Origin of the sequence: [Erwinia] mediterraneensis, from assembly GCF_900604315.1 — a bacterium.
GTDB lineage: Bacteria > Pseudomonadota > Gammaproteobacteria > Enterobacterales > Enterobacteriaceae > Pantoea > Pantoea mediterraneensis_A.
This window is the reverse complement of the sequence record NZ_LR026978.1, coordinates 3,352,197-3,409,867: the sequence shown is the minus strand read 5'-3', so window position 1 is coordinate 3,409,867 and position 57,671 is coordinate 3,352,197. Positions and strand designations below refer to the sequence as shown.

Annotated in this window: 54 protein-coding genes (1 of these 54 only partly in view); 22 read left to right on the top strand and 32 right to left on the bottom strand. The window is 56.9% G+C overall.

Annotated features, from left to right (window positions below; translation table 11 throughout):
- The 4 genes from pqqB to E0E17_RS16025 form a co-directional block, all read right to left on the bottom strand.
- On the bottom strand, window positions 1–530 hold the 5' portion of the coding sequence (pqqB, locus tag E0E17_RS16040; RefSeq protein WP_130834999.1) for a pyrroloquinoline quinone biosynthesis protein PqqB. 388 nt of this gene lie to the left of the window's left edge; the window shows 530 of its 918 coding nt (coding positions 1–530); the start codon lies at window positions 528–530; the stop codon falls past the left edge of the window.
- A 55-nt stretch (window positions 531–585) separates the two neighbouring features.
- Window positions 586–657, bottom strand: a complete 72-nt coding sequence (pqqA, locus tag E0E17_RS16035) for a pyrroloquinoline quinone precursor peptide PqqA (protein ID WP_010617686.1) — start codon at window positions 655–657, stop codon at window positions 586–588.
- A gap of 150 nt (window positions 658–807) precedes the next feature.
- On the bottom strand, window positions 808–1,833 hold the full coding sequence (locus E0E17_RS16030; RefSeq protein ID WP_130834998.1) for a dipeptidase: 1,026 nt from the start codon (window positions 1,831–1,833) through the stop codon (window positions 808–810).
- A gap of 137 nt (window positions 1,834–1,970) precedes the next feature.
- A complete protein-coding gene (locus E0E17_RS16025; RefSeq protein ID WP_130834997.1) occupies window positions 1,971–2,903 on the bottom strand; it encodes an NAD(P)-dependent oxidoreductase in 933 nt (310 codons plus the stop codon).
- A gap of 188 nt (window positions 2,904–3,091) precedes the next feature.
- Between E0E17_RS16025 and pqqU the strand changes: the two genes are divergently transcribed.
- Window positions 3,092–5,221 carry a TonB-dependent receptor PqqU gene (gene pqqU / locus E0E17_RS16020; RefSeq protein WP_207302060.1) on the top strand — a complete coding sequence of 710 codons (2,130 nt, stop codon included), beginning with the start codon at window positions 3,092–3,094 and terminating at the stop codon, window positions 5,219–5,221.
- A 73-nt stretch (window positions 5,222–5,294) separates the two neighbouring features.
- On the opposite strand, the gene E0E17_RS16015 is transcribed toward pqqU, so the two are convergent.
- Together E0E17_RS16015 and E0E17_RS16010 are read right to left on the bottom strand one after the other, a co-directional pair.
- Window positions 5,295–5,852, bottom strand: coding sequence for an isochorismatase family protein (locus E0E17_RS16015; protein WP_130834996.1), 558 nt, complete (start codon window positions 5,850–5,852; stop codon window positions 5,295–5,297).
- Window positions 5,853–5,952: 100 nt separating this feature from the next.
- Window positions 5,953–6,498 carry a helix-turn-helix domain-containing protein gene (locus tag E0E17_RS16010; protein WP_130834995.1) on the bottom strand — a complete coding sequence of 182 codons (546 nt, stop codon included), beginning with the start codon at window positions 6,496–6,498 and terminating at the stop codon, window positions 5,953–5,955.
- Between the two features lie 95 nt (window positions 6,499–6,593).
- On the opposite strand from E0E17_RS16010, the gene E0E17_RS16005 reads away from it, so the two are divergent.
- From E0E17_RS16005 to E0E17_RS15990, 4 genes are all read left to right on the top strand, one after another.
- Window positions 6,594–7,772, top strand: a complete 1,179-nt coding sequence (locus tag E0E17_RS16005) for a benzoate/H(+) symporter BenE family transporter (RefSeq protein ID WP_130834994.1) — start codon at window positions 6,594–6,596, stop codon at window positions 7,770–7,772.
- 158 nt (window positions 7,773–7,930) lie between these two features.
- Window positions 7,931–9,235 (top strand): SrfA family protein, encoded by a 1,305-nt coding sequence (locus E0E17_RS16000; RefSeq protein WP_130834993.1) that lies wholly within the window; start codon window positions 7,931–7,933, stop codon window positions 9,233–9,235.
- Window positions 9,236–9,237: 2 nt separating this feature from the next.
- Entirely contained in the window at window positions 9,238–12,210 is a 2,973-nt protein-coding gene (locus E0E17_RS15995) for a virulence factor SrfB (RefSeq protein ID WP_130834992.1), read from the top strand.
- Complete coding sequence (locus E0E17_RS15990; RefSeq protein ID WP_130834991.1) at window positions 12,207–14,579, top strand: virulence factor SrfC family protein; 2,373 nt, start codon at window positions 12,207–12,209, stop codon at window positions 14,577–14,579. Before E0E17_RS15995 ends, E0E17_RS15990 begins: the two co-directional genes overlap by 4 nt.
- Here E0E17_RS15990 and E0E17_RS15985 read toward each other — a convergent pair.
- From E0E17_RS15985 to E0E17_RS15960, 6 genes are all read right to left on the bottom strand, one after another.
- Window positions 14,576–14,845: a barstar family protein gene (locus E0E17_RS15985; protein ID WP_130834990.1), complete on the bottom strand. Its 270-nt coding sequence runs from the start codon at window positions 14,843–14,845 to the stop codon at window positions 14,576–14,578. The genes E0E17_RS15990 and E0E17_RS15985 overlap by 4 nt on opposite strands.
- Before the next feature lie 2 nt (window positions 14,846–14,847).
- Window positions 14,848–15,294 (bottom strand): ribonuclease domain-containing protein, encoded by a 447-nt coding sequence (locus E0E17_RS15980; protein WP_130834989.1) that lies wholly within the window; start codon window positions 15,292–15,294, stop codon window positions 14,848–14,850.
- 87 nt (window positions 15,295–15,381) lie between these two features.
- On the bottom strand, window positions 15,382–15,732 hold the full coding sequence (locus E0E17_RS15975) for a helix-turn-helix domain-containing protein (RefSeq protein WP_130834988.1): 351 nt from the start codon (window positions 15,730–15,732) through the stop codon (window positions 15,382–15,384).
- Window positions 15,733–16,141: 409 nt separating this feature from the next.
- On the bottom strand, window positions 16,142–16,570 hold the full coding sequence (locus E0E17_RS15970; RefSeq protein WP_130834987.1) for a hypothetical protein: 429 nt from the start codon (window positions 16,568–16,570) through the stop codon (window positions 16,142–16,144).
- Window positions 16,571–16,828: 258 nt separating this feature from the next.
- A complete protein-coding gene (locus tag E0E17_RS15965; protein ID WP_130834986.1) occupies window positions 16,829–17,314 on the bottom strand; it encodes an RrF2 family transcriptional regulator in 486 nt (161 codons plus the stop codon).
- 171 nt (window positions 17,315–17,485) lie between these two features.
- Window positions 17,486–18,667, bottom strand: a complete 1,182-nt coding sequence (locus tag E0E17_RS15960; RefSeq protein ID WP_130834985.1) for an MFS transporter — start codon at window positions 18,665–18,667, stop codon at window positions 17,486–17,488.
- Window positions 18,668–18,905: 238 nt separating this feature from the next.
- Here E0E17_RS15960 and tus point away from each other — a divergent pair, with 238 nt between their 5' ends.
- Window positions 18,906–19,835, top strand: a complete 930-nt coding sequence (gene tus / locus E0E17_RS15955; RefSeq protein ID WP_130834984.1) for a DNA replication terminus site-binding protein — start codon at window positions 18,906–18,908, stop codon at window positions 19,833–19,835.
- Here the strand turns inward: tus and E0E17_RS15950 are convergent.
- Complete coding sequence (locus E0E17_RS15950; RefSeq protein ID WP_130834983.1) at window positions 19,795–20,292, bottom strand: hypothetical protein; 498 nt, start codon at window positions 20,290–20,292, stop codon at window positions 19,795–19,797. The genes tus and E0E17_RS15950 overlap by 41 nt on opposite strands.
- 82 nt (window positions 20,293–20,374) lie before the next feature.
- A complete protein-coding gene (gene fumC, locus E0E17_RS15945) occupies window positions 20,375–21,772 on the bottom strand; it encodes a class II fumarate hydratase (RefSeq protein ID WP_130834982.1) in 1,398 nt (465 codons plus the stop codon).
- Between the two features lie 200 nt (window positions 21,773–21,972).
- Here fumC and manA point away from each other — a divergent pair, with 200 nt between their 5' ends.
- The gene (gene manA, locus E0E17_RS15940) at window positions 21,973–23,148 is read left to right on the top strand and encodes a mannose-6-phosphate isomerase (protein ID WP_130834981.1); all 1,176 of its coding nucleotides are present in this window, start codon (window positions 21,973–21,975) and stop codon (window positions 23,146–23,148) included.
- Between the two features lie 133 nt (window positions 23,149–23,281).
- Window positions 23,282–24,781 (top strand): YdgA family protein, encoded by a 1,500-nt coding sequence (locus tag E0E17_RS15935; RefSeq protein ID WP_130834980.1) that lies wholly within the window; start codon window positions 23,282–23,284, stop codon window positions 24,779–24,781.
- Window positions 24,782–24,916: 135 nt separating this feature from the next.
- Here E0E17_RS15935 and E0E17_RS15930 read toward each other — a convergent pair whose 3' ends face one another.
- The 4 genes from E0E17_RS15930 to E0E17_RS15920 all read right to left on the bottom strand — a co-directional run bounded on the left by E0E17_RS15930 (window position 24,917) and on the right by E0E17_RS15920 (window position 26,809).
- Complete coding sequence (locus E0E17_RS15930) at window positions 24,917–25,117, bottom strand: hypothetical protein (RefSeq protein WP_130834979.1); 201 nt, start codon at window positions 25,115–25,117, stop codon at window positions 24,917–24,919.
- 202 nt (window positions 25,118–25,319) lie between these two features.
- Window positions 25,320–25,520, bottom strand: coding sequence for a hypothetical protein (locus E0E17_RS15925; RefSeq protein ID WP_130834978.1), 201 nt, complete (start codon window positions 25,518–25,520; stop codon window positions 25,320–25,322).
- A 90-nt stretch (window positions 25,521–25,610) separates the two neighbouring features.
- Window positions 25,611–25,763 (bottom strand): hypothetical protein, encoded by a 153-nt coding sequence (locus E0E17_RS20250; RefSeq protein WP_165446239.1) that lies wholly within the window; start codon window positions 25,761–25,763, stop codon window positions 25,611–25,613.
- 185 nt (window positions 25,764–25,948) lie between these two features.
- Complete coding sequence (locus tag E0E17_RS15920) at window positions 25,949–26,809, bottom strand: manganese catalase family protein (protein ID WP_130834977.1); 861 nt, start codon at window positions 26,807–26,809, stop codon at window positions 25,949–25,951.
- A gap of 244 nt (window positions 26,810–27,053) precedes the next feature.
- Between E0E17_RS15920 and add the strand changes: the two genes are divergently transcribed.
- Window positions 27,054–28,052 carry an adenosine deaminase gene (gene add, locus E0E17_RS15915; protein ID WP_130834976.1) on the top strand — a complete coding sequence of 333 codons (999 nt, stop codon included), beginning with the start codon at window positions 27,054–27,056 and terminating at the stop codon, window positions 28,050–28,052.
- Window positions 28,053–28,110: 58 nt separating this feature from the next.
- Here add and E0E17_RS15910 read toward each other — a convergent pair whose 3' ends face one another.
- The 5 genes from E0E17_RS15910 to E0E17_RS15890 form a co-directional block, all read right to left on the bottom strand.
- Window positions 28,111–29,151 (bottom strand): oxidoreductase, encoded by a 1,041-nt coding sequence (locus tag E0E17_RS15910; RefSeq protein WP_130834975.1) that lies wholly within the window; start codon window positions 29,149–29,151, stop codon window positions 28,111–28,113.
- A gap of 77 nt (window positions 29,152–29,228) precedes the next feature.
- Window positions 29,229–30,146: an arabinose operon transcriptional regulator AraC gene (gene araC, locus E0E17_RS15905; RefSeq protein ID WP_130834974.1), complete on the bottom strand. Its 918-nt coding sequence runs from the start codon at window positions 30,144–30,146 to the stop codon at window positions 29,229–29,231.
- A gap of 98 nt (window positions 30,147–30,244) precedes the next feature.
- The gene (araH, locus tag E0E17_RS15900) at window positions 30,245–31,231 is read right to left on the bottom strand and encodes an L-arabinose ABC transporter permease AraH (RefSeq protein ID WP_130834973.1); all 987 of its coding nucleotides are present in this window, start codon (window positions 31,229–31,231) and stop codon (window positions 30,245–30,247) included.
- Window positions 31,232–31,245: 14 nt separating this feature from the next.
- Entirely contained in the window at window positions 31,246–32,766 is a 1,521-nt protein-coding gene (araG, locus tag E0E17_RS15895) for an L-arabinose ABC transporter ATP-binding protein AraG (protein ID WP_130834972.1), read from the bottom strand.
- A gap of 92 nt (window positions 32,767–32,858) precedes the next feature.
- Window positions 32,859–33,842, bottom strand: a complete 984-nt coding sequence (locus E0E17_RS15890; RefSeq protein WP_130834971.1) for an arabinose ABC transporter substrate-binding protein — start codon at window positions 33,840–33,842, stop codon at window positions 32,859–32,861.
- A gap of 368 nt (window positions 33,843–34,210) precedes the next feature.
- Between E0E17_RS15890 and E0E17_RS15885 the strand changes: the two genes are divergently transcribed.
- Window positions 34,211–35,896 carry a ribulokinase gene (locus E0E17_RS15885; RefSeq protein WP_130834970.1) on the top strand — a complete coding sequence of 562 codons (1,686 nt, stop codon included), beginning with the start codon at window positions 34,211–34,213 and terminating at the stop codon, window positions 35,894–35,896.
- Window positions 35,897–35,908: 12 nt separating this feature from the next.
- A complete protein-coding gene (gene araA / locus E0E17_RS15880; protein WP_130834969.1) occupies window positions 35,909–37,411 on the top strand; it encodes an L-arabinose isomerase in 1,503 nt (500 codons plus the stop codon).
- A 58-nt stretch (window positions 37,412–37,469) separates the two neighbouring features.
- Here araA and yjfF read toward each other — a convergent pair whose 3' ends face one another.
- Genes yjfF through ytfQ form a run of 4 tightly spaced genes read right to left on the bottom strand, consistent with a single transcriptional unit; the run spans window position 37,470 to window position 41,990 of the window.
- Window positions 37,470–38,459: a galactofuranose ABC transporter, permease protein YjfF gene (gene yjfF, locus E0E17_RS15875; protein ID WP_130834968.1), complete on the bottom strand. Its 990-nt coding sequence runs from the start codon at window positions 38,457–38,459 to the stop codon at window positions 37,470–37,472.
- Window positions 38,456–39,472, bottom strand: a complete 1,017-nt coding sequence (gene ytfT, locus E0E17_RS15870) for a galactofuranose ABC transporter, ATP-binding protein YtfT (protein WP_130834967.1) — start codon at window positions 39,470–39,472, stop codon at window positions 38,456–38,458. Before ytfT ends, yjfF begins: the two co-directional genes overlap by 4 nt.
- The gene (gene ytfR, locus E0E17_RS15865; protein ID WP_130834966.1) at window positions 39,465–40,985 is read right to left on the bottom strand and encodes a galactofuranose ABC transporter, ATP-binding protein YtfR; all 1,521 of its coding nucleotides are present in this window, start codon (window positions 40,983–40,985) and stop codon (window positions 39,465–39,467) included. The genes ytfT and ytfR overlap by 8 nt, the downstream gene beginning before the upstream one ends.
- Window positions 40,986–41,033: 48 nt before the next feature.
- Window positions 41,034–41,990: a galactofuranose ABC transporter, galactofuranose-binding protein YtfQ gene (gene ytfQ, locus E0E17_RS15860; protein ID WP_130834965.1), complete on the bottom strand. Its 957-nt coding sequence runs from the start codon at window positions 41,988–41,990 to the stop codon at window positions 41,034–41,036.
- A gap of 428 nt (window positions 41,991–42,418) precedes the next feature.
- Between ytfQ and ydgT the strand changes: the two genes are divergently transcribed.
- From ydgT to gstA, 11 genes are all read left to right on the top strand, one after another.
- The gene (gene ydgT / locus E0E17_RS15855; protein ID WP_130834964.1) at window positions 42,419–42,634 is read left to right on the top strand and encodes a transcription modulator YdgT; all 216 of its coding nucleotides are present in this window, start codon (window positions 42,419–42,421) and stop codon (window positions 42,632–42,634) included.
- 103 nt (window positions 42,635–42,737) lie between these two features.
- Entirely contained in the window at window positions 42,738–43,181 is a 444-nt protein-coding gene (locus E0E17_RS15850) for a DUF2569 domain-containing protein (RefSeq protein ID WP_130834963.1), read from the top strand.
- Window positions 43,182–43,304: 123 nt separating this feature from the next.
- Window positions 43,305–43,886 carry an electron transport complex subunit RsxA gene (rsxA, locus tag E0E17_RS15845; RefSeq protein ID WP_130834962.1) on the top strand — a complete coding sequence of 194 codons (582 nt, stop codon included), beginning with the start codon at window positions 43,305–43,307 and terminating at the stop codon, window positions 43,884–43,886.
- Window positions 43,886–44,464: an electron transport complex subunit RsxB gene (gene rsxB, locus E0E17_RS15840; protein ID WP_130834961.1), complete on the top strand. Its 579-nt coding sequence runs from the start codon at window positions 43,886–43,888 to the stop codon at window positions 44,462–44,464. Before rsxA ends, rsxB begins: the two co-directional genes overlap by 1 nt.
- Window positions 44,457–47,075: an electron transport complex subunit RsxC gene (gene rsxC, locus E0E17_RS15835; protein WP_130834960.1), complete on the top strand. Its 2,619-nt coding sequence runs from the start codon at window positions 44,457–44,459 to the stop codon at window positions 47,073–47,075. Before rsxB ends, rsxC begins: the two co-directional genes overlap by 8 nt.
- Complete coding sequence (gene rsxD, locus E0E17_RS15830) at window positions 47,076–48,134, top strand: electron transport complex subunit RsxD (RefSeq protein WP_130834959.1); 1,059 nt, start codon at window positions 47,076–47,078, stop codon at window positions 48,132–48,134.
- A 3-nt stretch (window positions 48,135–48,137) separates the two neighbouring features.
- The gene (gene rsxG, locus E0E17_RS15825; protein WP_130834958.1) at window positions 48,138–48,770 is read left to right on the top strand and encodes an electron transport complex subunit RsxG; all 633 of its coding nucleotides are present in this window, start codon (window positions 48,138–48,140) and stop codon (window positions 48,768–48,770) included.
- Window positions 48,763–49,467, top strand: a complete 705-nt coding sequence (locus E0E17_RS15820) for an electron transport complex subunit E (protein WP_130834957.1) — start codon at window positions 48,763–48,765, stop codon at window positions 49,465–49,467. Before rsxG ends, E0E17_RS15820 begins: the two co-directional genes overlap by 8 nt.
- Window positions 49,464–50,102 carry an endonuclease III gene (nth, locus tag E0E17_RS15815; RefSeq protein ID WP_130834956.1) on the top strand — a complete coding sequence of 213 codons (639 nt, stop codon included), beginning with the start codon at window positions 49,464–49,466 and terminating at the stop codon, window positions 50,100–50,102. Before E0E17_RS15820 ends, nth begins: the two co-directional genes overlap by 4 nt.
- A 705-nt stretch (window positions 50,103–50,807) precedes the next feature.
- On the top strand, window positions 50,808–52,313 hold the full coding sequence (gene dtpA, locus E0E17_RS15810) for a dipeptide/tripeptide permease DtpA (RefSeq protein WP_130834955.1): 1,506 nt from the start codon (window positions 50,808–50,810) through the stop codon (window positions 52,311–52,313).
- A gap of 153 nt (window positions 52,314–52,466) precedes the next feature.
- The gene (gstA, locus tag E0E17_RS15805) at window positions 52,467–53,072 is read left to right on the top strand and encodes a glutathione transferase GstA (RefSeq protein WP_165446264.1); all 606 of its coding nucleotides are present in this window, start codon (window positions 52,467–52,469) and stop codon (window positions 53,070–53,072) included.
- A 38-nt stretch (window positions 53,073–53,110) separates the two neighbouring features.
- Here the strand turns inward: gstA and pdxY are convergent, their stop codons facing one another.
- From pdxY to anmK, 5 genes are all read right to left on the bottom strand, one after another.
- Window positions 53,111–53,971 (bottom strand): pyridoxal kinase PdxY, encoded by an 861-nt coding sequence (pdxY, locus tag E0E17_RS15800; protein ID WP_130834953.1) that lies wholly within the window; start codon window positions 53,969–53,971, stop codon window positions 53,111–53,113.
- A 53-nt stretch (window positions 53,972–54,024) separates the two neighbouring features.
- Complete coding sequence (gene tyrS / locus E0E17_RS15795) at window positions 54,025–55,299, bottom strand: tyrosine--tRNA ligase (protein ID WP_130834952.1); 1,275 nt, start codon at window positions 55,297–55,299, stop codon at window positions 54,025–54,027.
- 137 nt (window positions 55,300–55,436) lie between these two features.
- A complete protein-coding gene (gene pdxH, locus E0E17_RS15790; RefSeq protein ID WP_130834951.1) occupies window positions 55,437–56,093 on the bottom strand; it encodes a pyridoxamine 5'-phosphate oxidase in 657 nt (218 codons plus the stop codon).
- A gap of 52 nt (window positions 56,094–56,145) precedes the next feature.
- Window positions 56,146–56,460: an MliC family protein gene (locus tag E0E17_RS15785; protein ID WP_130834950.1), complete on the bottom strand. Its 315-nt coding sequence runs from the start codon at window positions 56,458–56,460 to the stop codon at window positions 56,146–56,148.
- 12 nt (window positions 56,461–56,472) lie between these two features.
- Complete coding sequence (anmK, locus tag E0E17_RS15780; protein ID WP_130834949.1) at window positions 56,473–57,588, bottom strand: anhydro-N-acetylmuramic acid kinase; 1,116 nt, start codon at window positions 57,586–57,588, stop codon at window positions 56,473–56,475.
- Window positions 57,589–57,671: the final 83 nt, after the last annotated feature.

Here is a 57,671-nt window from a genome sequence, read left to right as displayed (position 1 = left end):
GGCAGCGGCCGATCGCGATACGGCGAGTATGGCGGCGCGTTGCTGAGAATGGGGATGGCGGTGAATTCAAGGTTCTGACATACGCTGACGCGAAACGGCGTCAGCGGTTCGATGGCATGATGCTGCAGGCCGCCATTCCAGTGCTGCAACATGGTAAAGACGGGAAAGCCGCTGGTCAGGTCGTCATGCACTTCCGGCGTGCACCACACCTGGTGCGGGCAGCCTTCACGCAGGCTCAGCAGTCCGGTGGTGTGATCGATCTGACTGTCAGTAAGGATAATGGCGCCGATGGCCGTACCGCGCAGCACCCCTTTTTTAATCAATTCCGGGGTATGGGCGATCTGCTGACTGATATCGGGCGAGGCGTTACACAGGATCCAGTCTTCGCCGTTATCGCTGAGAATAATAGATGACTGCGTGCGTGCTGTGGCCTGTAAGGTGCCGTTACGCACGCCCTGACAATTAGCGCAGTTACAGTTCCACTGCGGGAAACCACCGCCTGCGGCGGATCCGAGGACTTTTATATACATGCAGAAAAACCGGGAAGTGAAATAAAAATGCCCGCGCAGAGGGCGGGCAGGTATCTTAACGGTTGGAGATGTACAGCGTAACTTCCAGACCCAGACGTAAATCTACAAACTCAGGTTTTTTCCACATAATAATGCTCCTCGTAATGTAAACAGACAGGTAATTAACCTTAAGTCATTGTTGCATCAGGTTATAAATTCGCCTGACAATGCCTTTTCGCCGACAGATGTTGCGCCAAAGTGTGACAGAGATCAACATTAAACCGATAAAGATTTAACATTACGCCCCCCAGATGGCGCGCAAAACCCGTTGCCAGTTGCCCCAGGCGATTTTCTCAATCTGGTGATCAGTATAACCCGCCTGCGCCAGGGCGGCGAACAAACGGGGCAATCCGCTGACATCGCCTAATGCCGCTGGCGGCGTAATACCGTCAAAATCGGATCCCAGCGCCACATGATCTTCTCCCATCACCCGGATAAGATGGGTGAGATGATGTACCATTTCCGCCAGCGGAGTATCCGCATCGCGTTTGCCATCCGGTCGCAAAAAGGCATTGCCGAAATTGAGGCCCACCACGCCCTGACTGTCTGCGATCGTACACAGCTGCGCATGGGTCAGATTACGCGGCTGAGGGCAGCGCGCATGCACATTTGAATGGCTCGCCACCAGCGGCGCGCGGGAAAGCCTTGCGGTATCCCGAAAAGCTTTTTCATTCATATGGGAGACATCGATCAGCATATGGAGCGCATTGGCCTGAGCGATCAGCGCTTCGCCTTGCGCGGTCAGTCCCGGCCCGCTGTCCGGCGAGCCAGGAAATCCGCCGGTAACGCCCTCGCCAAACCGATTGGGCAGATTCCAGAACGGGCCGATGCTGCGCACTCCCGCCGCATAAAACGCCGCCAGCGCCTCACCTTCCGCATCGAAGGCGTCGGCCCCTTCGATATGCGCTACCATCGCCAGCACCCCTGTTGCACGGCAGGCGGCAATCTCCTGAGCGCTGCGACAAATTTTGGCCCGTCCCTCTGACGCCGCTTCTATCTGCTGCAGAATCGCCAGCTGCTGCCACATGATAGTCAGGCCATCCTGCGCCTGAGCGACACGCGTCGGTGCCATCTTTTCCACATAGCTCAGCGGCGGCACAAAGATGGCAAACAGGCCGCCGGCAAAAACGCCCTGCTGCATGCGCGGAAAATCAAGATGCCCACGGGGCACGCCGTTGAAAAAGGTGGCGGCAGGCGCATCGGCATAATGCAACCAGAGATTTAGCAGCAGATCGTTATGACCATCAAACACCGGAAATGACATAAAGAGCCGTAAACAGATGAAATAACATCAGGCCATGCTACGCGTCCGCCCCGCTTTCACCAAACCAAAGCGCACGTTTCGCCAGTAAGACGCATAACGTCATGCCGCCTGCGCGCAGGCGGCATGACAGGCAGCGGTTAGCGATCTTTCAGATACTGATAAATGACGGCCAGATCCTGCTCGCCATAACCGGCATCTACCGCTTGTTGCCAGAGATCGGCAATGTTTTTCAGGGCGGGCAGCTGGCTGTGGTTTGCCGCTTCCAGCGCCAGACGCGCGTCTTTCAGCGCCCAGATCAGATGCATCTGCGGAGTAAAATCGCCGCTGTCGATCATCGCCAGTTTCATTCTGGCGTAAGGCGCTGCCAGCGGGCCGCCATCCAGTACCTGCCAGAGATCGTCGGTGCTGAAACCAAACTCTTCCGCCAGACGGGTACTCTCCGCCAGGCTCTGCATCATGCCAATCAGCCAGCTGTTGATCACCAGCTTCATGCGCGCGCTGGCACCGGCTTCACCGAGCCACTTCACCCCTTTACTGATGGCGGCAAATACCGGCTCCACCGCTTGCGCCCGTGCCTGGTCGCCACTGGCCAGTACCAGAATCTGGGCATTCTCTGCCGGTGCTTTGGTACCGGAAACCGGGGCGTCGATAAACACCACATCGGGACGTACACGGGCAAAATGCGCGACCAGCGCGTCCGTTTTCTCCACGCCAATGGTGCCCATCTGGCACAGAACCGCATCCGGCTTCAGCACGTTTTCAATCTGCCGGAAAACGCCTTCTGTGGTATCGCCGTCCGACAGCATAGCGATAATGACATCGGCGTCAGCTACCGCCTGGGCCGGGCTTTCCGCCAGATCCAGACCGGCCGCCAGCAGGTCTTCGCCGCGTGCCCGCGTGCGATTCCAGCCGTGAACGGTAAAACCTTTTTTCAGCAGGTTAGCCGCAAAGGCGTGGCCCATAGCGCCCAGACCCAGCACCGCAACCGAGGGTTGTTGACTCATGCTCTCTTCCTTATGGTGAGGTTGTTTCAGGTCTGTAAGACTGACCTGTTGCCGCGAAAAAGTCATCAGCCTTTTGTCAGTACAGCAGACGCGCATGATATCTGCGCCTCTCTGTCAGCTGGCGAGCTTCCTGACCGCACTGAAATGTTTCTGCATATGCGTTACACTTTTCTTACAAAAGTAAAAAGCAGTACTATACGCGCCATACCTTTCCGCAGGATTGGCTTCCCTCCTCTTCATTACGGTTTTGCAACATGCAAATCAGGTTACTTCGTCAGGTGCCCGTCACCCTGCTGATGCTGCCGGTGGTCCTGCCGCTGACGGCGCTGGCTGCCAGTGCGTCCGGCAATACCATGGTGGTCAGCGCCGCGCCAACAGGCAGCGGCCTGTCAGAACTCGATACGCCCGCTGCGCTGAACGTGGTCAGCGGCGACGAGATGCGTCAGTCAGCTCCGCGCGTTAACCTCTCTGAAAATCTCAGCAGCGTGCCTGGCCTGCAGATCCAGAACCGGCAGAATTATGCTCAGGATCTGCAAATCTCGGTGCGTGGCTTTGGTTCACGTTCAACCTACGGCGTGCGCGGCGTGCGCATGTTCGTTGATGGTATTCCTGCCACCATGCCGGATGGTCAGGGGCAGACTTCCAATATCGATATCAACTCGATTGATCGCGTAGAAGTGCTGCGCGGGCCTTTTTCCGCCCTGTATGGCAACGCCTCAGGCGGCGTGATCAATGTGGAAACCCAGACCGGCCAGCAGCCGCCAACGCTGGAAACCAGTAGCTGGTACGGCAGCTATGGCAGCTGGCGCAACAGCGTCAAAGCCAGCGGCGCCACCGGCGACGGAACGCAGGCGGGCGATGTCAATTACACCGTCTCCGCGTCACGCTTTACCACCCACGGCTATCGCGACCACAGTGCCGCCCAGAAAAATCTGGGGAATGCAAAACTTGGCGTACGCATCGATGACGTCAGCACTCTGACCCTGATATTTAACAGCGTGCATCAGGAGGCGCAGGATCCGGGCGGACTGACGGCCGATCTCTGGCGTGACAATCCGCGCCAGGTGGTCAGCAACGTGCTGCTGTATAACACCCGCAAAACGGTGGATCAGACTCAGGGCGGCCTGCATTACCAGCGCCAGATGAGCGAAAATGATGACCTGAGCCTCATGATGTATGCCGGGGTGCGCGAAACGAAGCAGTTTCAGTCTATTCCGGCCAACTTCCAGCGTAATCCCAGCCACCCTGGCGGCGTGATCGATCTTACCCGCCACTACCAGGGCATCGATACACGCTGGACGCACCGCGACAGGCTGTTCTCGCTGCCGGTCGCCATTACCGGCGGGCTGGATTATGAAACGATGACCGAACAGCGAAAAGGCTACGAGAATTTCAGCGTCAGCAACGGCACGACCCGTTACGGCACCCGGGGCGATATGCGGCGAAACGAGCGCAACCTGATGTGGAACCTCGATCCTTATGTACAAACCGCCTGGCAGCTTACCGATAAGCTGTCGCTGGATGCGGGCGTCCGTTTCAGTACGGTTAACTTTGATTCCAACGATCATTACGTTACCAACGGCAACGGCGATGACAGCGGCGAAGCGCGCTATCATAAATGGCTGCCTGCCGCCTCGCTGAAATACGCTATCGATAACAGCTGGAATGCCTGGGTGTCCGCCGGACGCGGCTTTGAGACGCCCACCATCAATGAACTCTCTTACCGTTCCGATAATCAGACCGGCCTGAACATCGGCCTGAAACCGGCAACCAGCGATACCGTTGAACTGGGCAGTAAAAAGCGTCTTGGCAACGGCCTGTTGACTGCCGCCCTTTTTCAGACCGATACCCGGGACGAAATCGTGGTGGACAGCAGCAGCGGAGGTCGCACCACCTACAAAAACGCCGGTGAAACGCGCCGTCGCGGCCTGGAGCTGGCGTTTGATCAGCAGTTTAACTGGGACTGGCACCTGAAAATGGCCTGGACGCTGCTCGATGCGCGCTATCGCAGTAACGCCTGTGGCACAGAGAGCTGTGAAGGTGAGCGCATCCCGGGCATTGCGCATAACATGGCCTATGCCGGACTGGAATATGCGCCGGAACAGGGCTGGTATGCCGGGGCGGAAGTGCGTTATCTGAGTCAGATTCAGGCGGATGACAGCGGTGATGCCGCTGCGCCCGCCTACAGCGTGACTTCGCTGAACAGCGGTTACAAATGGCAACTGGCTGACTGGGCAGTGGATCTGTTTGGCCGCGTAGATAACCTGTTTGATCGGGAGTATGTCGGTTCGGTGATCGTCAATGAGAGCAATGGACGCTACTTTGAACCAGCGCCAGGCCGTAACTACAGCCTCGGCTTAACCCTGAGCTACACCTTTCAGTAACCGCTGACGCCGGTGATGTTAATAAAAAGGCCGCCGCGGATAACCGTTGCGGCCTTTTTTCATCCCCTGACGCTTACAGCGCGTTAAGCTGCGCCAGAATCTCTTCCGTGGTGCCGGTTTCGCCCAGACGCGGGAAAATGCGCTGGATGCTGTTTGCATGGGTAGTGGCATCCAAATCGGCCATCGCATCCACCGCCAGCGTGACGTTGTAACCGGACTCATAGGCCTGACGTGCTGTGGACTCGACGCCAATGCTGGTCGCAATACCGCAGATCACCACCTGAGTGATGCCGCGCTGCTGTAGCTCATTATGCAGCGCGGTATTATGAAATGCCCCCCAGGTACGCTTGGTCACGGTGATATCGCCCGGTTGTGGTGTCATCTCCGGCACCAGTTGCGCCCATTCTGCAGGCAACTCGCCCGCATGACGTGCCTGTTCAGTGCGTCCCGGCGCGCCAGCCGCAACATTGACCAGTACTACCGGCAGGTTTTTCGCGCGAAATGCCGCCGCCAGTCGGGCCGACAGCGCGACCACCGGCTGGGCATCCTGGTTGAGCGGCAGCGCAACAATGCCATTTTGCAGGTCAATAACGATCAGGGCAGTGTTGGCATCAAGCGTAGTGACGGCCATAGGAACTCCTCTCATATTAATGATTTAACGGCGACCAGGAGGCAGTATATAAACCCTCAGGAGAGGCGGATAGCGGACCTTCGTATCAATTTGTAAGGCGTCAGCGCGAATGCAGATAATGGATCAGACTGTGGAAACGCAACGGTGTGCGCAACGGATTACGGTAACTGTGCGGCACATCCGCCGCAAACTGTAAGGCTTGTCCCTGGTACAGATGATGCCACTGACCGTCCGTGCTCAACATCAGTTCGCCCTCAATCACCACAACCTGCTCGGTCACGCCAGCCTCATGGGGGGAAGAGTCGCTTTGCGCTCCCGGCGCAAGCTCCACGGCCAGCAAATCGAAGCGCAGACGCTCGTCATAGGGCAACAACGAGGTGACGCGCATGCGGGCATTTTGCTGCGTGTAGACATGACCGGGGCCGCGCTGCTGTTCGTCACCCTGAATAAAAAAGGAAAAAGGGACATTAAATCCGGTGGCGATTTTCCACAGGGTCGCCACCGTGGGGCTCGACTCGCCGCGCTCAATCTGTCCAAGCATCGCTTTACTGACGCCGGTGCGTTCCGCCGCCTGGGCCAGACTCCAGCCGCAGGTTTGCCGCAGCTGCTTCAGGGAGTGGCTCAGATAATGATGCAGCGTCTCCATAGGCTCTCCTGTCTGATAAAGTCGCAGTGTATCACTTGTCGGCACTGACGCACTATGGGAGACTGTGCGTTATAACGCACAAACGGTTGCCCACAATGCAGACATCTGTTACCCGTTCCGGCTTCTCCTTTTCACTGCTGGTCTCCGGCTTTGTTGCCGTGTTGATCGGTTACAGCAGTTCAGCCGCCATTATCTTTCAGGCGGCCCGCGCGGCCGGTGCCAGCCCACTGCAGATCGGCGGCTGGCTGACGGTGCTCGGTATTGCCATGGGTATCACGTCGCTCGGGCTGTCGTTGCGCTATCGCATGCCGATACTGACCGCCTGGTCCACTCCCGGCGCGGCGCTGCTGGCAACCAGTCTGCACGGCCTCTCGCTCAATGAGGCGATTGGCGTGTTTATTTTCGCTAATGCGCTTATTGTCATCAGCGGCCTCACCGGCCTGTTTGCCCGCCTGATGAATCACATTCCACAGGCGATTGCGGCGGCCATGCTGGCTGGTATCCTGCTGCGTTTTGGGCTCGAAGCGTTTTCCGCCCTGCAAAATCAGTTCGTCCTCGGAGGCAGTATGTGTCTGGCGTACCTGCTCTGTCGTCGCGGGTTGCCGCGTTACGCCATTCTGGTGACGCTGCTGACCGGCCTGCTGATTGCGCTCTGGCAGGAGATGATCGCTTTTCCGGCGCAGCAGGTCACTTTCACGCTCCCGCAGCCGGTCATGCCCCATTTCACCGTTGCGACGTTGATCGGCATTGGCTTACCTTATTTCCTTGTGACCATGGCGTCACAAAACGCGCCGGGCATCGTTACCTTACAGGCGCATGGCTATCGTCCTCCGGTGTCAGCTCTGATGAGCTGGACCGGCGTAACCGCCCTGTTGCTCTCGCCTTTTGGTGGCTTTTCCGTCTGCGTAGCGGCCATTACTGCCGCCATCTGTATGAATGATGAGGTGCATCCCGATCCGCAGCGGCGCTGGCTGGCCGCCGCGCTGGCCGGCATGTTTTATCTGCTGGCCGGTCTGTGTGGCGCACTTATCGGCACACTGCTCAGCGCCCTTCCGCTGGCGCTGATCCAGACGCTGGCCGGACTGGCGTTGCTGGCTCCCCTGGGCAGCAGCCTGCAAAGCGCGCTGACGCATCCTGATCAGCGCGACGCCGCGCTGATCGCCTTTTTGATTACCGCCTCCGGCGTCACCCTGCTCGGTATTGGCGCGGCATTCTGGGGCCTCGCGGGTGGCATGCTGACGCATTTACTGCTGTCGCGTCGGTCAGTTGCGTAAGCGCAGAGCTGCGCTTTTGCTTTATTAGCCCGCTAAAAACCCCCTTATTCAGCCCTTTTTCCCGCGTTTGATTGCCCCTTATTCCGGGTAAAATCATCACAATCGCCGATAACACACGATTTTCTGCCTCAGACAACCTCAGATAAGGGCCCAAACCGGTGGCAAAAACATTTCTTCGCAGCGGCAAACTGGATGCAGTACTGGCTTTGGGTGAAAATGGCCAGCCGGTTTATGCTTCTGCGCTGCAAATTCGCGAAACCCTGCGGCTGCGCCGTCAGACCACGCTGGCAAACGTGCTTGCCATTCCGCAACCCAATGAGAAAGGCGACCGCCTCGACTGGTATGCGCCGGTCAATGGCCGGGTAAAATCCTGGCTGGCCGCCAGCGACAGCGAACGCCGTAACGCGTTACAACAGCTGACGCTGACTCAACAGGATTTTGCCGACCTCAGTAACCGCGCGCGTGAAGCGGGAAACCCGGCAATGCGTCTGTTCGGCGCCCTGCTCAGCAAAAGCTTTCAGTTTCCCGATCAGCAATATGTCTATCTGGTGGACGGCAAGCCGGTGATCACCTTCTGGGGTTTTGTCGATCTTGATGCCCGTTCACGCCCCGATCCGCTCGACTGTTTGCGCGCAACCCTGCATGACGAGTTGCCCGCGCTACTGGCGCCCGATTTTAAACGTGATGCGGTGGAGCCTGAGCCCGTGCCGGAAGCGCTCCCCGCGGAACCTTCCTTGCCTGAGCCTGTGTTGGCAGACACCGCGCCAGCCCCTGTTGCGCCTGAAGAGCCGGCCCCTGTGCGCCGTCGCGTCTCGCGTCGCCTGTGGTGGGTCGTGCCGCCGGTCGCCGCTGCGGTCGCTGCGGCCATCACCTTTGCCATGCAATCCCCGGCACCCGAGGCTTCCGCACCGGAAAGCGTGGCCACCCCGCGACCTGCTCAGCCGCCGGTAGTGGTGAAAAGCGTCAGCCAGCTGGCGCAGACCCTGCCAGTCACCACCGCAACCGTCACTGCGCCGCCCGAGCCGGCGACGCCAGCGGCCCCCGTCGCCAGTGAGGCCGCTGCGCCGGTAGTGCCGGCGAAAGCGGACGATCTGGTGATGCCTGCTGAGGCGGTGCGGGTAGGTTCAACGAAATTTCTCGATGGGCGCTGGCGCGTGACCCTGCTGGAGACGAAACTTCCTACCGGCAAACCGCCCAGCCTGCGTTACCAGTTTAAAAACGGCCAGGGCCGGGCGCTGGTCACTCAGGGCGACGGCATCCGCTGTCAGGCAGAAATTACCACCGGGCTGATGAGCTCCGGCAACCTGGTGATACGCAGCCGCTATCCGGCCCGCTGCAGCGACGGATCCCGCTATCGCATGCCGCAACTCTACTGCAAGCAAGGTGAAGGCGCCGCCAGCTGTGAAGCGCGTTACAACGATGAACAGGTATTCCCGATGACGATTAAGCGTGAGAGTAAGTAACCATGTTGGCTCCTCTGATCGACGAAAAACAGAAAATCACGCTGATTGAAGATAGCGGTGTCCAGTTTCTGGATTTTGGTCTGCGCCTGCTGGCCCGCGATGCGCGTCGCCAGTTTGTGCGTCAGACCGCCAACGGCCCGCTGCTGCGTCTGAACCTGGATGGCAACAGCGGCAAATTTTTGCTCTATCCCGCCGACGGCGGCGCACCGGAAGTGGTACGGCCCGAATCAGATATCGCTCTTGCCGACTCGCTGGCGCTGCTGAACGATTGCTGGCTGCCGCTGCCGGTGCTGCGTTATACCGCGCCGCGCCGCTTTATTGGCGGCCCGGAAAACTGGGCGCGTATGCGTATTGTGGCGCTGGATCAGCCCGACGCGGCAGGCAACACCCATCGCGTTTGTCTGGCTTTTGATACCCGGCTGGTGGCGAGCGAAGACGGCGGTGAATTGCTCGGCCTGAGCGCGGCGGACGCCCAGAACGGCGTTAATTTCGCCCTCGCCTGGCATAACTATGAGCTGGGCGAGTTTCTTGATCTTACCTGGGTGGATGGCTGGCTGCGGGAAACCTTTACCGATCGCGTGACGGAACAGGAAGCGCGGCGTGAACAGGAGATCCAGCAGGCCCTGCGTGAATTTGAATACCAGGCGCACTATCTCAACCTGCTGGAAATGCTGGGCGAGCAGCTGAAACTGGAAGAGATACATATTCAGGCCACCAACCTGCAAACCCCGGCGGTGAATGTTGACATCATTCTCGATGTCGGCAACTCCCACACCTGTGGTATCCTGGTGGAAGATCATCCCGAAGAGAGTAATGGCCTGAAGCAGACCTATGAGCTGCAGCTGCGCGATCTTTCACAGCCGCACCGGATTTATAATGAAATGTTCGAAAGCCGCGTGGAGTTTGCCGAAGCGCGTTTCGGTAAGGCCAGCTTTTCGCTGGAAAGCGGACGCGAAAACGCCTTTCTCTGGCCATCGCTGACCCGTGTTGGCCGTGAAGCCAGCCGTCTGGCGCTGCAACGCGCCGGCACTGAAGGCACCACTGGCATCTCCAGCCCGCGCCGTTACCTGTGGGACGAAGCGCGCTATCAGCCCGGCTGGCGTTTTAACCAGCCTGGAAGCAGCAGCGAACCCATGGCCAGTAGTGCCCCCTTTACCAATCTGGTGAACGATGAAGGTCAGCCGCTCTATGCGCTGCCGTTCGATGAGCGCCTGCCGGTATTCTCTGCCCACTACAGCCGCAGCTCTCTGATGACGTTTATGCTGAGTGAACTGCTGGCGCAGGCGCTGATGCAGATGAACAGTGCCGCCCAGCGGCAACGGATGCCGCAAAGCCTTGCGCCGCGACAGCTGCGTCACGTGATCCTGACGCTTCCTTCCGCAATGCCTAAACCGGAGCGCGAGATCTTCCGCCGTCGCATGCAGGAAGCGATTGCGCTGGTGTGGAAAGCGGAAGGCTGGCACCCGGCGGATGAGCCTTTTGTCGACGAAAGTCTGCGTCAGTGCCGCAAACCGGTGCCGGATGTGCAGATGGAGTGGGATGAAGCGACCTGTGGTCAGATGGTCTGGTTGTTTAATGAAACCCAGGTCAACTTTGCCGGTCGCGCAGAAGCCTTTTTCTCCAGCATGGTGCGTCCGGATCGCCCACTGGACAGCGATGAGCTGCCCGGTAAAAGCCTGCGCATCGCGTCGATTGATATCGGCGGCGGCACCACCGATCTCGCCATCACCCAGTATCGTCTCGATGATGGTCAGGGAAACAACGTCAAAATTACGCCACGCCTGCTGTTCCGTGAAGGCTTCAAGGTAGCCGGTGACGATATTCTGCTGGACGTGATACAGCTCTGGATCCTGCCGGCGTTACAAAGCGCGCTGCAAAAAGCGGGTCTCAGCCTGGCGGAGCCGGTGATGAGCCGCCTGTTTGGTTACGACAGTCGCATGGATGGCCAGGCCACGCTGCGCCAGCAGGCCACACTGCAGCTGTTTATTCCGCTGGCGCAGGCGGTGCTGGAGCGCTATGAAAACTGGGATCCGCTGGAGAATCATGCGGAGATCAACGCCCTGTTCGGTGAACTGCTGCCTCAGCAGCCCGGCGATGCGGTGCTCGGCTTTATCAACGGTGAAATCCAGCGGGCGCTGGGCGGCGATCAGCGTTTTGATCTGCTGGCTGTCCCGCTGGTGGTCAGCCTCGCGCAGCTGCATGCCGAGTTTTTGCAGCATCGCATGGCAATTATTCCGGCGCTGCGCGCGATGTGTGAAGTTGTTTCCCTCTATCAATGTGACGTGCTGCTGCTCACCGGGCGTCCGTCGCGCTTCCCGGGCATTCAGGCGCTGGTACGTCATCTTCAACCGCTGCCGGGCAGCCGCATACTATCGCTGGAAGGCTATCACACCAGCGACTGGTATCCCTTTAACAAACAGGGACGCATCGATAACCCGAAATCAACTGCCGCCGTCGGTGCCATGCTCTGTCTGCTGGCGCTCGATCTGCGCCTGAGCAGTTTCTGGTTCCGCGCCGGTGACTTCGAGCCCTATTCTACGATCCGCTATCTGGGAATGCTGGATGAAAATCAGGCGCTGAGCGATGATAATCTCTGCTACAGCGAAATCGATCTGGATGATAACGGCTACATGCTGGACCGGAAAAGCAGCTTCCGCATTCGGGGTAATGTTTGCCTCGGCTTTCGTCAGCTGGATAATGAACGCTGGCCCGCCTCGCCGCTCTACAGTCTCTCCATTACCGATGCGGCGCTGGCGCGTAAAGTGGCTGGCGAGAGCGTGCTGCGCGTTAAACTGGCGGTGCAACCGGGTCCCGATGCCCTCGGTCCGGAGCGTTTTGTGCTGAGCGATGCCCGTCTTGATGACGGCACGCGCGTGCCGCTGACGCAGCTGAGTCTGAAACTGAATACCCTCTCCGCGACGGGCAACGCCAACGCGCAGTACTGGATCGACAGCGGGAGCGTCTATAAAAAATGAAAACTGTTCGCGCGAAACAACCGCAAAACCTGCTCAACAAGCGTTTAAATGCCTTGCAGGAGTGTCTCAGCGTCAGTCTGAACTGGGTGGAACGCTATCGGCAGCATACGCCGCGCCTGGCGCTGGAAGCGGAAACTCTGACCGTACAGCTGCACCGCGCCCGTTTTCAGGCAGCGACGCTGGCCCAGCAGCTGGCGCGTCCGGCCACTCTGGCGCTGTATGGCCAGTCGCAGGCGGGCAAAGCCTGGTTGCTGAAAGAAATGGTGGCGGATGCCCAGGGCCAGTTGATCATGCAGGCCGGAGAAAAATCCCTGGACTGGTTCAGTCATATTAATCCGGGCAACCTTGATTTCGCCGCCGCCACCCGCTTTACCCATCAGCGTGACCCGCTCTCGACTCAATGGCCGGTAGAACTGGTTCTGCTGAGCGAAGCAGAGGTTTTACGCCTGCTGCTCGCCTGCGCCCACTCCGACGTCGCGCCGGATGTGCGTCAGATCGAAGCCACGCTGAAAAAACTGCAGCGTCATAAACTGCCGGAAGCTCCCGGCGGCCTGGAGAGCGATGCTCTGGTCGCCCTCTGGAGCTGGTGCCGCCGCAACCGCGCGCATCGCGACCTGCTGGATCGCCACTACTGGCCACAGGCGATTGAGCTTGCCCCCTGGCTGAGCGTCGACGACCGGGCCGAACTCTTTGCCCTGCTCTGGCCTGCACAGCCTGAGCTGACCGCGCTCTGGCGTACGCTGATACACCAGCGTCATCAGTTACGTCACTGCCAGCGCCTGCTGGCGCCGCTCAGCCTGCTGGTCGATGACGCCCAGTTGCCTGCAGAGCGACTGATTGCCAGCGGACTGGAAAACGATGCGGCTGAGTCGATCGAGGTCTGCCCTCTGACGGGCAACCGCATTGGCAAGCCGCAAATGGTCGCGCTGAGCACGCTGGTTCTGCTGACGCGCGAACTGGTGGTGCCGCTCAGCTCGACGCCGCGTCTCGCGCTGTATGATGACGCAGATATGCTGGAACTGCCTGCGCCCGGCACGCCAATGGATGAGAACGTGGCGGAAGATCGCCGTCTGCTTGCTGCACGCGATCCGCTGCGCGCGCGGTTGCTGGAGGCTAAACGCACCCTGCTGCCCGGCTGGTATGCTGAGCGCCAGGGTATCGATCTGCTGATGGTTTGTACCGCCGCCAGTCAGCGTCACGACAGTGAACTGGCCAGCCAGACGCTGCGTGAGTGGCAACTGCATCGGCCGGTCCTGCAACCCCATGAAAAGCCGCGCCTGATCTGGGCAATCACCGCCTGGGATGCGCGTCATCAACAGCATAACGTCGACGAAGCGGTGCAGCGTCAGATTGGTCAGCCCGGTCAGAACTGGGGCTCCATGCTGGCGCTCGATCGCGCTGGCGTCGATCGTATGGGTGAATGGCTGAGTGGGGAAATGCAGCTGGAGGGTCAACAGGAGAAACGTGGCGCACAGCTGGCACAGCTGCAATCAACGGTCATAGAGCGCTTGCGCCCCTGGACGGAAGCGGAAGCCAGTACGCAACAGGCAGAGAAAAAGCAGGCGATCGCCGATACCCTGCTGAAATGTTTGCAACATCGCACCGGCCTGCATGGTGAGTTGCTGGAGCGTTTACAGCCCGCGCGCGAGGCGCTGCGTCAGCTCTGGCTGATGCCGCAGGAGAGCCCGGAACGCTTCTCCGCCAGCGCGCCGACAGCACAGTCTCACTTTGGTATCGGTTTTGAATTTGATCTTTTCAGCGACGCCCCTTTTGCTGAGGAACAGATGGCGACAGAGCAGACGCAAAACGTGGAACAACGCTTTGCGCAGCAGGTGCTGACCCTGTGGATTAGCCATCTGCGCCAGCTGCCGGAGAGTCCCAGCCTGCTGATGCTGCTGAATGTCGATAAAGCAACGCTGGAATTGCTGGTAGAAGAACTGATTACCGCCAGTTTCCGTCTGCGCATCGCCGATAAGCTGCAACAGGCGCTGCATGAGCCCGAAGCGCAAACCACGGCGCACGAGGCGCGTGCCGATCGTCAGGTCTCCCGGGCGATGACGGTCCTGGGCGATTTTGTCGCCTGGCTCGGCTTCCTGCAGCGCCCCGAAACGGAACGGCCGGCAAGCCGCGTGAATCGCGGGCAGCCCATTTTTGCCCGACCTCCTGCCCCCAGCGTCAGTTTCAGCGCCGGTCAGCGTCTGACGCGGCTCTCCGCCGTACCGGCGAACCATACTGCGTTCTACATTTATGACTGGCTGGTCGGGCTGAATACTCTGATCGTAGAAAACAACGGCTTTACCGGCGGCGGTGAGCTGCCAGCAGAGGCGCGTGCGGAACTGAAAGCGCTGCTGGTACCGCTAAGCTTTTAATCGAGCGTAACCTGCAGTTCGCCGTCAAGGGAGACGACGGCTTCCTGCAGTAGCTTGATCACCGCATAAAACTGCGCCGGATCCTGATGCTGTGTCAGGTGACAGAGCCGGATATGCGCAGGCAGTGCCATTCCACCGGTAAGCCAGTCCCAGAGCGCATCCAGATTGTTGCCAAAGGCAAAAGGACAGCCGCTCTGACGCGCCAGCTGCACATAGAGATCCTGACGATCGCGCAACTGACGAAAATCGAGCGTTACGGTCAACATAGTTATGGCACCTTTTTAAAGCTGCGGTAGTGATCGGTGGTCAGAAATATCAGTCCATCTGATGAGTAAAGCAGACGATCGGCGTTACGGTGACCGCAGCGGTAGTTAACATCCGCCTCGAACCACTGACGTCCCGCCTTTTCTGGCAAGCGCCCTTCACGATTGGCAAACCGATCGCCGCCTATTGCTTTCCCCGGCAGTACATCACACAGGTTACCTTGTGCGGCATCCCACCCCTGACGTCGTGCGGCGTTTTTACTGATGTAATAGTCGGGTAAATGATGATGTTGTTGCAGCCAGCTGGCTACCCTGACCGGCTCGGTCAGCGCGGTGATAGAGGTCGATGGTGCGCTGGTTTGCGGAGACGCAGACGGGGTGAAATGAGGTTTAAGCCCTGCCCAGCCCGCGGCCAGGATAAAAACGAGCCCAATCCAGAGTTTCTTTGACATGATGGCATCCAGGATAAACGGATGCTGATAATAGCAGTTTTGCTGGTATGGAACAGCGCGGGCCAGCATTGCTGGCCCCAGCGGCAGTTACTGTACTGTTTGCGCTTGTGGCTGTGAACTGTGACGACGCCATGCGCCTGGCGCCACGCCGAACTGGCGCTTAAAGCTACGGTTGAATGACTGCTGCGAATCAAAACCAAGAGAAATAGCGACGTTGAGTATAGGTTCATTGCTATTACTCAGGCGATCCGCCGACTTTTTCAGTTTCTTCGCACGGATATACTCACCCAGCGGATAGCCGGTATGCTCTTTAAACATGCGTTGCAGGTGCCATTTCGAATACCCGGCGCGCTCCGCTACCGTATCCAGGTCGAGCCGTGCTTCAATGTTATTGTCGATCCAGTTAATCAGATCGTGAATAAATGCGTTGCTCATCATCCCATTTTCTCCTGTCGTCACGACGAACAGTATCAGTATCTGTTGCAGTTACACTTTAAAGGTGACTGACTATGCCACTAAATGCAAGTTTTATTATTGCATTAAATGCCGCACTCGCCGTAGGGCCTTTCCTGTTAGCCGCTGGAGAGCAGCACGATGTCCGATAACGCAACATAAAGTGTATCAGAAAAGCATACAATAATTGAGAGAATAAGGTTTTTATTCCTGCCTGTGGCGGCGTCTGTGGCTGCCCGAGCCCCGCCTGGCGCAAGGCGTGGCCAGAAGTGTATATCCCGGGGCGGGAGTTTCGATAGAAGCGCTGCCCACGGGAACAGAAGCAGAAACAGTGTGTTGAGGTACCCGGGCAAATGGCCTTATCAGTTACCTGCCCGGTCAGTCGTAGCGAGATTTAAAAAAGTAATTTTGCAAGACTCAGGCCCAGGCCGAGCATCACCGCCATGGTACTGATTATCCATTTGGTGTGTGCGTTAAGGGCCTGATGAAATTCCGTGCGCAGGGCGTCGATATTTTTATAAACCTGAGTGAAGGCATCACGGTTGTTGAGATCGCGTTGAGTAAGTTCTTCCTGCAGAACGCGATCCCGTTTAACCAGTTCTTCCTGCAAGGTACGATCGCGTTTAGCCAGTTCGTCCTGCAGAGCGCGATCGCGTTTAGCCAGTTCCTCCTGCAATGTGCAATCCCGTTCATGCATTTCGGTTTTCAGGTTTAACATCTGTTCGGCCAGATGCTGTCGCGTGGCGTAATGGGATTTGATAATCGCGACATCTTGCCGCAACAAAGTGACTTGCTCTGTCAGGGTGCTCATTCCTTTGTTCATCTGTGTCTCTCCATACCTGTGGCTCAACAGGTGATAACCGTGATCATCAACCAACCTTTTCAAAACAACGCCTTTTCCCTGAGTTCCTGTCCTTCTCCAGCGCTAAAAATAGCAAAGGCCTGATGCAGGGAAAATCAAAATGATCGTGTCATGCCTGCCAGCGTCAAATTATGTGCAACATCTCGCAACCACCATGCTGAGTTACCGACAGGCTTACTTCACGTGAGAGAGATATACCATGAAACAAAAAGAGCCGCATTAGCGGCTCTTTTTACACTGTTCATCAATTGCGGGTTCAGGCAGCGGTGCGCAATTGCTGGTATCCCGCTTTCGCAACTCGTTGAGAGCATCCGCGACGGTGCGCTTTGCCAGCACCTCAAGCGAGGCCTGCTCGGCTTCATCCGCAATCGCTTTAAAATACCAGCAGAGATTTGCGCTCACCAGGCAACGCGGAGCAACATCGGGTCGCGACGCCCACAATTTTTTATCTTCAATCACTGAAGTATAAATATCACGCAGCGTGATTTGATCGGCCGGACGGCCCAGATGAATGGAACCTGTACGTCCCAGCGTTGAAACAATAATGCCATCACGGGTTAACGGCACCATCAGTTTCCGGATAAAACTGGGATTAGCTTCGAGGCCGTAGGCGAGGATGGCGCTGGTAGAGCGTTTACCCAACTGCTCCGCCATCGCTACGCTTAAAACCATTTGCAACGCTGTCGGGAAGCGGTAATCAAGCATTTCTGTATCCTGAGTTGCGGTGTATCTTATTGTAATGGTTACCGCAGATGTGAATAATCATTGAGCAATAATATAACAAACACTGTTACTTTTTAGAAGCCAGCCCCGCACGGATGGCACATAATACCCATATCAGGCTAAGTGAGTTCATTGCCTCTCCCTGCCCTGACATCAGCTCACGGGCGCATACGTCGGCATCGATTTTTTTAACATGACAACCAGCATCACGTTTATTACCGCCAGCAGACAGAGTAACCAGAGCATGGCGGATGGTCCCATCTGTTCAAAAAGATAGCCGCCTGCCAGTGGGGTCAGCGCCTGGCCAATTAATGCCGGACGGGCCATTTTCCCCACCACTATCGCATACTCTTCCGCTTTGACCAGGGAAAGAGGTAATGTGCCGCGCACAATGGCGCGTAAGCCATTACCGGCACCATAGAGTAGCATGCTGAGCACCGCCATGTGCGGAAATAGCGCCAGCACCGACAAGCCAGTGGCGACCAGTCCTACCGAAAAGAAGGTGGTCCAGATGGGATGACCACCTTTAAACGCAATATCCATAAGGCGTGAGCCGACCTGACAGGGACCGAGAATAGCACTGATCGCCAGGGCAGATGCCAGAGAATAGCCGCTGGATTGCAACAGCGTGATGAGCTGCACTGAAATGGCGGTCATAATGATGGAGGCCAGCGTAAAGATAGCGCAAAGCAACCAGAACAGACGGGGAGCAAGAGACGCCGTCTGTGGTTGAATACCCCGCGCTCGCTTCTGCCCTTTACGCGGGGGAGCCGGTAAGGCAAAGAAATAAATGGGCAGCACGGTAAGAGCAAGTAAAGCAGCAATGGCAAAACAGGCGCCGCGCCAGTCAAGCCAGTGGACCAATAGCGCCGTACCCGGCCAGACCAGCGTAGTACAAAAGCCAGAGATTAAAGTTATACCGGTGATGGCGCCGCGCGCGAACCCGCCATACAGCGTTCCCAGCACCGCAAACAGCGCATCATACAAGCCCATCGCCATGCCAACGCCAATGATCGCCCAGGCCAGCAGAAAAAGTATCAGCGTATGACTGTACCCCATCAGTGTCAGCCCGCATGCCATCACCAGGCCGCTCAGGGCCAGTAACAAGCGCCCACCAGAACGGGCGATAATGCGTCCGCTCAGCGGTGCCAGCAAACCGGAGACCAGAATGCCAATAGAAAGCGCACCATAGATCCACTGCTGAGACCAGCCGGTTTCTTCAGCCACAGGGGTGGCCAACACCGCCAGTAAATAGAACGATCCGCCCCATGAGAGAATTTGTACTATGCCCAGCAAAATAATGTTCAGCGTTCCGGGTTTTGTTTGCTGCTCCACGCTCAGGTCCTGATAACAACGCAAGCCGCTGTTATAACATGGTAGTCCCGAAGGAAAAAACGCTTAATGCCAGCGTAGCACGGCAGGTTCTTGCTGCCTGGCTTTGGCAGGTTTGCACGTTTTTAACTTTATTTTATTTGTATGTTGTAACTATTAAGCTTTCTCCTTTGTAATTACCTCCCTTGTATCGGGAGCCAGAAAATGCCACATTAGAAATGTTGTAACTAGCCGGAGATCCCTGATGCGTTACGATTTGATTAGCGATTTGCATAGTTGTATGAACGATCTGGAAAGCGAACTGGCGCAGCTTCAGCAGGATATTGAAGCACTACCGCTGCTGATTGCCCGCGTCTTCAGCCTGCCCCCGGTAGAAAAAGGTCGTGAACATGAGGCCATTACCCGTATTGAGGTGGAGCAACATCTGGGTACCACGGCGCGTACCCTCGCCCTCGCCCACTTCCGGCGCCTCTTTATTCAGCATCAGTCGGAGAAACTGAGCACCAAGGCTGCGGTGCGCCTGCCCGGCGCTCTGTGTCTGGAGTGTGATGAGGCCGCCAGCACGCAGCTTGAACAACGCGTCACGCAGATCAACACGCTGAAAGCGCGACTTGAGCATATGATTACCGTCGAATCAGGCTTACCGAGCGAGGCGCGTTTTGAATTCGTGCACCAACATCTGCGCGGCCTGATTACCCTGAATGCCTACCGCACCATTACCCTGCTGGATGCGCCAGACAGTCTGCGCTTTGGCTGGGCGAATAAAAACATCATCAAAAATGTACAGCGCAAAGAGATCATCGAGAAACTCGAGAAAAGCCTGAAGGCTGGACGCTCCCAGGCGCCCTGGTCGCGTGAACAGTGGGCAGAAAAAGTGCAGGAGGAGCTGGCGCTGGTACGCGCGCTACCAGATTCTGTGCGTCTGAAGATCAAGCGCCCGGTAAAGGTTCAGCCGGTTGCCCGCGTCTGGCGCGCCGATGAGAAGAAGCAGACCCAGCTCGCCTGCCCTTCCCCGATTCTGGTGATGTGCCGCGATCGCAGCAACGTGCCGGTGCTGGGAGAACTGCTCAACTATGATGCCGATAACATTCATTATCGCCATAAGCCGCCGGCGGAACAGCTCTGGCTGCTTATTCCGCGCCTGCATCTCTGGTGCGACCATCCAATCTGAGATCGCGTAATAAGGAAAGGGTACAGACCAGCAGCACCAGGGCATGTTTCCAGGCGGTGGCCTTAAAATAGCCCGCCCAGGTGTGCGAGACCAGCGCGTTAACGTCAGCGGGCCAGATGCTGTCCTGATTGTGCAGTAGTGCTACCTGCACGCTCAGATACTGTAATGCCAGCGTACAGAAAAACCAGCCTGGCAGACTCAACAGCAGCATTACGGCATAGCTGGTCAGCGACAGAGGCCGCTGCTGGCGGATAAGCCAGCTGTACCAACCGACCACCAACAGGATAAAGGGCAGCAGACGTAAGATAATATCGGTGAGCCAGCCGCGTCCGGCATTTACCGGGCCGAGCAGACCGGTGATCAGCGCTCCCCAGCTCCAGGCGAGGTCGTTATGAATAAGCAGAAAGGCGATCATCGCCCAGAGCACCGCGCGGCGTAATACGATAAGTTTCTCCATCCTCCTGCTTCCTTACGGCGGGTTAACAGGTAAAAAAGGCCAGCACAGGCTGACCTTTTTCATTATCGACTGGCAGAAATGCTTACTGCTTCATGCTGCCAACCATCTCTTCCGGACGCACCCAGGCATCGAACTCTTCTTCCGTGAGATAACCCAGTTTCAGCGCTGAGGCCTTCAGCGTCAGCCCCTCTTTATGCGCTTTCTTGGCGATTTCCGCTGCCTTGTCATAACCGATATGGGTATTCAGCGCAGTCACCAGCATCAGTGATTCATTCAACAGCTGGCTGATGCGATCGCGGTTAGGCTCGATACCCACTGCACAGTGGTGATTAAAGCTGTCCATACCGTCAGCCAGCAGGCGGATAGACTGCAGGAAGTTATGGATGACCATCGGACGGAACACGTTCAGCTCAAAGTTGCCGGAGGCACCGCCCATATTGATCGCCACATCGTTACCCATCACCTGGCAGCAGAGCATGGTCATTGCTTCACACTGGGTCGGGTTAACTTTACCGGGCATGATAGAACTACCGGGTTCATTTTCCGGAATGGAGATTTCGCCGATGCCGCAGCGCGGGCCGGACGCCAGCCAGCGTACGTCGTTAGCGATTTTCATCAGCGAAGCCGCCAGGCCTTTCAGCGCGCCGTGCGCATGGACCAGCGCATCACAGGTCGCCAGCGCTTCAAACTTGTTAGGTGCGGTAACAAAGGGCTGACCGGTCAGTTCAGCCAGCGCTTTTGCTACACGCACCGCATATTCCGGATGGGTATTCAGACCAGTACCGACCGCCGTGCCGCCCAGCGCCAGCTCAGACAGGTGAGGAATGCTCAGTTCGATATGCTTCAGGTTATGATCCAGCATCGCTACCCAGCCGGAAATTTCCTGACCGAGAGTCAGCGGCGTCGCGTCCTGCAGGTGGGTACGGCCGATTTTAACGATATCTTTAAAGGCTTCGGACTTTTCATGCAGCGTGGCGCGCAACACTTTGATCTGAGGAATCAGCTGTTCGCGCACGGCAATAACGGCCGCTACGTGCATCGCGGTAGGAAAAACGTCATTGGAGCTCTGGCTTTTGTTAACATCATCGTTGGGATGAACCAGACGTGCCATGCCACGCTCGCCACCCAGAATTTCACTGGCGCGGTTAGCCAGCACTTCATTCATGTTCATGTTGGTCTGGGTGCCGGAACCGGTCTGCCAGATCGCCAGCGGAAACTCGTCAGTATGCAGATCGCCCAGAACTTCATCCGCAGCCTTCACAATCGCATCTGCCCGCTCAGCCGGCAGCAGCCCCAAATCACGGTTTACCGTGGCGGCGGCGCGCTTGGTTAACGCCAGGGCATGGACCAGTGCAACAGGCATCTTTTCAGTAGAGATACGGAAGTGCTCCAGCGAGCGCTGGGTCTGCGCGCCCCACAATTTATCAGCCGGTACATCAATGGGCCCCATTGAATCTTTTTCAATGCGATTGGCAGCCATCACTACGTCTCCTTTAGCTCAGTTTTATTTGTTAATCGCCCAACGCGTCTTCCCGAAGGGTACTTCTGGGCGGGCAAGATTGTGACATACAATAATTTAACATTATGCGAGCACGTCGTCTTTATTGCACTCGTAATGTATTTTTACCGCAAGTTTCTGTTTTAATAATGCCCATCACTGACTGACTCCCGGGATAAATCATGCAAAAAATGAACAATTCGCTGCAATATTATGCATGGGGCAGCAAAGTGGCGCTGACCGAGCTTTACGGTATCGCCAACCCTGATCAACAGCCGATGGCCGAACTCTGGATGGGGGCTCATCCCAAAAGTCCTTCAGGCGTGGAGATTGACGGCGTCAGCCGCTCGCTACGCGATCTGATTGCGGAAGATAAGCTGAATACCCTGGGAGAAGCCGTCGCCGCCCGTTTTGGCGAATTGCCTTTTTTATTCAAGGTGCTCTGTGCCGAACAGCCGTTGTCGATTCAGGTACATCCCAGCAAAACGGCGGCAGAAGCGGGGTATGCCCGGGAAAATGCAGCCGGTCTGGCGCTGACGGCGCCTGAGCGTAACTATAAAGATGCCAACCACAAACCTGAGCTGGTTTATGCCCTGACGCCTTTTCAGGCGATTAACGGCTTTCGCGAGCTGTCTGAAATCGTTTCTTTACTGGAACCGCTGGCAGGCGCCCATGCGCAGATTGCCCACTTTCTGACGCACCGCGATGAAGCGAGCCTGGCAACGCTGTTTGCCGCCCTGCTGTCATTACAGGGGGAAGAAAAAGCGCTGGCGCTCGACATTCTCTGTGCGACCTTAAAAGATCGTCACGGTGAGCCCTGGGATACCATCCGGTCTATTGCTGAGGTCTATCCGGATGACAGCGGCCTTTTCTCACCGCTGTTGTTGAATGTGATTACCCTGCAGCCTGGCGAAGCTATGTTCCTGTTTGCGCAAACCCCTCACGCCTATTTACGTGGCGTGGCGCTGGAAGTGATGGCGAACTCCGACAATGTGTTGCGCGCCGGACTGACGCCAAAATATATCGATATCCCGGAGCTGCTGGCGAACGTGAAATTTACCCCGACGCCACAGAGTCAGCTGTTGACCCGCCCGCTGGCGCAGGAGAGCATGTTGCGTTTCCCGGTACCAGTGGAAGATTTTGCTTTTGCTATCCATAACTTATCGTCGCAGCCGCAGCAGGTTGTGCAACAGAGCGCGGCGATCCTGTTTTGTATTGAAGGTCAGGCCCGGGTGCTTAAAGAGGGGGCGCAACTGACGTTGCAACCCGGCGAATCCTGCTTCGTGCCCGCCAGTGACTTTCCCATCGCCCTCAGCGGTCAGGGGCGGCTGGCGCGCGTCTTTAACGACTTATCCTGAAGCGGCTGACGCCCTGGTGGTTAACTGCTATTATTTCAAACTATTAGCATAAGACGCCCAGGGGCGTTATTTCTTCCCCCGCCGACCTCTGGCCAGCGGCGTATGCGGACTCAAGGATAAGGACGACTCAGCGATGAAAAAGAGCAAAATTGCCGTGGGTGTGGTTGTGGCACTGGGCATCATCTGGACCGGCGCAGCCTGGTTCACGGGTAAGCAAATTGAAAACCACATGGATGAGCTGGTGCAGAATGCGAATGCGCAGCTGAATGCCCTCTCTCCCAACAGCCGCCTGAAGCTGAGTTATCAGGATTACCAGCGCGGCCTGTTCCGTAGCCACACCAAACTGGTGATTCAGGCGCTCTCTCAGACCGAAGATAATGCGCTGCTGAAACCCGGACAGAGCGTGGTACTGAATGAAACCATCGATCATGGGCCCTTTCCTTTTGCCCAGCTGAAACAGGTGAACCTGCTTCCCGGCATGGCATCCGTGCACACTGAGCTGGAAAACACCGAGGCGGTTAAAAAACTTTTTGACCTCACGGCGGGCAAGTCGCTGATCGCGGCGAATACTCGTATCGGCTACAGCGGCGCAACGGATACGGTGCTGCGTATTCTGCCGGTTGATTATCAGAATGCGCAAAGCGGTGAACGCCTGGCCACCAACGGCGGCACAGTTAACCTCAGCGCGGACAGCAATGGCGACAAAATTGCGCTGAAAAGCGATATCGACAGCATCGCCATTACCAGTAAAAACGAGATGGGCCTGCCGGTACTCTTTACCCTGAACGGCATGCAGCTGAACGGCAAAACGCACCTGAGTCCGGAAGGCGTACGTGTTGGCGATCAAAGTATTAAGCTGGATAAAGTCAACGCCAGCATTAATGGTCAGGATGCCCTGACCCTGCATCAGCTGAACGGCTCCTCTTCATTTGATAATCAGGAAGGCAAAATTGCCGGACAGATCGATTATCGCGTGGAAAAAGTGCAACTGCAGGGACAGGATTTTGGTGCAGCGCAGCTGGTGATGAAGCTGTCACAATTTGACGAACAGGCGGTGAAAACCTTCTCTGATAACTATCAGGCCCAGGTGCAGAATCTGCTGAATCAGCAGGGGCTGCCTGATGACCCGATTCGCTATCAGCAGGGCATTCACGCCATCCTGATGAACAATCTGCCTGTCTTGCTGAAAGGCTCCCCCTCTGTCACTATCGCGCCGCTCAGCTGGAAAAATGATAAGGGCGAAAGCAGCTTCAACCTGACGGCTAACTTTAACGATCCGGCCACGGTAACCGGTGAGCCGCAAAGCCTGAACGCCATGGTTGATCGGGTGCTGAAAAGCCTCGACGGCAAACTCAGCATAAACATGCCGATGGCGACAGAAGTGATGCGTCATGTGGGTCTGGCTGAAGGCTATCAGGATAACGATGCCCAGAAACTGGCGGATCAGCAGGTAAAAGGTCTGGCGGCAATGGGACAGATGTTCCGCCTTACCCGGCAGCAGGATGACAATATTGTCACCAGCCTGCAGTATGCCAACGGTCAGGTCACAATGAATGGCGATAAAATGGCGCTGGAGCAGTTTCTGTCGCGCTATATGCTGGGCCTGCCCACCAGCGAAGGGATGCCGGAGTAATGGCTATCCGGTGATAACAGGCGGCCTGCGGGCCGCTTTTTTATTGCCTGCTATATGCGCTCTCCGGAGCAGGCATAAAAAAACCGCCCGTGAATCTGTCCGGCAGCCGGAGAGAGAACACACGGGCGGCCACGATTATTCCAGTTCATTGTCCAGGTTCACCTCTTGCGGAGCTGCAGGCTGCGGACGCTGTTCTGTTAGCTGGCCGTTGTCCGCACCAGAGTCATCTGCGTTACCGAGGGTGTAAAAATACCAGGGATCATTGGTATAACCCGTCCAGTCAAAGGTCGAGCCAGAGTTGTTAGTGTCTACCTGTATGCCTGTGTAGTCGAACATCACCACCTCCTTTCTCACCGGGAGGTTACAGGCTAGCGCTGAGGTTATTGCGCGCAAAGCAAAATAGTTAATTATTGCGCGTCTGCTAACAAAAGTTGTCGGTTATGAGACGTGGCGCACAACTGGCGTGGTCAGAGACCGCCGTCGTCAGGTGCAGAGAGAAGCCGGGACGACGGCGCGTGCAGGTTGTCAGCGCCCTGCCTCAGGCGGAAACCTTGCTGATTTGCGCAACTTCGTCGAGGCGGGAACGTAACTCATCGATCTTTTTCAGAAAGTCGCGTTCTGCATCAGCGGCGCTGCTGCCCCGCCCCGTAATTTCAAAGTGGTACTGTTTCTCCAGACAACGTGCAATATAAACAGTGTCACCTTCAGCTGTCTGCTGTTTATCAACGGTTAATGCCATGTCATTCTCCTTTGTCAGATATAAAAGCATAGCAAAGGAATCAAAGGGTTGTGTCAAAAAGCAAAACCGCCCCGGGAGGCGGTTTCAGCGTCAGATTACCCTGGTAGGATCGGGCCCGGTTTCATTATCCGATAAGGGATCCTCGTCATCATAGTCATCATCGTCATCAATGATGTCGTCCGGCGTTTGCGGAACCGGATCGTCATCGGGTAAAGGGTCAAGCGGATCGGGTCGTTCTGACATAGTCGCCTCCAGTAAACCCGTTAAGGGTAAATGAAGTATAGAAAAGCCCGCCAGCTGCAAGCCGCCCTCCGGGGGTGTGGAAACAGAAAGTTTTACTCTTGTCGTTAAGGTCACACTCTGTCCCGCTGGCACCAGGCATGAAAAAAGCTGCGCCGTGGCGCAGCCTTGAGAGCAAGAAAAAATGCTTAGCTGTCGGTGCTCAGTGTCGGAGACACCGTTCCGCCCATCTGCTCTTCCTGAGCGCCTGAACCCGGACGGGCATAACCCAGAATCGGTTCTTCGCCCAGCAGTTCCGGCTGCTCTTTGGCCGTAAACTCGCCCACGCCATCGAAAGAGGGACCTTCGCACCAGCGGCCTTTCGGCAGCGGCTTGTCCAGCGAGGTGTTCAGGCAGTAGTAAGAGTGCCCTTGCGCCTCTTCAGACTGCGGGAAGCTGTTCGGGATCGGCAGCGACGCGCTGAGTCCACCCATATCTTCAATCACCGCCAGCCACTGCTGCTGATGCATGGTATCGCGGGCGATCAGGAAGGAGAGGAAATCTTTCATACCCTTGTCTTCGGTCATATTATACAGGCGCGTCGCCAGCACACGGCCTGTGGCTTCCGCCGTGACGTTCGCCAGCATATCTGCGGCGATATTACCGGAAGCATAAATATGGCTCATATCGAAAGGTACGCCGTTAGCGTTGACCGGTAGCGCGGCCAGACCGGAAGAGAGCACATGACGCGGATTCATACCGCCAAGAATGGCATTAACCACCGGGTCTTTTGCCGAGGCTTCCTGATAAGAGACCGGGGCACCCTCAAGGTTCAGCGCAACCGCATGGCCCAGCATTTCAATATGAGCCAGCTCTTCCGTCGCTGTGGAAATGAGCAGATCTTTAATGCGGGCATCGCCGCGTGCGCCCATCGCCTGGAAGAAATATTGCATGGCTACACGAATTTCCCCTTCCACACCGCCAATGGCTTGCTGCAGCAACATTGCAAATTCTGGATCGGGTTTTTCTACACGAACAGGGTATTGAAGTTTTGATGAATGATGAAACATAGCTTTCTCCTGGTATGTGTTACGGGGATGAAGCACTGGATAAAGCCTGGAATGAAGTTCTGAAAAAAGAAAGCGTAGCGGTAGATATTATCGTGCTGGCCCGGCAGCAAAGCGGCTGTTATCTCGCGCATTTCGTGCATTTCCGCAGCACTCACACTACCTGTTTGCGCAAACTGCTGGCATTGTTGCGCAAGAAGTTTTTATACTTCTTTGCACTTTACTGATAAGAAAAAGCGAATGCGCCATGATCGACCCGAAACTTCCTCTCACCGATATTCACCGTCATCTTGATGGTAATATTCGCGCGCAAACCATCCTTGAACTGGGCCGCCAGTTTAACCTTACCCTGCCCGCCAGCGATCTGGACGCCCTGCGTCCTCATGTTCAGGTAACCGAAACTCAGCCCGACCTGGTGAGCTTTCTGCAAAAGCTGGACTGGGGCGTCAAAGTGCTGGGCAATCTCGATGCCTGCCGCCGCGTCGCGCTGGAAAACGTTGAAGATGCCGCCCGGGCCGGCATTCATTATGCCGAGCTGCGTTTCTCGCCAGGTTATATGGCGATGCACCATCAGTTGCCGGTAGCTGGCGTGGTGGAAGCGGTTATCGATGGCATTCAGGCGGGTTGTCAGCAGCATGACATTGAGGTGCGTCTGATTGGAATTATGAGCCGTACCTTTGGCGAAGAGGCCTGCCTGCGTGAACTGGAAGGTTTTCTGGCGCACCGTGACCAGATTACCGCTGTCGATCTGGCTGGCGACGAGCTGGGCTTTCCGGGCAGCGAGTTTCTCAGTCATTTTAATCGCGCCCGCGATGCGGGCTTTCGCGTCACAGTGCACGCCGGTGAAGCCGCCGGTGCGGAGAGCATCTGGCAGGCGATTCGTGAACTGGGCGCCGAGCGTATCGGCCACGGCGTGAAGGCGATTGAAGATGCGGCGCTGATGGATTTTCTTGCTGAACATCAGATTGGCATCGAATCCTGCCTGACCTCAAACCTGCAGACCAGCACGGTGTCGTCGCTGGCGCGTCATCCGCTGAAACGTTTTCTGCAGCACGGTATTCTGGCAACCCTGAATACCGACGATCCGGCGGTTCAGGGCATCGAACTGGCCTATGAATATCAGGTGGCGGCCCCGCAGGCCGGGCTGAGCAGCGCGGAAATTCGTCAGGCGCAGGAAAACGGCCTGGCCATCGCTTTTCTCAGCGAACAGGAAAAAAACGCTCTGCGGCAGAAAGTTGCGGGTTAAGCTGGCAGCCCAGTAAAAAAGGCGGGCCTCAGGCCCGCCTTCAGCACAGGTTACGCGCTTACTTCAGCGTCAGCGTCTGGCGTTTTTCTGCCGACAGCAGTCCCAGCTCGATCAGTTCCATCACCTGAATCGCCTCTTCGGCGGTGACCGGATTTCTGCCGCTGCCGTGAATCGCATCGCGAATCGCTGCGTAATAGGCAGGATAGTTGCCCGGCAGGGTCAGTAAGCTTTTCTCCGCCATCACATCGCCTTCCGCCAGAGTCAGCACGCCGTCGCGCATATCATAGCCCCAGTCTTCCTGCGGGGGACGCGCGCCCGCTTTCAGACGATCCTCCTGCGGATCCAGACCATATTTCACATAGCTGCCGCGGGTGCCGTGCACCAGAAAACGCGGCGACTCAGCTGCCGCCAGCATGCTGGCATGCAGTACCACCCTGCGCTGTGGCCAGTTGAGCACAGCATGGAAATAATCGGTGGTCTGCGCGCCGGAGCGCAGCTCGGCGAGATCGACGTTAATGGCAATCGGCGATCCAAATAGCTGCAGCGCCTGATCCAGCAGGTGCGGCCCCAGATCGTACCAGAGCCCGCTACCGGCGCCCTTCATTTCCCGCCAGCGCTGACGCACTTCCGGCCGGAAACGGTCAAAGTGCGATTCCAGATAGCGCACCTCACCCAGCGTACCATCCGCCAGCAGGGATTTCAGGGTCAAAAAGTCGCTGTCCCAGCGGCGGTTATGGAACACCGACAGCAGCAGCCCTTTGACTTTCGCCAGCTGGTTCAGCTCACGTGCCTGTGACAACGTCACGGTAAAGGGTTTATCGACCACCACATGCTTGCCCGCGTTAAGCGCGGCTTTTGCCAGAGGAAAGTGGGTGTCGTTGGGGGTGGGAATCACAATCAGTTGTAGAGAAGGATCGTCAAGCAGCGCCTGCGGCTCACTGACAACCCGGGCCGAGGGCCAGTCGGCAAGAACTTTACTGGCATCGCTGCTGGAGATTGCCGCCAGTTCCATCTCAGGCGTGCCGGCAATCAACGGGGCATGAAAGGTTTTACTGGCGAAACCGTAGCCCATCAGTCCAACCCGAAGTTTATCGCTCATTCTCACTCCTTTAATTTGTTTCACTGAGTGATTTAAAACGAATCAGTCAGTAACAACAAGAGGGAACGCCCTGAAATTCAGGAGATAGCACTCTGTGGCATCTCCCAGGTCTCCTGAGCGACCAGCGCATCATGCGCATCCTGGCTACGACGTCGGAAATCACTGGGACTGACCCCGACCCGCTTGCGAAATACGCGGGAAAAATAGAGCTGATCGTCATACCCCACCACTCGTCCCACGGTAGCAATGGGTTCCTGGGTGGTTTGCAGCAGTAGCCTGGCGCGAATAATGCGCTGATCCTCACGCCAGCGTAGCAGGTTTACTCCCATCTGTTCACGAAACAGATGCGCCAGCCGCGAGGGGGACAGGCAAACATGACGCGCTACCTCTTCGATTTTCACTTCGCTGGCCAGATGATGGGTCACATACTGACAGGCTTCAATCACGCGCGGATCGCGCACCTGCTGATGGCTGCGCGGATCTTCTTCCACAGCGCGTAGCAGCAGACGTTCCAGCAGGTTCATCGCCAGCTCTTCGGCAAAGCGGCGACCTGAATTGTGGGTCTGCTCAATGCTGGTAAACAGGCGATCAAACTCGGCGCGCTGCGCCTCAGGCAACCGCAACCGCCCTACGCCCTGCACTTCATCCTGCCATTGCAGCCAGTCGTTCCAGTAGGCGCGCGGGCGAAAATAGACCCAGCGATGGAACCAGCTGTCGCTTTCCGGTGACCGGCCATAGTAATGGGCGGTTTTGGGTTGAAACAGCAGCATATCGCCCGGCTCACAGTCAAAAGCCGCAGGGCCCTCGAAAATGCGCCCTTTGCCTTTGATGGTGAGATTGATGATATACCCTTTCATGCCGAGGGGGCGATCGATAAAGAAATCCAGCGGGCCGTCGGCGGTAATCGGCGTCAGGCCAGCCACCAGCCAGGCACTGAAAGGATAACCCGGTAATAAGGGATTTTGCTGCGCCACAGGCAGTTGTCGGTGGTACATAGGGCCCTCACATTTATCGCTTTGCTGTCACAATCAACGCCGCCGCAGACGGCACGTCAGGGTAGTGCCGGGCAAGCGGCTGCCCGGCGGAAGTGGGGTTATACCGCTTTATGTTTCTGTTTGTAGCGGTCAAAAATCACCGCAGCTAACAGTATCAGACCACGCACCACATACTGTGAGAATGGCGAGATATTCAATAAATTCATCGCATTTTCTACGGTGCCCAGAATTAACACCCCGGCGACCACGTAGGAAATCTTACCGATCCCGCCTTTCAGTGACACACCACCCAGCACGCAGGCGGAAATCACAATCAGCTCATAACCGAGCGAGGTCATCGGCTGCCCACTGGTCATGCGCGAGGCGAGAATAATGCCTGCGGCGGCGGAGACCAGCCCGGAGAGGATGAAAATAATGATGCGCGTACGCACCACCGGTACCCCGGCCAGACGCGCCGCCTCTTCGTTACCGCCGATCGCCAGTGTATTACGGCCAAAGGTGGTTTTGTTCAGCAAGAAGCCAAACACCAGCATGGTGGCGATGGTAAGCCAGATGGGTGCCGGCAGACCGAACCAATTCTCATAGCCCAGCGCGAAGAAACGCTCATCTTCAATGCCGACCGCTTTGCCGTCAGAGAAGATATAAGCCAGCCCGCGCACGATCTGCATCGTTGCCAGCGTGGTAATCAGTGCGTTGATCTTCAGCCTGGCGATGACAAAGCCGTTGACAAAACCGGTGGCGACGCCAAGCAGCAGCCCGGCCCCTACGCCGATCCACAGACTTTCGGTCATGTTGATCACCACCGCAGTGACCACACCGGCACAGGCGATCACCGAGGCCACGGAGAGATCAAAATCGCCAGAGGCGAGGCAGAACAGCATGCCGCACGCCACCATGCCGGACATCGACATCGCCAGGCCCAGCCCTTTCATATTGATAAAAGTGCCAAAGTTGGGAACGAAAATCGTACAGGCGATAAACAACAGAGCGAACACCACCAGCATGCCGAAATTATCCCAGATACGACCGAGTCGTAAGCCGTTGCGCTGCACTGGCGGGGTATTAGAGGTTGTGGATGAAGCCATGTTTTACTCCTTGATCAGGCCACGGCGGCCTTTTGCGTGGTTTGCGGCATTGCCAGACTAAGCGTCTGCTGTTCTGTGGCATCGTGATGGGATAATTCACCGGCAATTTCGCCTTCGCGCATCACCAGAATGCGATCGGCCAGGCCCAGTACCTCTGGTAAATCGCTGGACGCGAACAGCACCGCAATGCCTTTTTTCGCCAGTTGATAAATCAGATGGTAGATTTCATGTTTGGCCCCGACGTCGATACCGCGCGTCGGCTCATCCAGCAGAATGACCTTCATCTCTTCCGACAGCCAGCGGCCAAGAATCGCCTTCTGCTGGTTCCCGCCGGAGAGATTCATGATCAGCTGATGCGCTCCGGGGGTCTTGATATTGAGCGACCGGATATGGCTGTCGGCGTTTTTGGCCTCCCAGGCGTTATCGATCAGGCAACCGGCGGTGAGGTTATGACGCCGGGCGCTGATGTTGATATTGTCACGCACCGAGTGCACCGGGATGATCCCTTCCGCCTTGCGATCTTCCGGACAGAGCATAATGCCCGCCCTGATGGCATCAATGGGTTCACGAATGGTCAGACGCTGACCATCCAGCAGCACACTGCCGCCGCGCAGGCGCGTGCCGCCAAACAGCCCTTTCATCAGCTCGCTACGTCCTGCGCCCACCAGGCCAAACAGGCCAACAATCTCTCCGGCGCGTACGCTGAGCGAGATCGGTTTACGCACCCCCTGCGCCTCTACGTTTTCCAGCTGCAGACGCACCGGCCCCAGCTCACGTGGCGCATAGCCGTAAATGTCGCCGATGTCGCGGCCAACCATCGCCTGCACCAGCGCGTCATGGTGGGTATTGGCGACATCGTCGAAGGTGCGCACATAGCGCCCGTCTTTGAACACGGTAATGGCGTCGCTGAGGGCAAAAATCTCCTCCATGCGGTGGGAGACATAAAGCACCACCCGCCCCTGCGCGCGCAGCTGGCGGATCACGCGAAACAGGTGCTCAATTTCACGCGCCGAAAGCGAGCTGGTGGGTTCATCAAAAGCGATAATCCGCGCGTCACGCGCCAGCGCTTTGGCGATTTCCACCATCTGCCACTGGCCGAGCGAGAGATATTTCAGCGGCATACCGGGATCGATATCCATGCCGAGATTTTGCAGCTGCCTGGCCGCTTCTTCACGCAGCCGTTTGCGGTTTACCAGGCCGCGGCGATGCGGGATCTGGCCGAGATAGATATTCTCCGCCACGCTCATCTCCGGGACCAGGTGCAACTCCTGATAGATGATCGCCACACCGGCATCCAGCGCGTCAGTGGTATGGGTAAAGCGCACCGGCTGCCCCTGAATACGAATTTCGCCTGCGCTGGGCTGATAGCTGCCGCTGAGAATTTTCAGCAGGGTAGACTTCCCTGCGCCGTTTTCGCCCATCAGGGCATGCACTTCACCGGCGCGACAGTCAAAAGAGATATCCTGCAGCGCTTTCACGCCGGGAAAGGTTTTGCTGATGCCATGAAACGACAGAAATGCGTGATCGGTGTTCATGGTAACTCCATCATGATGATTCTTTGATAAACCGCAGCGCTGGCTGCGGTGCTACGGCAAGGGCGCCGTGCGGGCGCCCTGCGGCTGAGCCGTTACATCAGGCCTTTTTTCGCCAGTTCGGTCTTGAAGTTGTCACGGGTGATCAACACCACATCGGTTACTTCGGTAAACTTCGCCGGTTCCTGCCCTTTGCTCACCCAGTCATACAGCATCTGGCTGCTCTTATAGCCATGCACATCGGGGCTGGGCAGCAGCGAACCGTAGAAGCCTGTCGCCTTCTCTTTGGAGAGCTCGCTCACCGCATCCACACCGTTAATGCCAATACCGATCACATCGGCGGCTTTGAAGCCCTGACCTTCGGTCGCGCGTACGCCGCCCAGCACGGTGTTGTCATTCATGCCGACGACCAGCCAGTGTTTCACTTCCGGATGCTGTACCAGCAGCGAGTTACCGGCATCAAAGGCGCCGGGAATGTCGTTTGATTTGGTTGGCACCTGATAGATCTGTTTTTCCGGGAATCCCGCAGCCTTCAGTGCTTCCATCGAGCCACCGGTACGACGACGCGCGGTATCAAGCTCGTTGGCGGTGATCGCCATCACTGCAGTATCTTTGACGTCCCAGCCGCGCTTCTGCATCTCTTTATAGAGTTCCTGTCCCTGGCGCTCGCCGATTTTGGTTGCGGCCATCATCACCAGCGGCACGCTCTCCATCGGCTTGCCTTTGGCGGTAACGAACTGATCGTCAACAGCGATCACTTTCAGGTCGTAGCTGCGCGCTTTGGCGACAATCGCCGAACCCAGCTTGGGATCGGGCGTACAGATCACAAAACCTTTCGCGCCGCTGGCGGCCAGGCTGTCGATGGCGTTGAGCGTTTTCTCACCGTCCGGCACGGCAATTTTGATCACGTCAAAGCCCAAATCTTTCCCTGCTTTATCCGCAAATTTCCACTCGGTCTGGAACCAGGGCTCCTCCGGTTGTTTAACCAGAAAACCAAGTTTCATGGTCTCGGCGATAGCGGAATGTGACATAACCGCTGCGAGGCCGATGGCTGCCAGGGTTTTAGTGAATTTATGCATGTTGCTCTCCGGCTTAATAGTGTTTTAGCGATGCGGTTAACGAAACGGTGAAAACGTTACCAGTAAAAAAACAGCACTTTTACGAACGGTAAATCAGTGTGTTATCCGACATTTTGTACAAGTGCTGCACAAACGCCGGGCTATTTTTAGCGGGAATGAGGGGGAAATAGGGAGAGCGGTATCACATCGCAGAACTATGGCAATAATTTCCATATATTCAGCTAATTTAACCTGACATTAACTTTTGCAGTGGATCACGAAAGCACAGCAGACGACAGAAAAGTACATATTCTCAGCCAGCCATGACTAACCTCCACACGCCCGGAATCTCAGGATAGAGAGCAATTTACTTACACAGGAGAATCCCGATGCGTGCTGAAGCCATTACGATTGGGCTGGATTTTGGCAGTGACTCGGTACGTGCGCTGGCAGTGGAGTGCCACAGCGGCCGCGAGCTGGAAAAAGCAGTCGTGAATTATGCGCGCTGGCAACAGGGTCTGTATTGCGATCCCCACAGCAACCGCTTTCGCCACCACCCCCAGGATTATATTGATGCCCTGGAGCAGGCAGTTGTCAGCGTCGTTAATGCCCTGACGCCAGCGCAGCGTGAAGCGGTCGTCGGCATTGGCGTCGATTCCACCGGCTCCACCCCTGCCCCTGTCGATCGCGACGGCAAGGTACTGGCGCTGCGTCCGGAGTTTGCCGATAACCCGAACGCCATGTTTGTGCTGTGGAAAGATCACACCGCGATTGAAGAAGCGGAGGAGATTAATCAGCTCTGCCACAGCGGTCGCTTTCCCGACTACAGCCGCTATATCGGCGGCATTTACTCTTCCGAGTGGTTCTGGGCGAAAATTCTGCACGTCTCGCGTCAGGATGCCGCGGTGCGCGAAGCGGCGGTCTCCTGGATCGAGTTGTGCGACTGGGTGCCCGCTCTGCTGAGCGGCACCACGCAACCGCAGAAGATCCGGCGCGGCCGTTGCGCGGCGGGACACAAGTCTCTCTGGCATCCGGAATGGCAGGGGCTGCCGGATGCCGACTTTCTCAATGCACTGGATCCGCTGCTGACACGCGATCTCGATTTCCCGCTGTTTGAGCAGACCTGGACCGCCGACGTCCCGGTTGGCACGCTCACCCCCGAGTGGGCAGAGCGGCTGGGTTTGTCGACCAGGGTGACGCTCAGCGGCGGGGCTTTTGACTGTCATATGGGCGCAGTTGGCGCCGGCGCACAGCCTTACACGCTGGTGAAGGTCATCGGTACCTCCACCTGCGACATTCTGATTGCCGATGAGCAAACGGTGGGCAACCGCGCCATTAAAGGTATTTGCGGCCAGGTAGATGGCAGCGTGGTACCCGGCGCTATCGGACTTGAAGCCGGGCAGTCCGCCTTCGGCGACATTTATGCCTGGTTCAGCCGTCTGCTCGGCTGGCCACTTCAGCAGGCGGCGCTGGCGCATCCTGAACTGCAGCCGCAGCTGGCGGCGATGCAGCAAAGCTTACTGAAACAGCTGACCGAGGCCTGGGCTGCGAACCCGCAGCTTGACCATCTGCCGGTGGTGCTGGACTGGTTTAACGGCCGCCGCACCCCCAATGCCAATCAGCGTCTGAAAGGGGTGATCAGCGGGCTCAATCTCGGCACCGACGCCCCGGCGTTGTTTGGCGCGCTGATTGCCGCCACCGCCTTTGGCGCGCGCGCCATTATGGAGTGCTTCGAACAGCAGCAGATCCCGGTCGAAAACATCCTGACGCTGGGTGGGATCGCGCGTAAATCCCCGGCCATCATGCAGGCCTGCTGCGATGTGATGAATCGTCCGCTCGATATTGTGGCCTCCGATGAGTGCTGTGCGCTGGGAGCCGCGATTTTTGCCGCCGTGGCCGCGGGCGTCTACGCCAGTGTGCCGGAAGCGCAACAGCAGATGGCCAGCCCGATTGAAGTCACGCTGCAGCCGGACCGCACCCGGGTGGCGCAGTACGAGCAGCTCTATCAACACTATCAACAATGGTGCGTGGCGGCTGAACCGCTTTATGCCGCCCCCTCCACTTCCGCTAAGTAAAGGAGTCAAGATATGGAACAGTACAATACGCTCAGCGTATGGTTTGTGATTGGTACGCAGCACCTCTACGGGGCGGAAACCTTACGCCAGGTAGAGGAGCATGCGCGCCAGGTCGTTGAGGGACTGAATCAGAGCGCCAGGCTGCCGTTACGCCTGGAGCTGAAACCGCTGGTGAAGTCGCCGGATGAGGCGCTGGCCCTGTGTCGCGAGGCGAACCACGATAACCAGTGCGTGGGGATCATCACCTGGTTGCACACCTTCTCCCCCGCCAAAATGTGGATTGGCGGCCTGAGCGTCCTGCACAAGCCGTTACTGCAGTTCCATACCCAGTTCAACGCGGAGATCCCGTGGGACAGCATGGATATGGACTTTATGAACCTCAACCAGACAGCGCACGGCGGCCGCGAGTTTGGCTTTATCGGTGCCCGTATGCGCCTGCAGCACAGCGTGGTGACGGGCCACTGGCAGGATGCGGAGAGCCAGCAGCGTATCGCCCGCTGGATGCGCGCCGCAACCGCGAAACAGGCCAGTCAGCGGCTGAAAGTGGCGCGTTTTGGCGATAACATGCGTGAAGTGGCGGTAACCGAAGGGGATAAAGTCGCCGCGCAGATCCAGTTCGGTTACGCGGTAAACGGCTGGGGCGTTGGCGACCTGGTGGAGGTGATCAATCAGGTGAGTGACGGCGACGTGAATGCGCTGCTCGATGAGTATGAAAGCCTCTATACCTTCAGCGCCGTCGCGGCGGTGAACGGGGAGAAACGTCAGAACGTGCTGGATGCGGCGCGCATCGAGCTGGGTCTGAAACGCTTTCTTGAAACCGAAGGCTGTCAGGCCTTTACCACCAACTTCCAGACGCTGCACGGCATGACGCAGCTGCCAGGACTGGCTGTACAGCGCCTGATGGGCCAGGGTTATGGTTTCGCCGGCGAAGGCGACTGGAAAACCGCGGCGCTGCTGCACATCCTGAAAGTTCAGGCGGGCGACCGTCCGGGCGGCACCTCCTTTATGGAGGATTACACCTATCACTTCTCGCCAGGCAACGATCTGGTGCTGGGTTCACACATGCTGGAAGTCTGTCCCTCCATCGCGAAAGAGGAGAAGCCGTTAATCGACGTGCAGTTCCTCGGTATCGGCGGCAAAGCCGATCCGGCGCGCATGATCTTCTCGACGCCAGCGGGCCGTGCCGTCAACGCCAGCGTCATCGATCTGGGCGACCGCTTCCGTCTGCTGGTCAATGTGGTTGATGCCATTGAGCAGCCGCAGCCGCTGCCCAAACTGCCGGTCGCCCGTGCGCTCTGGCGTGCCCAGCCCTCGTTGCAAACCGCCTCGGAAGCCTGGATTCTGGCGGGCGGCGCGCACCATACGGTGTTCAGCCAGGCGCTGGATCTGGAAGATATGTATCTCTACGGCGAGATGCACGGCATTGAGGTGATGGTGATTGATGAGCAGACGCAACTGCCCGCCTTTAAGGATGCGCTGCGCTGGAACGAGGCCTATTACCGCCTGATGAAATAATCCTGAGACGATAAAAAGGCGGCTGAATCAGCCGCCTTTTTTTCTGCCGCTGATTCGCTCAGGGTACCGTGACGCGCTTCACTGGCGCATTCTGCTGGCGATCCCACAGCACTGTCAGCAGGCGCTGCAGAGCAATAAAGAGAAACAGCAGAATACCGATCGCGATTTTGGTCCACCAGGAGCTGAGCGTACCGTCAAAGTTAATCCAGGTCTGAATCAATCCCTGAATCAGTACGCCAAACAGCGTGCCCAGCACCGTGCCGACGCCGCCGGAGAGCAAGGTACCGCCAATCACCACCGAGGCGATAGCATCCAGCTCTACGCCCAGGCCCGCCAGCGCATAACCGGCAGAGGTGTAGATGGAGAAGACGATGCCCGCCAGCGTAGCCAGGGTGGTCGACAGCATATAAATCTTCACCGTGGTGGCGCGGGTGGAAACCCCCATCAGCTGCGCCGACGTCAGGCTGCCGCCAATGGCGTACACCTGATTGCCGAAGCGCGTACGGTGCGCCAGCAGAATGCCGAACACCACCACCACCAGCATAATCACCGCCAGCAGACTGAGCCGCCCGCCGCCGGGGATCTTCCAAGCCAGGCTGGAGAGCGAACTGTAGAGCGGATGGTCGATGGGAATCGAGTTCTCTGACACCAGATAGCTACAGCCGCGCAGGAAAAACATGCCTGCCAGTGTAATGATAAAAGCGGGGATCTTCAGCGCATCGATCAGCCAGCCCATCATCGCGCCAAAAGCGGCACCGAGCAGCAGGATCAGAGCAAACGCAATCAGCGGATTCAGTTGCAAATCGCCAATCACGCGCGCCAGAAACACGCCGGTAAAGGCGATCACCGCCCCCACCGAAAGATCGATACCGCCGGAAAGGATCACAAAGGTCATGCCCACGGCAATAATGCCGAGGAAGGCGTTATCGGTGAGGATATTACAAATCACCCGCGTGGAGGCGAAGCCGGGAAACTGGCTCAGGCAGAAGAGATAGCCCGCGATAAACACCAGCAGGGTGATCATCAGCGGAAGGTGACGCTTGATCATGGTTTACGCCCTCGTTTCAATATGGCAATAAAGCGTGGCGACTGAAGCAACAGTACGCACATCACCACTATGGCTTTGACCACCTGGTTCAACTCCGGCTGAAAACCGGAGAGCAGGATGCCGGTATTCATCGACTGGATAATCAGCGCGCCAATCAGCGACAGCACCAGGTTAAAGCGCCCGCCCATCAGCGAAGCGCCGCCGATCACCACCGCCAGAATCGCATCCAGCTCCAGCCAGAGCCCGGCATTATTGGCATCCGCGCCGCGAATATCGGCGGCCACAATCAGCCCCGCCATAGCGGCACACAACCCGCTGATCAGATAGGTCGACATCACCACCAGCCAGCCGTTAATCCCCGCATTTCGCGCTGCGCGCAGATTGATTCCCACCGCTTCGATAAACAGTCCGAGCGCGGTTTTACGTGTCAGCAACCAGACCAGCAGCAGAAAAAACAGCGTGATCCAGACTGGTACTGGCAGCAGCCAGAGCGATCCGCTGCCGAACCAGCCGAGCGCATCGCTGTTGAAGGTGACAATCTGCCCCTGAGTAATCAGCTGCGCCACACCGCGTCCAGCCACCATCAGAATCAGCGTGGCGACAAAGGGCTGGATCTTCAGCAGCGCCACCAGCACACCGTTCCACAGGCCACAGAGTAAACCGGCGCCCAGCGTAGCCAGGATCACCACCGCCAGGCTGTGACCCGCGACCGTCAGCGTGGCAGCTGTCGCTCCGGCAATCGCCATCACCGCCCCGACCGAAAGATCGATACCGCCGGTGGCAATCACCAGCGTCATGCCAATCGCCAGCAGCGCCACGGGCGCGGCGCGGTTCAGAATATCGATCGGGCTGCCAAACAGACGACCATCCTGTAAATGGATGGCGAAAAAGTTGTTAGCGACCAGACTGTCAACGATCAGCACCAGGATAAGCGCGGCAAGCTGCGGCATACCTGGCGGTAACTTGTATTTCAGCATGCGCGGCTTCTCCGGGGTCAGATGAGATTCAAGCATGTTGGGCCCCTCCATCAGCGATGGCATTGACGATAGCCGTGACGGAGAGCTTCTCCAGCGGGATCTCCGCCACCTGCTGACGATCGCGCAGGATCAACACGCGATCCGCATAACCTACCAGTTCCTCCAGCTCTGAGGAGATCACCAGCAGCGCCAGACCGTCGGCGCAGAGCGACTCAATCAGCCGGATAATTTCCGCATGGGCGCCAACGTCGATACCGCGCGTCGGCTCATCCAGGATGAGAAATTGCGGTTTGGTCACCAGCCAGCGTGACAGCAGCACTTTTTGCTGGTTCCCGCCGGAGAGCAGCTCCACCGGCTGATCCGCATGGGGAGTGCGAATCCCCAGACTTTTGATAAAGCGCTCGGCGATTTGCTGCTGCTCACGCCGGGCAATGGGTCGCAGCCAGCCGCGCTGCGCCTGCAGCGCCAGAATGATATTTTCCCGTACCGAGGCGGCGCCGATAATGCCATCGGTTTTACGATCCTCCGGGCAGAAACCCATGCCAAGACGCGAGGCCTGCGCGGGCGAGCGAATAGCACGCACTTTGCCTTTGATGGTGGCGGTGCCGCGGTCAGGGCGTCGGATGCCGAACAGCACTTCGGCGGTTTCGGTACGACCAGAGCCAAGCAGACCCGCAAGCCCCACGACTTCCCCCGGCCTTACCTGCAAATTGAAGGGTTCAATGGTGCCTTTTTTGCCGTAGTCGCGGAAATCGACCACCGGCTGGTTGCTGCGCAGCGTACTGCCCTGCCGCTGCAGCGCGGTTTCCATCAGTTCATGCCCCAGCATCAGTTTGATCAGCTCCAGTTGTGGCAGCGTGGCGGTATCACGCGTGGCGATAAACTGGCCGTTACGCAGCACGGTGATGCGATCGGTGATGCGATACACCTGATCGAGGAAATGGGTAACGAAAATCAGGCTCATCCCTTTCTCTTTCAGCTGCGCCATCAGGGTAAACAGCATTTCCACCTCACTGGCGTCGAGGCTGGCGGTGGGTTCGTCAAGAATCAGCACCTGGGCAGAGAGATCCACGGCGCGACAGATGGCGATAATCTGCTGCATCGCCACGGAATAGTGACCCAGCGGGCGGGTAACATCGAGTTCAAAGCCGTAGTCGCGCAGCAGTTTTTGCGCATCACGTACCATACGTTTGCGGTCAACCATGCCGAGCCGACGCGGCTCACGGCCGATAAACAGATTATCCGCCACCGACATATTGGGCAGCAGGTTCACCTCCTGGTACACGGTGCCGATGCCCATCGCCTGCGCCTGCGCGGTATTGCGGGGCGAGATGGGCTGTCCGTTCAGCGTGATCGTGCCTGCGTCACGGGTATAGACCCCGGTCAGCACCTTAATCAGCGTCGATTTGCCTGCGCCGTTTTCTCCCAGCAGCGCCATGATCTCGCCTTTCCGCACGTTGAAAGAGACATTATCCAGCGCCTTTACGCCAGGAAATCCTTTACTGACGCCGCTGATGGCTAACAACGTTTTTTCGTAGGGTATGGTCATCAACGTTACCTCACATCATGAAAAAAACCGCCCCGGAGGGCGGCATGTTCAGTAGCCCATGTCTTTTTTCTTATCCAGTTCCGTCTGTGCGTCAGCCGGTAAAAACAGCGTTGATTTGGTTTTGATCATTTTTGGCGGTTCGGTGCCATCCTTTTTGAATTTCTCCAGCGCGTCAAAGGCAGGACCAGCCATATTCGGCGTCAGCTCCACGCTGGCATTGGCTTCGCCTGCCAGCATCGCTTTGAAAATATCCGGAACGCCATCAATCGAGCCGGTAAGAATATCTTTACCTGGCTTCAGGCCCGCTTCTTTGATCGCCTGGATAGCGCCGATTGCCATATCATCGTTATGGGCATACACCATGCAGATGTTTTTGCCGTTGTTCTCCGCCTTGATAAAGCTCTCCATCACCTCTTTCCCTTTACTGCGGGTAAAGTCGCCAGACTGCGAGCGGATAATTTTGATATTTGGATGGCTGGCGATCGCTTCGGCAAACCCTTTCTTACGATCGATCGCCACGCTGGCACCCACGGTGCCCTGCAGTTCCACAACATTACAGGCCTTGTCGCCCACGGTTTTAGCCAGCCATTCGCCGATTAAGCGCCCTTCCAGTACGTTGTCCGCCGTCACCACCGTCATATAGAGTGACTTGTCTTTTACGACAATGGCCCGGTCAAGCAGCATCACCGGAATCTCAGCGTCTTTCGCTTCTTCCAGTACCGGTTCCCAGCCTGTCTGCACCACCGGGGCGATGAAGATGGCATCGACGCCCTGAGCAATGAAGGAACGCACGGCTTTAATCTGGTTCTCCTGTTTCTGCTGACCATCGGCAATTTTCAGCGTAATGCCGCGTTTTTCTGCTTCACTTTTCGCAACCGTCGTTTCGGCTGCACGCCAGCCAGATTCTGAACCCACCTGGGAGAATCCCACGGTCATATCGGCGGCCAGGGCTGATCCGGACAGCGCAGCGCCGACCAGGGTGGTCAAAAGTAAACGTTTCCACATAATTTTCATTCCTCTGATGGGAGTGTGCGGTACAGGTACAAAAGCACCTACAGCCTGGACTAAAAACGTGTGGGCAAAATGGACGCGCTTCACAATTCAGAGCAAATTAAAGGAGTTACGCGTCAACTCTCTTTAACTTTGCGACAAAGCTTATGGATTAATTAACTGAATAAAGAAAACAGAGGGAAAAAATAATTGCAATAAAGAGAATCGCTTATGAATCAGGCTTCTGAAAGCGATTACAAATCAGCGTAAGAATTGGTTATTTCCTTGTTACGCTTATCAATGATCAATTTTGTGAGTAGTCGCACAATTGCCCGTCTGACGCGGGCGAATCCGATTTTGCGCTTTTTTTACGGGCAGGATCTGGACACTTTATCCGTGCTCCCTATACTTGTGCTCTCCTTTGGTCTCTTTATATGGCAATCATGACTGCGCAAGATTACCTGCTGAAATTTCGTAAAGTAAATAATCTGGAAAGCCTGGAAAAACTATACGACCACCTGAATTATTCTTTGAGTGATGATAAGGAAATTATGAATATGTACCGCGCTGCCGATCATCGCCGTGCCGAGCTGGCTTCCGGTGGTCGACTGTTCGATTTGGGCTGCGTGCCGAAATCGGTATGGCGCTACGTAGTATAAGATTGTTCTCCCGCCATTTTTACTGTTTCACTGCCCATAGCACCTGTGTTCTGCCGGAACATGATATTCTTTCTGCCAATTTCTCAGAGACAGGAAAGAATTGATGACTGACCAGGTGACTGCACCACGTATTGCTGGCTGGCTGTTATTGCCGCTGGCGTGGCTGATTATGACCATGCTGACCTGTGCGCTGGTGCTGGCGATGTATTTAAGCCCACTGTTTAATCCCGCCTGGCGCGTGGCGCTCTTCTCGCACGGCAGTGCGCTGATGATGCAATGGGCTATCTCTTTGCTGACCGCCTCCGCCGTCTGGCTCTACAGCCTGTGGGTCACCTGGATCTTTTGCCAGCGTTCGCAGCGACTGCCGCGCCAGTACATTATCTGGCTGCTGGTCACCGTACTGCTGGCATTGAAAACGTTCGCCTTTACCCCGATATCCGATGCGCGCGCGCTGCAAACCCTGCTGCTGTCGCTACTGGCGGCAGCGGTGTTTGTGCCCTATTTCAAGCGTTCTCAGCGGGTAAAACAGACCTTTACCCGGCCTTAACGGCGTGAGAATCGCCACGAATTTAATTCTGAGTGCTTTCTGCCGCGCTCTGATCGGGGATGAGGTTGAGATAAACCGCCTAATCCCCGATAATAAGCCGCTTTCCGACTCCCAGGCGAAATAATGACCGATTATTTACTTCTCTTTGTTGGCACAGTGCTGGTGAATAACTTCGTTCTGGTGAAGTTTCTCGGCCTCTGTCCCTTTATGGGCGTTTCCAAAAAACTGGAAACGGCAATTGGCATGGGACTCGCAACCACTTTTGTGATCACGCTGGCCTCGATTTGCGCCTGGCTGGTCAATCACCTGATCCTGCTGCCGCTGGATCTGGTTTACCTGCGCACCATGGCCTATATCCTGGTGATTGCCGTGACCGTGCAATTCACCGAAATGGTGGTGCGTAAAACCAGTCCGTCGCTCTATCGTCTGCTGGGTATTTTTCTGCCGCTGATCACCACAAACTGTGCCGTACTGGGTGTGCCGCTGTTGAGCGTCAACCTGAACCACAGTTTTTTGCAGGCCTCGCTTTATGGATTCAGCGCCTCACTCGGCTTTTCGCTGGTGATGGTGCTGTTCGCCGGCATGCGTGAACGGCTGGTGCTGGCCAATGTGCCGGCACCTTTTAAAGGTTCCTCTATCGCCCTGATTACCGCTGGCCTGATGGCGCTGGCGTTTATGGGCTTTACCGGTCTGGTGAAATTCTGATGTCCGCTATCTGGATTGCTGTTGCCGTATTAAGTGCGCTGAGCCTGGTTTTTGGTGCCCTGCTCGGCTACGCCTCACGCCGTTTTGCGGTGGAAGAAGATCCTATCGTCGAACAAATCGACGCCGTTTTGCCTCAGAGCCAGTGCGGTCAGTGCGGGTATCCGGGCTGTCGTCCCTATGCTGACGCGGTCGGCAACAATGGCGAAGCGATTAACAAGTGCGCCCCCGGCGGCGAGCAGACCATGCTGAAGCTGGCCGAACTGCTGAACGTAGAGCCGCAGCCGATTGATGGCGATGATATGGCCAAAGCGCCGGTGCGTACCGTGGCCTGGATCGACGAGGCAAACTGCATCGGCTGTACCAAATGTATTCAGGCCTGCCCGGTGGACGCTATTGTTGGCGCGACGCGCGCCATGCACACCGTGCTGAGCGATGTCTGTACCGGATGCGATCTCTGTGTCGCCCCCTGTCCTACCGACTGCATTGAAATGCGTCCGGTTGCCACCACCACGGCAAACTGGAAGTGGGACCTTGAAACTATTCCTGTACGGGTGATTCCGGTAGAAAGTCATGCTTAATTTGTTCAGTTTGTTGCGCAAAGAGAAAATCTGGGATTTTCCGGGCGGCATTCATCCACCGGAAATGAAAACCCAGTCGAATGGCACCCCGCTCAGCCAGCTGCCCTTACCGGATCGCTTTATTATTCCGCTGAAGCAGCATATCGGCCATGAAGGTGAAATTTGCGTCAGCCCGGGGGATAAAGTACTGCGTGGACAGGCGTTGACCTTTGGTAACGGGCGCATGTTGCCGGTACACGCCCCGACTTCAGGCGTGGTTGAAGCTATCGCGCCGCATATGACCGCCCATCCCTCTGGCCTGGCGGAGATGTGCATATTCATTACGCCAGATGGCGAAGATCGCTGGATCGAACGGCAGCCCCTGCCCGATTACCGTCAGCACGATCGCGCCGCGCTGGTACAGCGTATTCATGACGCTGGCGTTGCCGGGCTGGGCGGCGCCGGTTTCCCCACCGCCAGCAAGCTGAAAGGCGGACTCAACGGCGTAAAAACCCTGATTATCAATGCCGCCGAATGCGAGCCCTATATCACCGCCGACGACCGGCTGATGCAGGAGTGCGCGGACGAAATCGTTGAAGGCTGCCGCATTCTCGCCTGGGTGCTGCAGGCTGAACGGGTGCTGATTGGGATTGAAGACAATAAGCCGGAAGCTATCGCCGCGTTAAAAAAAGCGCTTGGCGGCGCGCGCGACCTGCAGTTACGGGTGATCCCAACCAAATATCCCTCCGGCGGCGCGAAACAGCTGACGAAAATCCTCACCGGCCTGGAAGTGCCGCACGGCGGGCGCTCGTCCGATATTGGCGTGCTGATGCAGAACGTCGGCACCGCCCGGGCGGTGAAACGCGCCATTATTGATGGGGAGCCGATTACCGAACGTGTGGTCACCCTGACCGGTGATGCTATAGCCCGCCCGCGTAACGTCTGGGGACGTCTGGGGACGCCGGTAAGCCATCTGTTGCACCAGGCGGGCTTTAACCCGGGCCCGGGACAGATGGTGATCATGGGCGGACCGCTGATGGGCTTTACCCTGCCCTCGCTGAATGTGCCGGTGGTGAAAATCACCAACTGTATTCTGGCGCCCGCAGCGCATGAGATGGGCCGCAGCGAACCGGAAAAATCTTGTATTCGCTGCAGCGCCTGCGCTGACGCCTGCCCGGCAAATCTGCTGCCGCAGCAGCTCTACTGGTACAGCCAGGGCAAAGATCACGATAAAGCGCGTGCGCACCATATTGATGACTGTATTGAATGCGGCGCCTGCGCTTATGTCTGCCCCAGCAATATCCCGCTGGTGCAATATTATCGTCAGGAAAAAGCGGAGCTGCGTGCTATCGATCTGGAAGCGAAGCGTACTGCCGAAGCGAAAGCGCGTTTTGAAGCGCGTCAGGCCCGCCTGGAGCGGGAAAAGCAGGCGCGTGAAGCGCGCCATGAACAGGCTAAACGCCGCGCAACCGCCAGTGAGAAGCCGGAAGTTGCCGAAGCACTGGAACGCGTCAGAGCGAAGCGTAGCGCAGTGGAAAACAGTGCTAATGCAGCCGATGACGCCGCCCTGATAGCACAGCGTGAAGCGCGCAGAGCGCAGGCGCGCGCACAACAGGCGGAGAATCAGTCAGAAACCCAGGCGCTCAGCCGTCAGGTTGAGGATCCGCGTAAAACGGCCGTTGAAGCCGCCATCGCCCGCGCCAGAGCGAAGAAAGCCGCTGCGCCGCAGCCTGCAGAGGCTGTGTCTGAACCGGCGAACGGGACAGGTGTGGCCGATCCGCGCAAAGCCGCCGTTGAAGCTGCTATCGCCCGTGCCAGAGCGAAGAAAGCCGCCGCACAGCAGCCAGAAGCGAAGGCTGAGCCGACGATCAGCGCTGAAACCAACACCGCACCTGCGGCGGAAGCTGAAACGGAAACGGTCGATCCGCGCAAAGCCGCCGTGGAAGCCGCCATCGCCCGTGCCAGAGCGAAGAAAGCCGCCGCCGCACAGCAGCCAGAAGCGAAGGCTGAGCCAGCAGACAGCGCTGAAACCAACACCGCACCTGCGGCGGAAGCTGAAACGGAAACGGTCGACCCGCGCAAAGCCGCCGTGGAAGCCGCCATCGCCCGTGCCAGAGCGAAGAAAGCCGCCGCAGCACAGCAGCCAGAAGCGAAGGCTGAGCCAGCAGACAGCGCTGAAACCCACACCGCGCCTGCAGCGGAAACGGAAACGGTCGATCCGCGCAAAGCCGCCGTGGAAGCCGCCATCGCCCGCGCCAGAGCGAAGAAAGCCGCCGCGGCACAGCAGCCAGAAGCGAAGGCTGAGCCAGCAGACAGCGCTGAAACCCACACTGCACCTGCAGCGGAAACGGAAACGGTCGATCCGCGCAAAGCCGCCGTTGAAGCTGCTATCGCCCGCGCCAGAGCGAAGAAAGCGGCCGCGGCACAGCAGGCTGAAGGGAACGCTGAGCCAGCAGACAGCGCTGAAACCCACACCGCGCCTGCAGCAGAAGCATCGTCAACAGACGCCGAACCTGCCGTTGCACCGGACGCGACAACAGAACCCATGGATGCGCGTAAAGCGGCGATTGCTGCCGCTGTTGCTCGCGCGAAAGCGCGCAAAGCGCAGCAGCACTCAAGGCCTGAGGATTAAATGGCATTTCGTATTGCAAGTTCCCCCTATACTCATAACCGCCGCAGTACCAGTCGCATTATGCTGCTGGTAGTGCTGGCCGCGCTGCCGGGTATCGCCGCACAATGTTATTTCTTCGGTTACGGTACGCTGATTCAGGTATTGCTCGCCGCCCTGACCGCCTGGCTGGGCGAAGCCGCCACTTTACGCCTGCGCAAACAGCCGCTCGCCCCGGTTCTGGCCGATAATTCCGCCCTGCTTACCGCGTTACTGCTGGGTATCAGCATACCGCCGCTGGCCCCCTGGTGGCTGGTGGTACTGGGCACGCTGTTTGCGATTGTCATTGCCAAGCAGTTGTATGGCGGCCTGGGCCAGAACCCCTTTAACCCGGCAATGGTGGGTTATGTGGTGCTGCTGATTTCCTTCCCGGTGCAGATGACCAGCTGGCTGCCGCCGGAATCGCTGCAGATAATGAAACCAGGACTTGCCGACACCTTTGCCATGATCTTCAGCAACCAGACGCTTGCGGGTGCCTCAATGCAGCAGCTCCAGCTGGGAATCGATGGCGTCAGTCAGGCCACGCCGCTGGACAGCTTTAAGACCGGCCTCCGCGCTGGACACAGCGCAGAGCAACTGCTGACACAGCCGATATACAGCGGTGTGATTGCGGGCCTCGGCTGGCAATGGGTTAACCTGGGCTATCTGCTGGGAGGCCTGTTTCTGCTGTGGAACAGAACCATTCGCTGGCATATTCCGCTGAGCTTCCTGCTTTCGCTGACGATCTGTGCCACGCTGGGCTGGTTCTTCTCCTCCGACTCGCTGGTCTCGCCGCTGATCCACCTGTTTTCCGGGGCAACGATGCTGGGCGCCTTCTTTATTGCTACCGATCCGGTCACCGCCTCGACCACTAATAAAGGACGCCTGCTGTATGGCGCGCTGGTAGGATTGCTGGTGTGGCTAATCCGCAGCTTTGGCGGATATCCGGATGGCGTCGCCTTTGCTGTGCTGCTGGCCAATATCTGCGTGCCGCTGATCGATTATTACACGCAGCCGCGTGTCTACGGCCATCGCAAGGAGTAGCCGATGCTGGATACTATTCGTAAAAACGGTGTCACGCTGGCGCTGTTTGCCGCCATCACCACCGGCCTGACTGCGGTAGTGAATACTCTGACGAAGCCCACGGTCGAGCACCAGACCGCGTTACAGCAAAAAAGCCTGCTGGATCAGGTGGTGCCTGCCGAACTTTATGATAACGCGATACAACAAGAATGTTACATTGTCACCGATCCCGCGCTGGGCAATGACCGACCGCACCAGCTGTTTATTGCCCGTAAGGACCTCACGCCTGTGGCTGCCGCCCTTGAGACCACTGCGCCCGACGGCTACTCTGGAGCCATACAAATGCTGGTGGGTGCCGATTTTCAGGGCAAAGTGCTGGGCGTACGGGTGATCGAACATCATGAAACCCCGGGTCTCGGCGACAAGATTGAGCTGCGTATCTCCGACTGGATCAACAGCTTTACCAGTAAAGTGGTTCGGGGCGTTGATGATACGGCTTTTGCGGTGAAGAAAGATGGCGGTGAGTTCGACCAGTTTACCGGTGCGACCATTACGCCGCGCGCGGTGGTCAACGCCACAAAGCGTACCGCCCTGTTTATGAAAACCCTACCTGCGAAACTCTCTTCGCTGCCCGATTGTGGAGATGCACATGAGTGAAGCCAAAAATTTATTGATCGGCGGTCTGTGGAAAAACAACTCCGCACTGGTGCAACTGCTGGGGCTCTGTCCGCTGCTGGCAGTGACCTCTACCGCCACCAATGCCCTTGGCCTTGGGCTGGCGACCACGCTGGTGCTGACCATCACCAACAGCGCCGTTTCTCTGTCGCGTCGCTGGGTGCCTGCCGATATCCGTATTCCCATTTATGTGATGATCATCGCGTCGGTGGTGAGCTGCGTACAGATGCTGATTAATGCTTATGCTTACGGCCTTTATCAGTCACTTGGCATCTTTATTCCGCTGATCGTGACCAACTGTATTGTGGTGGGACGTGCTGAAGCGGTCGCCTCTAAAAGTTCTCTGCCGCTGGCTGCGCTGGATGGCTTTGCCATCGGTATGGGGGCTACCTGCGCCATGCTGGTACTGGGTTCGCTGCGTGAAATTATCGGCAGCGGCACACTGTTTAACGGCGCCGATCAGCTGCTCGGTCCCTGGGCCAAAGCACTGCGTATTGAGGTCGTGCATTTCGACTCCCCGATGCTGCTGGCGATGCTGCCGCCGGGCGCCTTTATCGGCCTGGGTCTGATGCTGGCGGCAAAATATGTGATTGACCAGCGTCTGAAACAGCGCGCTGCACGCGCCGCCAGCGCGCCGCAACCGCAACCGCAGGGCCATACCGCCGGGAAGGTGATGTGAACAAGGAGAAACGCACCGAGATTCTCAGCCGGTTACGGGAGAACAATCCGCATCCGACCACTGAGCTGAATTTTTCCTCCCCTTTTGAGCTGCTGATTGCCGTTTTACTTTCAGCACAGGCCACCGACGTCAGCGTAAATAAGGCCACGGCAAAACTCTATCCGCTGGCAAACACGCCAGAGGCGATGCTGGCGCTGGGCGTAGAAGGCGTTAAAGAGCATATCAAGACCATCGGCCTGTTTAACAGCAAAGCGGAAAATGTCATTAAAACCTGCCGCATTCTGGTGGAACAGCACGGCGGCAAGGTGCCGGAAAGCCGCGAAGCGCTGGAAGCCTTGCCGGGCGTAGGACGTAAAACGGCTAACGTGGTACTGAATACCGCGTTTGGCTGGCCAACGATTGCCGTCGATACCCACATTTTCCGTGTCTGTAATCGTACCGGCTTTGCGCCGGGTAAAAACGTGGAACAAGTGGAAGAGAAACTGCTGAAGGTGGTGCCTGCGGAGTTTAAGGTGGACTGTCATCACTGGTTAATTCTGCATGGCCGTTATACCTGCGTGGCGCGCAAACCACGTTGCGGTGCCTGCCTGATTGAAGATCTCTGCGAATATAAAGAGAAAGTCGATATTCAATAAGCCGGGCGGCCATGCGCCGCCGTTTGCTCAGATGATGCGCCTGACTGCTGTCTGCTGCCAGACCGGCTTCGCCGGATAAAAAAGGCTGGCACAGGCTGCCGCTGCCTTCTCGCCTGATGCCGGATATTCCCCTGATGCCGGTTGCGGCTGAATACCATAAAACGCTTTCCCGCTGGGCTTGCCCCTGCTTTACCGGTGGATAACGCTGGCAAATAAGCGCTGCGCAATCGTTTACTTTTTTTACCTCGTAAATTAATTTCTTTTTTTGTGCATCAGATCAAGCATTTGCCTTTGTCCGTCTGTCACACCCCACGCCAGGCCCATTTCACCGAGTCTTACCCCTGCTTTTTAAGACAATAACAATATGATTATCTGCTTAATAATTTACATGTAATGCAATATGCTTTATTTTCCCCATGTCGCAGTTAATCCCATTTTGTTGCAGGAATTCGCCTGCGTTACCAACGTTTATTCTGATATAATTCCACGCGCTGAAATTAAAAACTATCTGGCAACACTCTTTTACCAGGTTAACTCTGACAATCTGCGCTGCGGCAGTAAGGGAAAAAGTGCTTGCCCTGCTGCTTTGAATCAGCCACATTAAGCGCCGTTTTTCCTGTCCTATAACAAAGTCGCGCATGTAAACCTGACGTGACGACGACTTAATTCCTGTCACGAAACAGGCATGTAAAAACTGAGGTACAAGTGTCAACTGCAAACAAACACACTGATGAGGCCGTCAGCCTCAATGCGTTCAGGCAGCCAAAAGCGTTTTATCTGATCTTCTCGATTGAACTCTGGGAGCGCTTTGGTTATTACGGCCTGCAGGCAATCCTTGCTGTCTTTCTGGTTAAACAGTTAGGCATGTCTGAATCTGACTCGATTACGCTGTTTTCCTCCTTCAGCGCGCTGGTTTATGGCCTGGTCGCCATTGGCGGCTGGCTGGGTGACAAAGTGCTTGGCACCAAACGCGTGATTATCCTTGGCGTCATCGTTCTGGCGCTCGGCTATACGCTGGTGGCGATGTCCGGTGACAGCACCAGGCTGGTCTATTTCGGTATGGCCACCATTGCTGTGGGTAGCGGCCTGTTTAAAGCCAACCCCTCATCTTTGCTCTCTACCTGCTATGACAAAGATGATCCGCGTATCGATGGTGCCTTCACCATGTTCTATATGGCAATCAATATCGGTTCGCTCTTCTCCATGATGCTGACCCCCTGGCTGGCGGCGAAGTATGGCTGGAACGTCGCCTTTTCACTGTCGGTGATTGGTCTGCTGATTACCCTGCTGAACTTCCTTTTCTGTCAGCGTCTGGTCAAAGATTACGGTTCGAAGCCCGATTTTGCCCGGCTGCAGTTCGGCAAGCTGCTGGCTACCCTGGTGGGTGTGGTGGTACTGGTGGCCCTGGCGGCCTGGCTGCTGCATCATCAGGCGATTGCGCGTATTACCCTGGGGGTGATTGCGCTGGGTATTGTGCTGGTGTTCGCGAAAGAAGCCTTTACCCTGAAGGGCGCTGCACGTCGTAAGATGATCGTCGCCTTTCTGATGATGGTAGAAGCGATTGTTTTCTTTGTGCTCTACATGCAGATGCCGACTTCCCTGAACTTCTTTGCCATTCGCAACGTTGAACACAGCATCCTCGGTATCGCCTTTGAACCCGAGCAGTTCCAGGCACTGAATCCGTTCTGGATCATGCTGGCCAGCCCGCTTCTGGCGGCGGTGTATAACAAACTGGGCGATCGTCTGCCGATGCCGCATAAATTTGCCATTGGTATGGTGCTCTGCTCTGCGGCTTTCCTGGTGCTGCCGCTGGGGGCGAAATTTGCCAGCGATCTGGGCATTGTTTCTGTCAGCTGGCTGCTCCTGAGCTATGGCCTGCAGAGCATTGGTGAACTGATGATCTCCGGTCTGGGTCTGGCAATGGTGGCGCAGTTGGTACCGCAACGCCTGATGGGCTTTATCATGGGCTCCTGGTTCCTGCCCACCGCCGGTGCGGCAGTGATCGCCGGTAAGGTCGCTAACCTGATGGCCGTTCCGGAAGATGTCACCGACCCGCTGCAGTCGCTCAGCGTCTGTAGCGAGGTGTTCCAGCAGATTGGTATCGCCACCGCCGTGATTGCCCTGTTGATGCTGATCACCGCGCCGCTGCTCAATCGCATGACGCACAGCGATACGCAGCCGGAGTTGCAGAACGCCAAAACCAATCATTAATAATAAAAGCCGGGAGAAATCCTGGCTTTTTTTCTTTTCCGCCCGCCTCCCCGCCTTGCTTTTCCCGTCCCCCTTTTCCTGATCCCGGTCACTGGCAAATCTCTGTTGAACGATTAAGCTGCATTGATCACCTTTTCACAGGAGCCTCTGATGATGAAACTCTACTGCAAGGCCGGAGCCTGCTCGCTCTCGCCCCATATCGTAATGCGCGAATGCGGACTCGACTTTACGCTGGTCAATGTTGATCTGATGAATAAGAAAACGGAGCAAGGGGCAGATTACCTGCAGATCAACCCCAAGGGCCAGGTACCTGCCCTCCAGCTTGATGATGGTACTATCCTCACCGAAGGGGTGGCGATCGTGCAATACCTGGCCGACCAGAAGCCGGATCGCCATCTGCTGGCCGCCACCGGCAGCCTGACGCGCTATCACACTCTGGAATGGCTGAGTTTTACTGGCAGCGAGCTGCATAAAACCTTCGCCCCGCTGTTTAAATCCACAACGCCTGAAGAGTATAAGCCGCAGCTGCGTCAACAGCTGGAAGCACGCTTTCGCTACGTTAACGACGCACTGCAGGATAAACAGTGGCTGATGGGGCTGCGTTTTAGCGTGGCGGATGCCTATCTTTACGTTATGACGCGCTGGGCGAAAGCGTTGCAGCTCGATTTAAGCGGGCTTGAGGCGCTGGAAACCTGGTATAACCGCGTGACCGAACGTCCGGCGGTTCAGGCGGCGCTGAAAGCGGAAGGACTGGTTTAAGGCAGGTAAAAGCGGGCCACGGATGGGCCCGCTCAGGATCAGATTTTTTCCGCCGCGAAATGCTGCGTTGGCGTGGCAATCGCATCCTGCGCGGCCACCAGCTGCAGTTCATATTCGCCCATGGCGTGGGTTTTCAGCATCACTTCATAGACCGCCGCGGTCACATGTTCCAGCGCCGCCTGCAGCGCTTTGCCGTGCAGCAGATTGACCAGCAGCAAACCGCTGGTCAGATCGCCCACCCCGACGGGCTGACGTACGCCAAAGTCCACCAGCGGACGCGCAATATGCCAGGCTTCGTCGGCGGTGACCAGCAGCATCTCAAAACGATCGCTACGGCGTCCGGCACGCGCCAGATGCTTCACCAGCACGATTTTGGGTCCTGCGGCGATCAGCTCACGCGCCGCCGCCACCGACTCATCCACATTCGCCACGGTTTTGCCACTGAGCATTTCCAGCTCCAGCAGGTTAGGCGCAATGATATCGCTGGCGGGCAGCGCGGCTTTGCAGTGAAACCCGGCGACGCCCGGCGCAACAATACAGCCCTTTTCCGGGTGTCCCATTACCGGATCGCAGAAGTACCAGGCGTTGGGATTCGCCGCCTTCACCTGACGCACGATCTCCAGGATCTGCTCGCCCTGTTCAGCGGAACCCAGATAGCCGCTCAATACCGCGTCACAGGTTTTCAGCCGATCGATATCCGCAATACCTTTCACGATATCGGTTAAATGGGTGGCGGGCATCACGGTGCCGGTCCAGTGACCATACTGGGTATGATTGGAGAACTGTACCGTATTCAACGGCCAGACATTGGCGCCCATACGGCGCATAGGAAATTCAGCAGCGCTGTTGCCGGCATGGCCGTAAACCACATGCGACTGAATTGCGAGTATATTTTTCATAAATCACCTAATGCCTTGCCATAAAAAAGGGCCAGAAACCGGCCCTGAAACGCTTATTGCCAGTTCACCAGACAGTAATGTTTTTTACCGCGACGCAGCAGCGTAAAGCGGCCAAACAATTTATCGTTGTCTGTAAAACGATACTCTGCGTCAGACTGTTTTTCGCCGTTAACCGTCACCGCATTCGAGCTGATCATGGTGCGCGCCTGGCCGCGTGACGGCACCAGTCCGGCATTCACCAGCGCCTGCTGCAGATCATCACCCTCACTCAGGGTAATGGTCGGCATACCGTCCTGCGCCAGCTGCTCGAAATCGTCTTCTTTCATTTCCTGCAGCGAGCCGGAGAAGAGGCTTTCGGTGATGCGCTGCGCAGCCGCCAGCCCTTCCTCGCCGTGCACCAGGCGGGTGACCTGCTCGGCCAGCACATACTGCGCGCGCGGTGCTTTGCCGCTGTTTTTATCTTCCTCTTCCAGCGCATTGATCTCCTCAATACTCAGGAAGGTAAAGAATTTCAGGAAGCGATAAACATCGGCATCGGCGGTATTGATCCAGAACTGGTAGAACTTGTATGGGCTGGTTTTCTTCGCATCAAGCCACACCGCGCCACCTTCAGTTTTACCGAATTTAGTGCCATCCGCTTTGGTGATCAGCGGCACGGTCAACCCGAACACCTGATTCTGATGCAGACGGCGCGTTAAATCGATGCCGGAGGTGATGTTGCCCCACTGGTCAGATCCGCCAATCTGCAGCGCAACGCCGTGCAGTTTATTCAGGCAGGCGAAATCGTAGCCCTGCAGCAGGTTATAGGAGAATTCAGTAAAGGAGATGCCCTGATCGTCGCGATTCAGGCGCTGCTTAACCGCTTCCTTGTTAATCATCTGATTAACAGAAAAGTGTTTGCCGATATCACGCAGAAAAGTGAGCACATTCATGCTGCCAAACCAGTCATAGTTATTGGCGGCGATGGCGCTGTTTTCACCACAGTCGAAATCGAGGAAAGGGGCAACCTGTTTGCGGATCTTATCGACCCACTCATTCACGGTTTCCGTGGTATTAAGTTTGCGTTCTGCTGCTTTAAAGCTGGGATCACCAATCAGCCCGGTGGCACCGCCCACCAGTGCGACCGGCTTATGTCCTGCGTCCTGAAAACGTTTCAGGCAGAGCAGCGGCACCAGATGGCCCAAATGCAAGCTGTCAGCAGTCGGATCAAAGCCGCAATAGAGCGCGATTGGCCCTTGCGCCAGTCGTTCTGCTAACGCTTCCTCGTCCGTTACCTGGGCGATAAGGCCCCGTTCTTGCAATTGTTGTATCAGGTTACTGCTGGTCATCACTGACTCCAATTTGATCAGACTGCACCTATGCTGGTACACAGCTTTCCGCTGAGATGCGGAAGAAAAAAAGAAGGGATATAGCATAAAGCGCTGACGCCTTCTGTGCCAGCGCTGAAAAGGGGTAAAGCACAAGATTAGGGGGCCAGGCGATCGATTTTCCAGCCGCTGCCTTCACGCTGATAAATAAAACGGTCGTGCAGACGGTGCGCACCGCCCTGCCAGAACTCAATGGTATGAAATTTAACCCGATATCCGCCCCAGAAACTGGGCAGCGGGATCTCACCCTGCTGAAATTTTTGCTTCAGCTCGAGAAATTTGCTTTCCAGCACGCTGCGTGCAGAGAGACGGCTCGACTGTTTCGATACCCAGGCGCCAATCTGGCTCTCGCGCGGACGGCTGTGAAAATATTTCATCACCTCCAGCGGCGTGAGCTTCTCGACTTCGCCCAGCACCATCACCTGACGTTCCAGCGCATGCCAGGGAAAATGCAGCGAAATGCGCGGATTATGCGCCAGATGCTGTGCCTTACGGCTGCCAAGATTGGTGTAAAACACCATGCCGCTTTCATCGAAGTGTTTCAGCAGCACAATACGCTGATAGGGCTGCCCCTGCTCATCAACAGTCGCGATGGTCATCGCGCTGGGATCGGGCAGTTGCGCTTCGCACGCCTGCGCCAGCCAGCGCTCAAACAGCGGGAGCGGATGATCAGGTAAATCGTTACGGCGCAGCCCACCACGCGTATATTCGCGACGCAAATGGGCCAGGGGATGCAAATTATCACTGTCGCTCATTTTTCACTCTTTCTGTTATCGGCAAAGTCGCTGGCACCGGCCAGCGCACGCCTTAGCTGCCGCTTTGCAGCAGGCAGTCATTAACCACAATCTTACCATTGCGCTCGATAAAAGCGCCGTTGCCTTTGGACCAGAAAACGTAATGGCCGTCGCTGTAACGAGTGCCGGAAGCGGACCGGGTTTGCTTCAGGGTCAGCGGCTGACCATCCATAATAAAGCTTACCTGCTGCTGCGCATTATCCTGGGTGACGGTTAAGGGCATGGTGCCACAGGTATAGCGCAGGGTCAGCGGCTGTTCAGCGGGTTTCTGCATCATGCCGCAGCCTGCCAGCAGCAGCACGGCAGTCAGGGAGACAACTTTCATCATGAACCGTTCTCCTTAAACGAGAGGATTAGCAGGAAAAATAGCGCCCAGTACCGTTTCGCGGCTGGCGCCAGTAACGGCGGGCAGATTACCGGGTAAACCGGACAGGGTACGAAAGGCGAGCCAGGCAAAGGCCAGCGCTTCCATATCGTCGCCGCTGATGCCCAGCGCTTCGGTCGGCCCAACTTCCGTACCGGGCAGATGCGCAGCAAGACGGGCCATCAGCAGCGGATTACGGCCACCGCCGCCACATACCAGCAGCCGCTCGCAGCCGTCGTTTAACATCACCTGCCGGGCAACAGTGAGTGCCGTCAGTTCAGTGAGCGTCGCCTGCACGTCTGCCGGCGCCACGCCGGGAAAACGCTGCAGATGCTGCTCTACCCATCCCAGATTAAAATATTCGCGTCCGGTACTTTTGGGCGGCGGCAAGGCGAACCAGGGATCGCTGAGCATCTGCTGAAGCAGCGGCGTCACGACCTGACCGCTGCGCGCCCAGTTGCCCTCTTTATCATAAGGCTTGCCCTGATGTCGCCAGATCCAGGCATCTATCAGCATATTCCCCGGCCCGGTGTCGTAACCGCGTACCGGCTCACCTGGCAGCAGCAGTGATAAATTGGCTATACCACCAATATTTAACACCATCCGCCGTTCCTGGCTATCCATCAGCAGCGCCTGATGAAACGCGGGCACCAGCGGCGCACCCTGTCCGCCCAGCGCCATATCGCGCCGCCGGAAGTCACCTACCACCGTCACCCCGGTTGTCGCCACGATCTGATTATTGTCGCCAATCTGTAAAGTGCTTGGCGCTTCGCCCTGCGGTTCGTGCCAGACGGTCTGACCATGACAGCCGATAGCCACCACATCTTCCGCATCCAGTTCCTGCTGCTGCATCAGCGTCATCACCGCTTCGGCAAACAGCTTGCCAAGGCGCGTATCGAGTTGTCCCAGTTGCGACAGAGTCAGCGACTGTCCCTGGCAGACAGCCAGTATCTGCTGGCGCAGCGCCTGCGGCATGGGATGGCAGTAGCTCGCTTGCCGGGCGACCACATGATCGTCGATGGCCGCCAGGACCACATCAACCCCATCGAGACTGGTGCCCGACATCACGCCAATATAGCGTCCTGATTTCATTGCCTTACCTTACTTCCTGTTGGAAGGGAGAGTCACCAGCAATAAGCCTGGCAAAGAATGCGATCTGATTCTATGATTACTTT

Coding starts and splice junctions, on each gene's coding strand:
- E0E17_RS16030 (WP_130834998.1), bottom strand. CDS start 1,833: ATGTCATTTCCGGTGTTTGATGGTCATAACGATCTGCTGCTAAATCTC.
- E0E17_RS16025 (WP_130834997.1), bottom strand. CDS start 2,903: ATGACTTTTTCGCGGCAACAGGTCAGTCTTACAGACCTGAAACAACCT.
- pqqU (WP_207302060.1), top strand. CDS start 3,092: ATGCAAATCAGGTTACTTCGTCAGGTGCCCGTCACCCTGCTGATGCTG.
- E0E17_RS16015 (WP_130834996.1), bottom strand. CDS start 5,852: ATGGCCGTCACTACGCTTGATGCCAACACTGCCCTGATCGTTATTGAC.
- E0E17_RS16010 (WP_130834995.1), bottom strand. CDS start 6,498: ATGGAGACGCTGCATCATTATCTGAGCCACTCCCTGAAGCAGCTGCGG.
- E0E17_RS16005 (WP_130834994.1), top strand. CDS start 6,594: ATGCAGACATCTGTTACCCGTTCCGGCTTCTCCTTTTCACTGCTGGTC.
- E0E17_RS15995 (WP_130834992.1), top strand. CDS start 9,238: ATGTTGGCTCCTCTGATCGACGAAAAACAGAAAATCACGCTGATTGAA.
- E0E17_RS15990 (WP_130834991.1), top strand. CDS start 12,207: ATGAAAACTGTTCGCGCGAAACAACCGCAAAACCTGCTCAACAAGCGT.
- E0E17_RS15985 (WP_130834990.1), bottom strand. CDS start 14,845: ATGTTGACCGTAACGCTCGATTTTCGTCAGTTGCGCGATCGTCAGGAT.
- E0E17_RS15980 (WP_130834989.1), bottom strand. CDS start 15,294: ATGTCAAAGAAACTCTGGATTGGGCTCGTTTTTATCCTGGCCGCGGGC.
- E0E17_RS15975 (WP_130834988.1), bottom strand. CDS start 15,732: ATGATGAGCAACGCATTTATTCACGATCTGATTAACTGGATCGACAAT.
- E0E17_RS15970 (WP_130834987.1), bottom strand. CDS start 16,570: ATGAACAAAGGAATGAGCACCCTGACAGAGCAAGTCACTTTGTTGCGG.
- E0E17_RS15965 (WP_130834986.1), bottom strand. CDS start 17,314: ATGCTTGATTACCGCTTCCCGACAGCGTTGCAAATGGTTTTAAGCGTA.
- E0E17_RS15950 (WP_130834983.1), bottom strand. CDS start 20,292: ATGGAGAAACTTATCGTATTACGCCGCGCGGTGCTCTGGGCGATGATC.
- fumC (WP_130834982.1), bottom strand. CDS start 21,772: ATGGCTGCCAATCGCATTGAAAAAGATTCAATGGGGCCCATTGATGTA.
- manA (WP_130834981.1), top strand. CDS start 21,973: ATGCAAAAAATGAACAATTCGCTGCAATATTATGCATGGGGCAGCAAA.
- E0E17_RS15935 (WP_130834980.1), top strand. CDS start 23,282: ATGAAAAAGAGCAAAATTGCCGTGGGTGTGGTTGTGGCACTGGGCATC.
- E0E17_RS15930 (WP_130834979.1), bottom strand. CDS start 25,117: ATGTTCGACTACACAGGCATACAGGTAGACACTAACAACTCTGGCTCG.
- E0E17_RS15925 (WP_130834978.1), bottom strand. CDS start 25,520: ATGGCATTAACCGTTGATAAACAGCAGACAGCTGAAGGTGACACTGTT.
- E0E17_RS20250 (WP_165446239.1), bottom strand. CDS start 25,763: ATGTCAGAACGACCCGATCCGCTTGACCCTTTACCCGATGACGATCCG.
- E0E17_RS15920 (WP_130834977.1), bottom strand. CDS start 26,809: ATGTTTCATCATTCATCAAAACTTCAATACCCTGTTCGTGTAGAAAAA.
- add (WP_130834976.1), top strand. CDS start 27,054: ATGATCGACCCGAAACTTCCTCTCACCGATATTCACCGTCATCTTGAT.
- E0E17_RS15910 (WP_130834975.1), bottom strand. CDS start 29,151: ATGAGCGATAAACTTCGGGTTGGACTGATGGGCTACGGTTTCGCCAGT.
- araC (WP_130834974.1), bottom strand. CDS start 30,146: ATGTACCACCGACAACTGCCTGTGGCGCAGCAAAATCCCTTATTACCG.
- araH (WP_130834973.1), bottom strand. CDS start 31,231: ATGGCTTCATCCACAACCTCTAATACCCCGCCAGTGCAGCGCAACGGC.
- araG (WP_130834972.1), bottom strand. CDS start 32,766: ATGAACACCGATCACGCATTTCTGTCGTTTCATGGCATCAGCAAAACC.
- E0E17_RS15890 (WP_130834971.1), bottom strand. CDS start 33,842: ATGCATAAATTCACTAAAACCCTGGCAGCCATCGGCCTCGCAGCGGTT.
- E0E17_RS15885 (WP_130834970.1), top strand. CDS start 34,211: ATGCGTGCTGAAGCCATTACGATTGGGCTGGATTTTGGCAGTGACTCG.
- araA (WP_130834969.1), top strand. CDS start 35,909: ATGGAACAGTACAATACGCTCAGCGTATGGTTTGTGATTGGTACGCAG.
- yjfF (WP_130834968.1), bottom strand. CDS start 38,459: ATGATCAAGCGTCACCTTCCGCTGATGATCACCCTGCTGGTGTTTATC.
- ytfT (WP_130834967.1), bottom strand. CDS start 39,472: ATGCTTGAATCTCATCTGACCCCGGAGAAGCCGCGCATGCTGAAATAC.
- ytfR (WP_130834966.1), bottom strand. CDS start 40,985: ATGACCATACCCTACGAAAAAACGTTGTTAGCCATCAGCGGCGTCAGT.
- ytfQ (WP_130834965.1), bottom strand. CDS start 41,990: ATGTGGAAACGTTTACTTTTGACCACCCTGGTCGGCGCTGCGCTGTCC.
- ydgT (WP_130834964.1), top strand. CDS start 42,419: ATGACTGCGCAAGATTACCTGCTGAAATTTCGTAAAGTAAATAATCTG.
- E0E17_RS15850 (WP_130834963.1), top strand. CDS start 42,738: ATGACTGACCAGGTGACTGCACCACGTATTGCTGGCTGGCTGTTATTG.
- rsxA (WP_130834962.1), top strand. CDS start 43,305: ATGACCGATTATTTACTTCTCTTTGTTGGCACAGTGCTGGTGAATAAC.
- rsxB (WP_130834961.1), top strand. CDS start 43,886: ATGTCCGCTATCTGGATTGCTGTTGCCGTATTAAGTGCGCTGAGCCTG.
- rsxC (WP_130834960.1), top strand. CDS start 44,457: ATGCTTAATTTGTTCAGTTTGTTGCGCAAAGAGAAAATCTGGGATTTT.
- rsxD (WP_130834959.1), top strand. CDS start 47,076: ATGGCATTTCGTATTGCAAGTTCCCCCTATACTCATAACCGCCGCAGT.
- rsxG (WP_130834958.1), top strand. CDS start 48,138: ATGCTGGATACTATTCGTAAAAACGGTGTCACGCTGGCGCTGTTTGCC.
- E0E17_RS15820 (WP_130834957.1), top strand. CDS start 48,763: ATGAGTGAAGCCAAAAATTTATTGATCGGCGGTCTGTGGAAAAACAAC.
- gstA (WP_165446264.1), top strand. CDS start 52,467: ATGAAACTCTACTGCAAGGCCGGAGCCTGCTCGCTCTCGCCCCATATC.
- pdxY (WP_130834953.1), bottom strand. CDS start 53,971: ATGAAAAATATACTCGCAATTCAGTCGCATGTGGTTTACGGCCATGCC.
- tyrS (WP_130834952.1), bottom strand. CDS start 55,299: ATGACCAGCAGTAACCTGATACAACAATTGCAAGAACGGGGCCTTATC.
- pdxH (WP_130834951.1), bottom strand. CDS start 56,093: ATGAGCGACAGTGATAATTTGCATCCCCTGGCCCATTTGCGTCGCGAA.
- E0E17_RS15785 (WP_130834950.1), bottom strand. CDS start 56,460: ATGATGAAAGTTGTCTCCCTGACTGCCGTGCTGCTGCTGGCAGGCTGC.
- anmK (WP_130834949.1), bottom strand. CDS start 57,588: ATGAAATCAGGACGCTATATTGGCGTGATGTCGGGCACCAGTCTCGAT.